The 47452-nt window shown below is 52.1% G+C and carries 33 protein-coding genes and 5 pseudogenes; 16 read left to right on the plus strand and 22 right to left on the minus strand.

Annotation, left to right across the window (positions count from 1 at the left end):
- The first annotated feature begins 154 nt into the window (after positions 1–154).
- Positions 155–1468 (plus strand): MFS transporter, encoded by a 1314-nt coding sequence (locus tag AC0Z7K_RS08300; protein ID WP_485613843.1) that lies wholly within the window; start codon positions 155–157, stop codon positions 1466–1468.
- A 165-nt stretch (positions 1469–1633) separates the two neighbouring features.
- Here the strand turns inward: AC0Z7K_RS08300 and AC0Z7K_RS08305 are convergent, their stop codons facing one another.
- Complete coding sequence (locus tag AC0Z7K_RS08305; RefSeq protein WP_485613844.1) at positions 1634–2545, minus strand: LysR family transcriptional regulator; 912 nt, start codon at positions 2543–2545, stop codon at positions 1634–1636.
- A 101-nt stretch (positions 2546–2646) separates the two neighbouring features.
- Here AC0Z7K_RS08305 and AC0Z7K_RS08310 point away from each other — a divergent pair, with 101 nt between their 5' ends.
- On the plus strand, positions 2647–3732 hold the full coding sequence (locus AC0Z7K_RS08310) for an alkene reductase (protein WP_485613846.1): 1086 nt from the start codon (positions 2647–2649) through the stop codon (positions 3730–3732).
- A 100-nt stretch (positions 3733–3832) separates the two neighbouring features.
- Positions 3833–4282 (plus strand): hypothetical protein, encoded by a 450-nt coding sequence (locus AC0Z7K_RS08315; protein ID WP_485613848.1) that lies wholly within the window; start codon positions 3833–3835, stop codon positions 4280–4282.
- Between the two features lie 287 nt (positions 4283–4569).
- On the opposite strand, the gene AC0Z7K_RS08320 is transcribed toward AC0Z7K_RS08315, so the two are convergent.
- Positions 4570–5511, minus strand: coding sequence for an aminoimidazole riboside kinase (locus AC0Z7K_RS08320; RefSeq protein WP_485613850.1), 942 nt, complete (start codon positions 5509–5511; stop codon positions 4570–4572).
- Positions 5512–5763: 252 nt separating this feature from the next.
- On the opposite strand from AC0Z7K_RS08320, the gene AC0Z7K_RS08325 reads away from it, so the two are divergent.
- The 4 genes from AC0Z7K_RS08325 (at position 5764) to AC0Z7K_RS08340 (ending at position 11257) form a co-directional block, all read left to right on the plus strand.
- The gene (locus AC0Z7K_RS08325; protein WP_485613852.1) at positions 5764–7350 is read left to right on the plus strand and encodes a carbohydrate porin; all 1587 of its coding nucleotides are present in this window, start codon (positions 5764–5766) and stop codon (positions 7348–7350) included.
- Between the two features lie 74 nt (positions 7351–7424).
- Positions 7425–8795, plus strand: a complete 1371-nt coding sequence (locus tag AC0Z7K_RS08330) for a sucrose-specific PTS transporter subunit IIBC (protein ID WP_485613854.1) — start codon at positions 7425–7427, stop codon at positions 8793–8795.
- On the plus strand, positions 8795–10204 hold the full coding sequence (locus AC0Z7K_RS08335) for a sucrose-6-phosphate hydrolase (protein WP_485613856.1): 1410 nt from the start codon (positions 8795–8797) through the stop codon (positions 10202–10204). Before AC0Z7K_RS08330 ends, AC0Z7K_RS08335 begins: the two co-directional genes overlap by 1 nt.
- 30 nt (positions 10205–10234) lie before the next feature.
- Positions 10235–11257 carry a LacI family DNA-binding transcriptional regulator gene (locus tag AC0Z7K_RS08340; RefSeq protein WP_413530665.1) on the plus strand — a complete coding sequence of 341 codons (1023 nt, stop codon included), beginning with the start codon at positions 10235–10237 and terminating at the stop codon, positions 11255–11257.
- 56 nt (positions 11258–11313) lie between these two features.
- Here the strand turns inward: AC0Z7K_RS08340 and mtr are convergent, their stop codons facing one another.
- From mtr to AC0Z7K_RS08360, 4 genes are all read right to left on the minus strand, one after another.
- Positions 11314–12558: a tryptophan permease gene (gene mtr / locus AC0Z7K_RS08345; protein WP_485613858.1), complete on the minus strand. Its 1245-nt coding sequence runs from the start codon at positions 12556–12558 to the stop codon at positions 11314–11316.
- A 997-nt stretch (positions 12559–13555) separates the two neighbouring features.
- Entirely contained in the window at positions 13556–15304 is a 1749-nt protein-coding gene (locus AC0Z7K_RS08350) for an ABC-F family ATP-binding cassette domain-containing protein (protein ID WP_485613860.1), read from the minus strand.
- A gap of 289 nt (positions 15305–15593) precedes the next feature.
- Positions 15594–16829, minus strand: coding sequence for an MFS transporter (locus tag AC0Z7K_RS08355; protein ID WP_485613861.1), 1236 nt, complete (start codon positions 16827–16829; stop codon positions 15594–15596).
- A gap of 195 nt (positions 16830–17024) precedes the next feature.
- Entirely contained in the window at positions 17025–17702 is a 678-nt protein-coding gene (locus tag AC0Z7K_RS08360; protein ID WP_485613863.1) for an SDR family oxidoreductase, read from the minus strand.
- Between the two features lie 384 nt (positions 17703–18086).
- Between AC0Z7K_RS08360 and AC0Z7K_RS08365 the strand changes: the two genes are divergently transcribed.
- Positions 18087–19106 (plus strand): BAR domain-containing protein, encoded by a 1020-nt coding sequence (locus AC0Z7K_RS08365; RefSeq protein WP_485613865.1) that lies wholly within the window; start codon positions 18087–18089, stop codon positions 19104–19106.
- 58 nt (positions 19107–19164) lie between these two features.
- Here AC0Z7K_RS08365 and AC0Z7K_RS08370 read toward each other — a convergent pair.
- Positions 19165–19323 (minus strand): annotated as a pseudogene (locus tag AC0Z7K_RS08370) (AraC family transcriptional regulator); the annotation flags it as partial.
- A 96-nt stretch (positions 19324–19419) separates the two neighbouring features.
- On the opposite strand from AC0Z7K_RS08370, the pseudogene AC0Z7K_RS08375 reads away from it, so the two are divergent.
- The 4 genes and pseudogenes from AC0Z7K_RS08375 to AC0Z7K_RS08390 all read left to right on the plus strand — a co-directional run.
- Positions 19420–19948 (plus strand): annotated as a pseudogene (locus tag AC0Z7K_RS08375) (oxidoreductase); the annotation flags it as partial.
- A 484-nt stretch (positions 19949–20432) separates the two neighbouring features.
- Positions 20433–20660, plus strand: a pseudogene (gene tssD / locus AC0Z7K_RS08380) (type VI secretion system tube protein TssD); the annotation flags it as partial.
- A 49-nt stretch (positions 20661–20709) separates the two neighbouring features.
- Positions 20710–21192, plus strand: coding sequence for a hypothetical protein (locus AC0Z7K_RS08385; RefSeq protein WP_485613866.1), 483 nt, complete (start codon positions 20710–20712; stop codon positions 21190–21192).
- 1106 nt (positions 21193–22298) lie between these two features.
- The gene (locus AC0Z7K_RS08390; protein ID WP_413530655.1) at positions 22299–23069 is read left to right on the plus strand and encodes a DUF3750 domain-containing protein; all 771 of its coding nucleotides are present in this window, start codon (positions 22299–22301) and stop codon (positions 23067–23069) included.
- Between the two features lie 79 nt (positions 23070–23148).
- On the opposite strand, the gene AC0Z7K_RS08395 is transcribed toward AC0Z7K_RS08390, so the two are convergent.
- On the minus strand, positions 23149–23466 hold the full coding sequence (locus tag AC0Z7K_RS08395) for an RcnB family protein (protein ID WP_413530654.1): 318 nt from the start codon (positions 23464–23466) through the stop codon (positions 23149–23151).
- 275 nt (positions 23467–23741) lie between these two features.
- Here AC0Z7K_RS08395 and AC0Z7K_RS08400 point away from each other — a divergent pair, with 275 nt between their 5' ends.
- Positions 23742–24650 (plus strand): SDR family oxidoreductase, encoded by a 909-nt coding sequence (locus AC0Z7K_RS08400; protein ID WP_485613868.1) that lies wholly within the window; start codon positions 23742–23744, stop codon positions 24648–24650.
- Positions 24651–24804: 154 nt separating this feature from the next.
- Here the strand turns inward: AC0Z7K_RS08400 and AC0Z7K_RS08405 are convergent, their stop codons facing one another.
- Complete coding sequence (locus tag AC0Z7K_RS08405) at positions 24805–25125, minus strand: cupin domain-containing protein (RefSeq protein ID WP_413530652.1); 321 nt, start codon at positions 25123–25125, stop codon at positions 24805–24807.
- A 3-nt stretch (positions 25126–25128) separates the two neighbouring features.
- The gene (locus AC0Z7K_RS08410; protein WP_485613870.1) at positions 25129–26310 is read right to left on the minus strand and encodes an oligogalacturonate lyase family protein; all 1182 of its coding nucleotides are present in this window, start codon (positions 26308–26310) and stop codon (positions 25129–25131) included.
- A gap of 283 nt (positions 26311–26593) precedes the next feature.
- On the opposite strand from AC0Z7K_RS08410, the gene proP reads away from it, so the two are divergent.
- Both proP and amyA read left to right on the plus strand, forming a co-directional pair.
- The gene (gene proP / locus AC0Z7K_RS08415) at positions 26594–28099 is read left to right on the plus strand and encodes a glycine betaine/L-proline transporter ProP (protein ID WP_485613929.1); all 1506 of its coding nucleotides are present in this window, start codon (positions 26594–26596) and stop codon (positions 28097–28099) included.
- A 121-nt stretch (positions 28100–28220) separates the two neighbouring features.
- Positions 28221–29702 carry an alpha-amylase gene (amyA, locus tag AC0Z7K_RS08420; RefSeq protein WP_485613872.1) on the plus strand — a complete coding sequence of 494 codons (1482 nt, stop codon included), beginning with the start codon at positions 28221–28223 and terminating at the stop codon, positions 29700–29702.
- A 41-nt stretch (positions 29703–29743) separates the two neighbouring features.
- On the opposite strand, the gene AC0Z7K_RS08425 is transcribed toward amyA, so the two are convergent.
- From AC0Z7K_RS08425 to AC0Z7K_RS08460, 8 genes are all read right to left on the minus strand, one after another.
- Positions 29744–31063 carry a J domain-containing protein gene (locus AC0Z7K_RS08425; RefSeq protein WP_485613874.1) on the minus strand — a complete coding sequence of 440 codons (1320 nt, stop codon included), beginning with the start codon at positions 31061–31063 and terminating at the stop codon, positions 29744–29746.
- On the minus strand, positions 31060–32343 hold the full coding sequence (locus AC0Z7K_RS08430; RefSeq protein WP_485613876.1) for a J domain-containing protein: 1284 nt from the start codon (positions 32341–32343) through the stop codon (positions 31060–31062). Before AC0Z7K_RS08430 ends, AC0Z7K_RS08425 begins: the two co-directional genes overlap by 4 nt.
- A gap of 4 nt (positions 32344–32347) precedes the next feature.
- Positions 32348–34033 carry an Hsp70 family protein gene (locus tag AC0Z7K_RS08435; protein WP_485613878.1) on the minus strand — a complete coding sequence of 562 codons (1686 nt, stop codon included), beginning with the start codon at positions 34031–34033 and terminating at the stop codon, positions 32348–32350.
- 252 nt (positions 34034–34285) lie between these two features.
- Positions 34286–36655, minus strand: coding sequence for a virulence factor SrfC family protein (locus AC0Z7K_RS08440; RefSeq protein ID WP_485613880.1), 2370 nt, complete (start codon positions 36653–36655; stop codon positions 34286–34288).
- Positions 36652–39624, minus strand: a complete 2973-nt coding sequence (locus tag AC0Z7K_RS08445; RefSeq protein WP_485613882.1) for a virulence factor SrfB — start codon at positions 39622–39624, stop codon at positions 36652–36654. The genes AC0Z7K_RS08440 and AC0Z7K_RS08445 overlap by 4 nt, the downstream gene beginning before the upstream one ends.
- 3 nt (positions 39625–39627) lie before the next feature.
- Positions 39628–40989: an SrfA family protein gene (locus tag AC0Z7K_RS08450; protein WP_485613930.1), complete on the minus strand. Its 1362-nt coding sequence runs from the start codon at positions 40987–40989 to the stop codon at positions 39628–39630.
- A 205-nt stretch (positions 40990–41194) separates the two neighbouring features.
- Positions 41195–41602: a hypothetical protein gene (locus AC0Z7K_RS08455; RefSeq protein WP_485613884.1), complete on the minus strand. Its 408-nt coding sequence runs from the start codon at positions 41600–41602 to the stop codon at positions 41195–41197.
- A 262-nt stretch (positions 41603–41864) separates the two neighbouring features.
- The gene (locus AC0Z7K_RS08460) at positions 41865–43310 is read right to left on the minus strand and encodes an MFS transporter (RefSeq protein WP_485613886.1); all 1446 of its coding nucleotides are present in this window, start codon (positions 43308–43310) and stop codon (positions 41865–41867) included.
- A 302-nt stretch (positions 43311–43612) separates the two neighbouring features.
- Here AC0Z7K_RS08460 and AC0Z7K_RS08465 point away from each other — a divergent pair, with 302 nt between their 5' ends.
- Positions 43613–44533: a DMT family transporter gene (locus AC0Z7K_RS08465; RefSeq protein ID WP_485613888.1), complete on the plus strand. Its 921-nt coding sequence runs from the start codon at positions 43613–43615 to the stop codon at positions 44531–44533.
- 572 nt (positions 44534–45105) lie between these two features.
- Here the strand turns inward: AC0Z7K_RS08465 and AC0Z7K_RS08470 are convergent.
- The 4 genes and pseudogenes from AC0Z7K_RS08470 to AC0Z7K_RS08485 all read right to left on the minus strand — a co-directional run.
- Complete coding sequence (locus AC0Z7K_RS08470) at positions 45106–45540, minus strand: hypothetical protein (RefSeq protein WP_485613890.1); 435 nt, start codon at positions 45538–45540, stop codon at positions 45106–45108.
- Positions 45533–46291, minus strand: a pseudogene (locus tag AC0Z7K_RS08475) (RHS repeat-associated core domain-containing protein); the annotation flags it as partial. The pseudogene AC0Z7K_RS08475 and the gene AC0Z7K_RS08470, both read right to left, overlap by 8 nt.
- Before the next feature lie 130 nt (positions 46292–46421).
- Positions 46422–46979: an Imm15 family immunity protein gene (locus AC0Z7K_RS08480; protein WP_485613891.1), complete on the minus strand. Its 558-nt coding sequence runs from the start codon at positions 46977–46979 to the stop codon at positions 46422–46424.
- A 223-nt stretch (positions 46980–47202) separates the two neighbouring features.
- Positions 47203–47452 (minus strand): annotated as a pseudogene (locus AC0Z7K_RS08485) (RHS repeat-associated core domain-containing protein); the annotation flags it as partial.

The following is a 47452-nucleotide window of genomic DNA, read 5'->3' on the forward strand; positions in this document are numbered from 1 at the left end:
AAAAATTCTTTTTTCGTCCGATTATTTGTAAAGGCGTTGAGTATATTGCGCAGGCTGAACTGAGTCTTTTATTCGTAAAGCTTTGATTAAAATTTACCTGAGTCTGTTTGATGATGCTCTATTTACAAATAACTAATAGTGGATAATTAAAATCATGAAAGACACTACTTTAGCTGTTAATGTTCCTTTGGAAGAAAATTCCGCCCCGGTTGTTTCACGCTTGCGCTGGGGTATTATTTTTATCTTGTTAATGGCGGCGGTTATTAATTATCTCGACCGCGCCAATTTAAGTATCGCCAATACCACCATTGCTAAAGAGTTTGGTTTCAGCCAGACAGAAATGGGACTTTTGCTGTCAGCGTTTCTGTGGCCGTATGCGCTGGCAAACCTGCCAGCGGGCTGGCTGGTGGACCGTTTTGGCCCTAAAAAGATGTTTTCGTGGGGCGCGGGGTTATGGTCCACCTTCACGGTAATGGCCGGCTTTGTGAATGGCTATTCCACGTTCTACGCGCTACGTGTTCTGCTGGGCATCTCTGAATCTCCTTTTTTTACTTCGGGGATCAAGATCACCCATCGCTGGTTCTCTGATAAAGAGCGCGCGCTGCCGACCTCGATCATCAATACCGGTTCGCAGATTGCCAATGCGATTGCGCCGCCGATTCTGACCATCCTGCTGTTGACCCTCGGCTGGCGTGGAATGTTTATCGCCATTGGTCTGGCTGGCATTCCACTGTTGCTGGTGTGGCTTAAGTTCTATCGCGATCCGACGCAACGTGAGCACAGTGTCATCCATGCTCATTCTGCGTTAGAGCAACCGAAAGTGGCAAAGGTTAACGGTAACAACAAGGCGAGTTGGGGAGCGTTATTCAAGCACAGAACCACCTGGTTCATGGTAATTGGTAACTTTTCGATTATGTTCACTATTTGGGTCTACCTGACCTGGCTGCCGGGATATCTGGAGAAATCGCTGGGCTTTAGCCTGAAACAGACGGGCTGGTTGGCCGCTATACCGTTCTTTGCAGGGATTTTGGGAGTACTGTGCGGAGGAACCCTTTCTGACCGTCTGATCCGCCGCGGTGTGAAAACCATTACTGCCCGAAAGGTCCCGATCGTGGCCGGTGCCGCGCTTGCGGCCTGTTTTGTTGCGCCGATCCCGTTTGTGCACAACACCACGCTGAGCATCGCGCTGCTGTCAATTGGCTACTTCTTCTCGCAGTTGCCACAGGGCGTCATCTGGACGCTGGCCTCGGACATCGCGCCGAAAGAACAGGTGGCATCAATGGGCGCCATTCAAAATTTCGGTGGTTTCCTGGGGGCGGCATGTGCTCCGATCGTCACCGGACTTATTCTTGATGCGACAGGCCAGTTCACCAACGTATTCTTTCTCGGCGCCGGTTTACTGATGCTGGGCGCGCTAAGTTATGGATTATTCGTGAAAAAGCCAATTATGGTTACCATGACGAAGTAATGACTTTCATCACGTCTGAAAACACCTGTTTAACCAGGCACCAATAAGGACTGTTTTCCCCGTTTTGGCGTGACATGTCATTCTGAACGGGGATTTCGTTTGCGTGCTCAGTCAGTGACGTGCTCCCGCAACCTGCAGATTGAGGTCATTCAGGGTCAAAGCACATTACTCATTATCTAACCAGTCGATAAAGAACGTGCTGAAGGTGCTGGCCTGCAGAGGCTGGAAACGACGCTGTGGATAAACAAACTGTAGGCCAACCTGTTTTTTATCGTAACGGCTGAAACCGATAAAACTTTCAGGCAGGATGACGGCAAGCCGCCCCTGTTCCACATCACGCTTCACATCCCACCAGGATTTACAGGCAATGCCCGCCCCTGCCAGTACCCACTGACGCAGCAGAGCACCGTCATCACAAACCATCGCCGGCGTGACGCGAATCACGCTGGGCTCTCCATTCACTTCAAACCTCCATTCGTTGGTGAGCGTGCCGCGCAGTTCCATCACCAGGCAGCGATGGTCATATAAGTCCTGTGGATGCAGGGGAATACCTCTGGTTTCCAGATAAGCTGTGGAAGCAACCAGCACCCGATGGTTAGGGCGTATAAACTTTGTCACCAGATTGCTGTCCGGCAAATTGCCGAAACGAATACTCATATCCAGACGATTGGCAATCAAATCCACCACACTCTCGCTCAGGTAGACGGAGCTTTTCACTTCTGGGTGAAGGCGGGAAAAATCGAGGAGGGCGGGGGATAAATATTGCCGCCCGAAATCTGATGGCGCTGAAATACGCAGACTGCCGCTGAGTATGCCCTCCCGCTGAGTCAGTTTCGACTCCGCCTGTTCCATTTCTTCCAGCACGCGAAGCGCGGCATGGTAAAACTCTTCGCCAGCACGGGTGAGCGCAATAGCGCGGGTGGAGCGATTAAACAACCGGGTCTGATAACGCTCTTCGAGCGCTTTTAACCGGGTTGTCATGGTGGCCGGGGAAAGGTTCATTCGCCGGCCCGCTGCCGCTAATCCACCGGTTTCCACGACCTGTATCAGCAATGTGATGTCTTCGAGTTTTCCCATTATTCCGTTTTCCTGAAGAGACAATCAGTTATTTCTGCCATTATCAAAGCGACTTGCGGGACGTAAAGTCAAGGCATACCTTAACTCGCAGGAGAAGAAACATGTCGCAACCTACCCTTTTTGATACCACCCGTATTGGCGCTGTTGATTTAAAAAACCGAATTGTGATGGCTCCGATGACCCGGTCTCGTAGCGCGCAGCCGGGGAATATTCCTACTCCGCTGATGGCAAAGTATTACCAGCAACGCGCCAGTGCGGGCCTTATCATCACGGAAGCGACGCAGATTTCCCCGCAGGGTCAGGGGTATTCGTGGACGCCGGGCATTCACTCTGCCGAGCAGGTTACCGGATGGCGTTTGGTCACGGAGGCAGTGCATCAAGCAGAAGGCAAAATTTTCTCTCAGCTCTGGCACGTGGGGCGGATGTCGCATGAGAGTTTTCATCCAGACGGTAAACCCGTTGCTCCTTCAGCGTTGTCTCCTGACGCACGGGTATGGGTGGTAGATGAAAAAGGCGTCGGGCAAATGTTGGACTGCCCAGAACCCCGCGCGTTGACGCACGAAGATATTCAACGGGTGATTGCTGATTATCGTCAGGCGGCAATACATGCGGTAGAAGCCGGATTTGACGGTGTGGAAGTGCATGGTGGCAACGGTTATCTGGTAGATCAGTTTTTGCGTCGCACCTCGAATAAACGCACCGACGAATACGGCGGCAGCATGGCTAACCGTGTACGTTTCGCTCAGGAAGTGCTGGAAGCCATCAGTGATGCGATTGGTGCTCAGCGCACCGGTATTCGTCTTGCACCGTTTATTACCCAGCGTGGTATGGACGATCCGCAGGCTATTGAAGCCATTCTGGTGCTGGCAGCCTGGTGTGAAAGGAAGGGAATTGCCTTTATTCATCTGGCGGAAGCCGACTGGGATGACGCACCGCAGGTACCCTATGAATTCCGTGAAACACTGCGGGCTACCTTCAACGGCGCGATTATCGTGGCGGGTAATTACACCCGTGAAAAAGCGGACAAACTTCTGGCTGCAGGCGTTGTAGATCTGGTGGCCTTCGGCCGTCCATTTATTGCGAACCCGGATTTCCCGTATCGTCTGAAAGAGAACCTGGCGCTGGCGAAAATTGGCGATCCGGCCACGTTGTTTGGTGGTAATGAAGTGGGATACACCGATTACTGAGTATTCCGGAAATTTTTCGTTTTGCTGATATACTTCATATTGTGTGCAATTAGCTAAATATTAGCGTTTTTTGATTAAATAAGATTTCGGAGATGACAGGATGTATAAGATAATTCTCGCAACATTAACGCTGGTAGTATTTTTCCAATCACCTGCAAATGCTATTTCTGAGAAGTATCGCCAGCAACTCGAGCGTTCTGGCTGTACCGGGCAATCGGAGTTGCAAGGTTGCGATATACACAAAACCAAAGCGCAGAATGCCCAGGCGGGATTCGGTAGTAAACCCGTCACGAGTGCCAAAAACAGCTTGTCAGCCTTTGCAGGTAACTATATAGCAAGCCATAAAGACGGTAAGAAGGTCGCGGATATTCATATCGAAAACAATGCCGTTTACGTCGACGGTAAAGAAATTTCTGATACAAATCATGTGGGTAACGTACTGACATTTCAGCAGGGTTACACCGTTTATACGCTATATTTGAATGACAAAGAAAAGAACAGCTGGAAGGATACTGATTCAAATAACGACGGTCCAATTCGTTCCGAATGATATTAATAGTAAGCCGGTGAAGGCAAAGGATGTGCCTTCATAATCTCTTTCTGCTTATACTGGTTTTTTATCTTCTTAATCTGAATAAACAGAAAAGGCTTAGATAAAAATTAATAAAAACGATGTTGTTTCAGATGAACCATTTGAAATGCTATGGGATTATTCAACTTCAAAAACCCGCAAAGCAAGAATTTGCCATTGCGGGTATCCGGCTGACTGATTTTAATAATAAGCGGCGGCCAGGGCTATCCGCGACGCTGCCACTCTTTATTGTTTATCACCTGCAATCAAAACGCCTGACCACAAAACTCAGCCAGCTCTCTCGCATCCGGCAGTGCGGTCATTGCGCCGCGTGCGGTGGTCGCCAGCGCCCCGCAGGCCAGTGCCTGACGGACAATGTCGCGCCACGCGTCGTCCGACGCCAGCGGCCAGTCGTTCGCCAGCCCGGCCAGCAAACCGGCGACGAAAGCATCGCCCGCGCCGGTGGTATCCAGCGCTTTCACTTTCGGTGCCGGATACTGCATCAGCGAGGCATCCTGTTTGCGGTAAACCGACACGCCGTCTTTGCCTTGGGTGACCAGCAGCAGCTGCGGATCGTGGCGCTGGCAAAGTCGCAAAATTCCCTCGGAAAGCAGCGGCTCGCCGGTGAGATATTCCAGCTCGTCTTCCGAGACTTTGATCACATCGGCCAGTGACAGCGCCTGTTCAAGGCATTCGCGCAACTGGTTCTCATCCGGCCATAAATCGTGGCGGATATTCGGGTCAAAACTCACATGCCCACCGGCGGCTTTTATCTGCGCCATCGCTAAAAATGCCGATGAACGTGAAGGTTCGGCGGAAAGTGAAATCGAACACAGATGCAAAAACTGACCTGCTTTGAACGCCGGAATATCAGTAGATTGCAGGAACAGATCGGCGCTCGGCCGCACCATAAACGTAAACGAACGCTCACCGTCGGCGTCGTTTTCCACCACCACGGTGGAGGTACGGTGGTGCGGATCGCGGTGCATAAAGTCGGTGTTGACCGCTTCATCTGCCAGAGTTTGTCGCAAAAATGCGCCGAATGGATCATCACCCACGCGGCCAATAAACGCACTGTCACCGCCAAGACGGCTGACGCCCACTGCCACATTCGCCGGTGCCCCGCCCGGACACTTCAGTAAACGGTCGCCTTCTTCGGCGATCAAATCCACCACGGCATCGCCCAACACCCAAACCCGATTTTTCATCTTCATTCCCTTTTTTAACTTCCTGATAAACTGTTTGCCGATAAAGTAGAAGAACCGGTTTAGCTAATCAAGCACAAACGAATTTTTAAGATTTAGTGACGAATTGCCAGCAAGATCACAATTCCACGTTAAGAGTAGAGATCTTCGTTGCCTAAAGCAGGGGGAGGTGATTATTGTGCTCAGGAAAACCAGTTTAGCAATTTAGCTAAACGGTTTTACTCATAATAATAAAGCTTCCTCTGAAGGATAAAAATGATGATGAAACCTCGCTATCTGGCTGTTGCTGTTGGACTTATTCTTTCTTCTGCGGCTCAGGGTGCCGACATTTCCGCCAGTGCCATTGAAGCCCGCTTCAATGCTATGGAAAAACGTTTGCAGCAGGCTGAAAGCCGCGCTGCGAAAGCCGAAGCCCGCGCGACGCAGGCAGAACAACAGGTTAAACAACTCGAGACACGCACCGCCAGTAATGAACAGCAAACCCGGCAGGTGGCCAAAACGGCCGAAATCACCCAGCAACAAACTGCCGACGTGGCTAAACGTACTGAAACGTTAGCCAGTAACACCAAAAGTAGTGACAGCGACAACAGCGGATTTAAATTTACCGGTTACGCGCGTTCCGGCGTAATCATGAATGATTCCGGTACTTCGACCGAAAGTGGTCCTTACGTCACGCCAGCCGGGCAAACCGGCGGAGCGGTCGGGCGTCTGGGCAACGAAAATAACACTTACGTAGAGGTCAATCTTGAGCACAACCAGACAATGGCCAGCGGCGCGACCTCACGCTATAAAGTGATGCTGGCGGACGGGCAGCGCAGCTACAACGACTGGACCGGTGCCACCAGCGAGCTGAATATTCGTCAGGCGTTTGTCGAACTCGGCTCTTTGCCGACCTTCACTGGCCCTTGGAAAGACTCGACGCTGTGGGCAGGAAAACGCTTCGACCGCGATAACTTCGATATTCATTTTCTTGATTCCGACATTATTTTCCTCGCCGGTACCGGCGGCGGGATTTATGACGTGAAGTGGAGCGAGGACCTGAAAAGTAACTTCTCGCTTTACGGGCGCAACTTTGACGATCTTGACGATAACAACAACAGCGATGACGACACGCGCATTGAGAACTACATTGTCACGGCGAATAACTATGCCGGACCGTTCCAATGGATGGTCAGCGGGCTACGCGCCAAAAATAATCAGGATCGTGAAAACACCGGCACGCAGGGCATCACTAACGCGGCGGATACCGGCTTCCATACGATGCTGGCGTACCACGGCGAGAGCTTCTACGGCCTGCGCGAAGGGACGTCGACCACCGCGCTGCTGTACGGGCACGGCTTAGGGGCAGAAGTGAAAGCGCTCGGTTCGGATGGACATCTGACCGACGACGCCAGCACCGTGCGCCTGGCCACCTACGGCATCACGCCGCTGAGTAAAAACTGGAGTATCGCTCCGGCGATCCTCGCCCAGCAGAGTAAAGACCGTTATGTTTCCGGCGATGATTACCAGTGGCTGACCTTCAACACCCGTCTGATTCAGCAGATCACCGAAAACTTCGAACTGGCCTATGAAGGCAGCTATCAGTATATGGATCTCGATCCGCAGGGCTACAAAGATAACAACAACGTGAAAGGCGGATTCTACAAACTGACGTTCGCGCCGACGTTCAAAGTGGGCGATATCAGCGACATGCTGAGCCGTCCGGAAATCCGCTTCTTCGCCAGCTACATGGACTGGAGCCACAAGCTGGACAGCTATTCTTCCAGCGATTCGTTCGGCACGGACGGGTTCACCTCCGGCGGACAGTGGAACTTCGGGATCCAGATGGAAACCTGGTTCTGATAAACAGGGTTTGAATCATCATGACGCGCCTGAGTTACCCGGGCGCTGTGACACAGGGTAAGACAAGGAACATTATGAATATCAATGCAATTGCGACAGAACTGCTCCCTTTGCTGGGCGGCAAAGACAATATCGCCAGCGCCGCACACTGTGCAACGCGTCTGCGGCTGGTGCTGGTGGATGACAGTCTGGTTAACAAAAGCGCCATCGAAAAAGTGGAAGGCGTGAAGGGTTGCTTCAGCAACGCCGGGCAGATCCAGGTTATTTTTGGTACCGGGCTGGTGAACAAAGTCCACGCCGAGTTCATCAAAGTGGCGGGCATCGGTGAATCGAGCAAATCCGAAGCGGCTAACATTGCTGCGCAAAAACTGAACCCGTTCCAGCGCATCGCGCGGGTGCTGTCGAACATTTTCGTGCCGATCATTCCGGCAATCGTGGCATCCGGCCTGCTGATGGGGCTGCTCGGCATGGTGAAAACCTACGGCTGGGCGAACCCGGAGAGCGCGATTTTTATCATGCTCGACATGTTCAGTTCGGCGGCGTTCATTATTCTGCCGATCCTCATCGGTTTCACCGCCGCGCGTGAATTTGGCGGTAACCCCTTCCTCGGCGCGACGCTCGGCGGCATTCTGACGCACCCCGCGCTGACCAACGCCTGGGGTGTCGCCAGCGGTTTCCACACCATGAATTTCTTCGGGCTGGAGATTGCGATGATCGGCTATCAGGGCACGGTATTCCCGGTGCTGTTGGCTGTCTGGTTTATGAGCTTCCTCGAGAAGCGTCTGCGCAAAGTGATTCCTGACGCGCTGGATCTGATCCTGACGCCGTTCCTCACGGTCATCATCTCCGGCTTTATCGCATTCCTGATTATCGGCCCGGCCGGTCGTGCGCTCGGCGACGGCATCTCCTTTATCCTCAGTACGCTGATCACCCACGCGGGCTGGGTGGCGGGGCTTATCTTTGGCGGGCTGTATTCGATTATTGTCATCACCGGGATCCACCACAGCTTTCACGCGATTGAAGCCGGGCTGCTGGGCAACCCGAGCATCGGCGTGAATTTCCTGCTGCCGATCTGGTCGATGGCGAACGTGGCACAGGGGGGGGCCTGTCTGGCGGTATACTTCAAAACACGTGATGCAAAAATTAAAGCAATTGCCGTGCCGTCTGCCTTCTCGGCCATGTTGGGCATTACCGAAGCGGCGATTTTCGGTATCAACCTGCGTTTTATGAAACCGTTCATTGCCGCCTTAGCCGGGGGGGCGCTGGGGGGCGCATGGGTAGTGGCGATGCACGTCAACATGACCGCCGTGGGCCTGACGGGTATTCCGGGGCTGGCGATTGTGCAGGCCAGTTCGATGCTCAGCTATCTCATCGGCTTAGTGATTGCCTTCGGCAGCGCGTTCCTGCTTTCCCTGCTGCTGAAATACAAAACGGAGAGTGAATAATGTCGGAAGTCAGTCTGCTGAAACAGGCGCTGCGCAGCGTGGTGGCGGGGCAGGTGAAGGCTGCCTGCGATCCGTACCGCCCCGGCTGGCATCTTGCGCCGCCGGTCGGTTTGCTCAATGACCCGAACGGATTTGTGCAGCATAACGGCCGCTATCATCTTTTCTATCAGTGGAATCCGCTGGCCTGCGCGCACGGCGCGAAGTTCTGGGGGCACTGGAGCTCGGCGGATTTACTCCACTGGCGGCATGAGCCTCTGGCGCTGGCACCGGCGCAAGAGTACGAATCTCACGGCTGCTATTCCGGTTCAGCGGTGGTGGACAACGGCCAGCTGACGCTTATTTATACCGGTAACGTGAAATATCCGGACGGCAGCCGCACGGCCTTTCAGTGTCTGGCGCGTGAAAACGGGCACGGTGAATTTGAGAAAACCGGGCCGGTACTGGATCTGCCCGCCGGTTATACCGGCCACGTGCGTGACCCGAAGGTCTGGCAGCACGATGGCCAGTGGTACATGGTGCTTGGCGCGCAGGATCTCAGCCTGCAAGGTAAGGTGCTGTTGCTGCGATCTGCCGATTTGCTGGCGTGGGAATCGCTCGGTGAAATCGCCGGTTCCGGTCTGAACGGGCTGGGGGAATTCGGCTACATGTGGGAATGCCCGGATCTGTTCAGCATCACCGGCAGCGACGTGCTGATCTGCTGCCCGCAGGGCTTGGCGTCGCAACCCGACCGCTACCAAAACACCTTTCAGTCCGGGTATTTTGTCGGGCAGCTGGACTACGCCACGGGGCAGTTTCCGCACGGCGATTTCCACGAGCTGGATCTCGGGTTCGAGTTTTATGCACCGCAAACTACGCACACTGACGACGGCCGACGCCTGCTGATTGGCTGGATGGGCGTCCCCGACGGCGATGAGTTTTACCAGCCGACCATCGGGCAGGGCTGGCTGCACACCATGACCTGTCCGCGCGAGCTGACGCTTGAAAACGGTAAAATTATTCAACGTCCGGCGCGCGAACTTCAACAGTTACGCGGCGAAGAACAGGCCTGGCAGGGTATCGTGCAGGACGCGCCGGTGTGGGACATTACACGTGCGGAAGTCACTCTCGGGACTGAGCAGCCGTTCAGCGCCGATCTGGGCGGAAACATGACGCTCGCCTGGGACGGCGAATGGCTACGACTTTCGCGTATAAACCGTCGCACCGGCGAACCGGAGCAGCGCGTCTGGCGCGGCGCGTTACGTCATCTCACCCTGTTGTGCGACAGTTCCAGCGTGGAGATCTTCATTAATGATGGTGATGCGGTAATGTCTTCGCGCTATTTTCCTGCACTGCCGGCACGGTTAACCCTCAGCGGTGAGGAGCAGATTGCGCTGCGCCACTGGTCGTTGACGGATTGCGTGTTAGAATAAAAACCTTTCCGGACAATAGAATATGGCGCAGTGAAAAAGACCAAACGCATCACTATCAGTGGCATAGCCGAACTGGCTGGCGTGTCGAAATCGACTGCCAGCCAGGTGCTCAACGGGCATAGCAAAAAGTTTCGCATCTCCGACAGCACCCGCGATCGCGTGCTCGCGGTGGCGGCGGAGCAGCATTATCAGCCGAGTATTCACGCCCGTTCTCTCAATGCGGTGCGCAGCTATACGCTGGGGCTGGTGGTGCCGGAAATGACCAACTACGGTTTCGCCGCCTGTTCCAATGAGCTGGAAACGCTGTGTCGTGAAAACGGTATGCAACTGCTGATCGCCTGTACGGATGAAAATACCAGTCAGGAAACGATGGTGGTGAACAATCTGATCCAGCGTCAGGTCGATGGTCTGATCGTGGCCTCGAGCATGCTCAATGATGCGGAATACGTCAAAATCAGCCAGCAATTGCCGGTGGTGCTGTTCGACCGGCATATGCAGGACACCGAACTGCCGCTGGTGGTCTGTGAAGCCATAGAATCTTCCGCCGAACTGGTCGCCCGTGTGGCGAAAAATCACTCTGATGAATTCTATTTTCTCGGCGGCCAGCCGCGCATTTCCCCGACGCGCGACCGTCTGGCGGGCTATCAGCTCGGCTTAGAACGCGCCGGTGTGACGCTGAAACCCGAGTGGATTATGTACGGCAATTACCATCCGAGCTCCGGCTACGAGATGTTTGCCAATCTCTGTGCGCGTCTCGGAAGGCCGCCAAAAGCACTGTACGTGGCGTCTTGCGGGCTGATGGAAGGGGTGTTGCGCTATATGAGCCAGCACAAGCTGTTGGAAAGTGATATCCATCTGTGCAGCTTCGACGACCATTATCTCTACGATTCCCTTTCCGTGAAAATCGATACCGTCGCACAGGATTGCCGCGAACTGGCAATGCACTGTTTTGAGGTGGTGATCGGTCTTATTAATGAGCAGCAGCCACAGGAGTTGCGCTGTTATCTTGCGCCGAAGCTGCATTGGCGGCATCCGGCGTCTTCAGAGGCATGAATTTAGTGGCAAGAGTACTGCCCGTCGTCAGAACGGGCTTTCTCTTCCATTCTTTATTAACGATAAACCGGCAGTAAATCCACGCTCGATAAAATATGCACCACGGCATTAAGCACGCCGAACACCAGCACCAGCGCGATCATTTTATTGCCGCCCCAGACGCGATAACGCGGGCTGCCGAAACGTTTACGCGATTTTCGTGCCATCAGCGCAGGCACAATCACCGCCCAGACCGTGGCCGCCAGACCGGCGAAACCGATGGCATAAATAAATCCATCGGGGACGATAACGCCGCCAATCATCGGCGGGATGAAGGTCACCAGTGCGGTCTTGAAGCGGCCGGTTTTACTGTCGTCGAATTTGAACAAATCCGCCAGATAATCGAACAGCCCCAGCGTTACGCCGAGGAAGGAACAGGCGACGGCGAAATTCGAGAAGATCGTCAGCAGTAAGTCGAGCCCTTCACTGTTGAGGATCTGGCTCAGCGACTGCACCAGCACATCAATATTCCCGCCGCGCTCGGCGATGCCAATAAACGCCGGGCGTGGAATATTGCCCATCGTAGCCAGCATCCAGATGATATAGAGCCCGAGTGCCATCAGCGTGCCCAGCAGCAGACACTTTTTGATGACCTGCGGGTTCTTACCGTAATATTTCATCAGGCTTGGCACGTTGCCGTGATAACCAAACGACGCCAGACAAAAAGGCAACGTCGCCAGTACATAAGGCATATAACCCGGATTGATCTCCGCACTGTTAAGCAGATTTACCGGTTTCACATGCCACAGCAGGCTGCCAAAGGTGAGAAAGAACGCGATGATTTTCGCGCCGAGCACGATAGTCGTCATGCGGCTGACCGCGCGGGTGCTCAGCCAGACGATAAACGCCACCGCCAGCGCGGTCAGCAATCCGCCGAGACGCGGGGAAACGTTCACTGACATCTCGCGCATCGTATGCTGAATAACCGATCCACTCGCTGAAATATAGGCGTAGGTCAGAATGTACAACACGAAAGCGATGGTGAGGCCGTTCAGCCGGTTCCACCCTTTGCCCAACAAATCGCGGGTGACGGTATTGAAGCTGGATCCAATCGGGTAATTCAAATTGGCTTCGAGGATCATCAGCCCTGAATGCAACATACAGAACCAGGTAAATACCAGCGCGGCGACTGACCAGAAAAACCAGGCCCCGGACATCACCACCGGCAACGAAAACATGCCCGCGCCAATGATGGTGCCACCAATAATCATTGCGCCGCCAAAGACGGAGCGGAGTGGGGCTTCTGTGGAAAGCGTCGCCATAGTGCGGTTCCTCGCGTGGCTTTTATCACGATTCATTTCAAGAATTGCTGTAAAAGAATGGATGGGTTGTGGAGGCAGTTACCGTGCGTTTATCCTGCGGCTCTGACCTTAAGCGCGACAATATAGTGCAAATGGCGATGCATGTACACCATGAACTAGTGTGATAGTACGTCAGGGCAATACATCCGCTTACCTGATACTTTTGAACTTGCTGTCCGATCTGCCTGTTTATTAAGCGACTCTTCGGGGCTGATACTCAAAACCGTCTAAAAATACATCAATAAATGGGTTTACATCACAGATTTCATTACGTTTTCTAATATAAATAATAAATATAAACCTGTACTAAAATACAGTGTTGACACCCGGTTTATAACGAGTAGATTAGAACTTAACGCTGGAGAGGAGATGAGTAAGAGATTTATTAACCGGCGTGTATTACCGAGAAGTGAGTATCAAAGTAAGTCAGCAGTAAATAGATGCGATGAAGGCCACGACATATTTTGGATGGGTTCTTCAACACCGGGCTGAAATACTTAGTCACGTGAGAAGAGGATGTCAGGCCTCGAAGTTAAGTACAGCAATCGCATGATGTGGAACACAACGCGATGATGTAAGGCCTTGTTGTTAAGAGTAATGTTCGCGATTGGGTACGTAAGTATGAAATCGAGAATGTCGCGAAGAGAGTAAGGTAACGCATCAAAGAGTATATATCGCGAGGGCGATGTACTCATTAAGTCAACTCTTAAGGAATTGTCTTAATGAAATTAGCAGGATGAAACGCTTATTCCATAAAACTCTAGGAGGACAGCAGTAAATCAGTAACCAATATATCCTGTGAAAATATGTGCATCATGAGAAGTAGAGTTAAGTAATTAAGTTGATGAATGTTAAATATTAAATTGGTAGTAACCTGAAAGCCCCGGTGATGTATTACTGGGGCTTTCTTCATATTAGCGACTGATTAACATCGGTTTTTTATTATTGCACCCCCTCATCAGGTTAAATCCAGCATGGCGCTGAGTTCGGCGATTTGCCGCTGCCACTGATTTTGCAACTCCGGTTTCTGGTGTTTCGGCTTACGCGCACGGTCTTCCTCCAGTTTGCCCTCCAGCTCCAGCAGCATCGCCAGCAGGCGTTCCTCTTGCGTTTCCTGCTCTTTCGCCGTTTCCGGTTTTTGCTCTGTCGCGGGCAGGGGAGTAGTCCCTTGAGGAACACCGGCTAAAATCTCATAGACTGGTTTGAGGTCATGCCATTCCCCGAGCCGATGTTGGTCAATTAGCCAGAACCGGTTACAGCTTTGCTCGATAAACCGCCGATCGTGCGATACCAGCAATACCGCGCCGCTGAAGGTTTTCAGCGTCTCCGCCAGCTCTTCTTTCCCCTCCATATCCAGATGGTTCGTCGGTTCATCAAGCAGCAGCAGTGAGTAGTTCGCCAGCGTCAGCCCAATAAACAGCAGGCGCGAGCGCTCGCCGCCGCTGAGCGTACTGACTTTTTGCTGATGGCGGATGTAAGAAAAGCCCGCACCAATCAGTGCCATTTTTCGCTGTTCTTCTGTCAATGGAGCGAACTGTACCAGCGCGTCGATCAGGCTGTCGTCGTCACGCAGTTGTTGCAGGCTCTGGTCGTAATAACCGGCGCGTACACGCGGGTGAAAGACCACGCCGGGTTCCGCATTGTCCAGATTGCAAAATGCCCGCCACAGAGTATGCAGAAGTGACGATTTACCACCGCCGTTGCGACCGACCAGCGCGATACGGTCGCCACTTTTTACCCGCATTTCTTCCAGCTCAAACAGCACCGGGGCATCCGGCGCAGGGCGGACATGCAGATTCGACAACGCCAGTACGCGATCTGCCGGTAAGGCTTCACCGTTTAAACGTAGCTTCCACAGATTGCCTGCGGTGACCTCAGTTTGATCTTGCTTCAACCGGTCGACCTGTTTTTCCATCTGCTTGGCCTTGCGCGCCAACCCTTCGTTGTCATACACGCTGCCCCAGACCGCCAGCCGTTTGGCGCTTTTCGCCACGCGGTCGATCTCCTTTTGCTCAGATCTGCGGCGCAGCGCATCCGCCGCATCCTTTTCTTCCAGCGCCTGTCGCGCCTGCGTGCAGGGAAGACGAATAAATTGCAGCGTTTTATCACGCAGGATCCAGGTGCAGTTAGTCACGTTGTCCAGCAGGCTGCGGTCGTGGGAGACCAGTACAAAGCTGCCTCCCCAATTTTTCAGAAACTCCTCGAGCCACAGCAGCGTGGGCAAATCCAGATGGTTACTCGGTTCATCAAGCAGTAGCAAATCTGGCTTACGGATCAGCGCCCGCGCCAGCAGCAGGCGGGTATGCTGTCCGCCACTGAGAGTCCCGGCGGTAAGTTCCCAGGCTGTTTCATCAAAACCGAGCGTGGCGAGCAACACTTGTGCCTGCCAGCGCTCTGGCTGATCCAGACTGTCCGGCAAATGGCTGAGCACGGCGTCGAGCAGCGAACAATGCGCAAGTGCAGCGGGAAGATGTTGTTCGATGCGTGCCATCAGGCACTGGTTGGAAAGGGTGACGGTGCCGGAACTGGCCACCAGTTCGCCGCTGAGGATTTTCAACAATGTGCTTTTGCCACAGCCGTTGTGGCCGATAAGCCCGATGCGATCGCCTTTTTTCAGGCCGAAGGAAATCTCAGCCAGCAGAGAGCCGAAGGCCGTGTCGAAAGAGACAGATTGCGCGGAAAGTAATGTATTTACAGATGTATTCATGATGCTTACTCAAGGTTTACAGGCATAGAAATGCCTCTCGTCAAAAAAGCCGACGATAACCGGTAAGCCGGAGGGAAGTTCTCAGATTGTCAGTTAGCTTCGCTCAAGCAGGTTATCGCAGCACGATACCGGTAACGCTTGAGCAATGACGATCGCTAAGGACGAGTGAAGTTAAAAACAATTCACGGGTCAGCATGGCAATCCTCCTTATATAAAGTTGGTGAATGAATGAGCTGATTATATTGGGGGATTTGGGATTTTGCCAGTGGGGGATTTCGTCCCCCACGGATTAAACCGCTACCTCATTCTCCAGCTTCTGTCGTTTACGCAGGCCGGGGAACCACGTCATCCACAGCCCGACGACGATCAGTGTTCCGACGCCGCCGATCGCTGCGGCGGGCACCGCGCCGAGCCATGCGGCCATCAGACCGGATTCGAATTCACCGAGCTGATTCGAAGTGTTGATGAAGATTGAATTCACCGCACTGACGCGGCCGCGCATATCATCAGGTGTATCGAGCTGTACCAGCGCGCCGCGGATCACCATGCTGACCATATCGAATCCGCCGAGAGCGAACAGCGCCAGCATCGACAGCCAGAGGGACGTCGAGAAGGCGAAGACCAGCGTAGCAGCACCAAAACCGGCGACGGCGGCGAACATGATTTTGCCGACGTTGCGGTTCAGCGCGCGGTGGCTCAGCCAGAATCCGACGATCAACCCGCCGACTGCAGGCGCACCGCGCAGTAAACCCAATCCCCACGGGCCGGTATGCAGAATGTCGTGGGCAAAAATCGGCAGCAGGGCGGTCGCGCCACCGAGAAGTACGGCGAACAGGTCGAGAGAAATCACGCCCAGCACGTCAGGGCGGTTGCGAATAAACCCGATACCGGCGAACAACGTTTTAAAGGTCGCGGGCACGCGGCGCGGCGGAGTATGTTCATAACGTAAACGACTGACCATCACGATGGAGAGCAGATACAGCGCCGCACACGCCGAGTAGGCGACACCGGCTCCTGCAACATACAGAAAACCGCCAAACGCCGGGCCGACCATCGCCGCAGCCTGACCGGATACGCTGTTAGCCGCCATCGCGCGTGCCAGCAAATGCGGCGGCACCAGCGCAGGCAGCATCGACTGCAACGACGGCGCTTCCATCGCTTTGGCGGTGGAAATAATAAATATCAGGCTGAGGATCACGACTTCGTTAACGTGATGGGTCAGGGTCAGGTACGCCAGCGCGGCAATCGCCACCCATTCGGCGATTTGGCCGAGCAGCACCACGCGGCGGCGGTCGAACTGGTCCGCCACATGACCGGCGACCAGTGCCAGCAGAACGGAAGGCAAAAACTGCACCAGCCCGATCAGCCCGAGATCAAACGCCCGGCCCGTTATTGAATAAATCTGCCAGCTGACGACAATCGACAGCATCTGAAAACCAAAACTGGACGACGCGCGGGCTACCCAGAACGCAACAAACGAGCGGTGTTGTAACAGCGAGTCCGAATTCACGGAGGGTGATGGCATGGTAAATCCCTGAAAGAATAGATTATGCTGCCGCGTCTGTTTTGTACTGTGCTACAAACTAGCCCGGCAATTATTGTGGATACAAATAATTAACAAAGTGACGGGCTGTTTTATCATGAAAAGTGAGATCAAAAAAATAGCCATCGCAAAATGGCTATAAATAAAATCAGATAAAAGTGTGTCTTTGGTCTTCGCTTACCAGCGAAGCTCTCGTCCGGAATACTCAACGAAGTGATGGCCGCCTTTACCGCGCCATTTTTCGAACACATCGACAATACCGGTGGTACTTTGTTCTATAGTCAGTGTGGCATTCTCGCCGCCCATGTCGGTCTGCACCCAGCCCGGATGGACAGACAACAACGTCTGACCGTGCTTGTCAGTTTCTTCCTTCAGCGGACGGGTCAGCATATTAAGCGCCGCTTTACTGGCGGAGTAGAGCGGATAGGTGGCAACTTCGTTTTCGTTCAGGCTGGCCAGTTCCGAAGTCATCAGCGCCAGTACGCCGGTTTTCGGTTTGAGCAGCGGCAGCAGTTCCGTCGCGCACCGCACCGGCGAGAAGGTGTTGGTCATGAACAGTCTGATAATCTCGTCGTCGCTGGCCTGATTCACATCCTGACTGGCCGGGCCGAATGCGCCTGCATTGACGAAAATCAGATCGAATGTGCTATCCGAAAGCGCATCTTTTATCGCGGTACGCTGGTCGGGATTGTTGATATCCAGCTTCACCCACTCAGCCGATTCGGGGCTGCCCGCGGGTACCGCATCCCGCGTGGTCGCCGTCACCTGCCAGCCACGTTCCGCCAGTACGTTCACTACGCCTAACCCGATGCCTCGTGATGCGCCAATGATGAGTGCTTTTGATGAGTCAGTCATATCTGTCCTTATTTTATGAGGAATTTATCTGAGAATCGTTCCTACCCTAGCAGCTAAGCGTAGACGCTGAGCGGCAAAACGTAGCAGATAAACCCCTTATATTGTTGTGTGAACATCGCCGAAGAACCCACTTCATTAATAAATTTCCGAAATAGTTTCAATGCGAATGGATAATGATTTTTAATGAGTTTTTGACATTTTTTGCTAAAACGTCTGCGTAATTTCAGGCAGCACAGAGGAAATTTCCCGTTTTATAGCTAACCTTATTTAAGCTGATGTCAGCTTTTATATTTAATTCTGGCTTTAGCGGTGGTTCTTAGGAGTTTAACGTACCTGATTTGCATTTTTATAACGAAAAGTCTGGTAATAAATGGAGAGATCAAAATGATTGAAAACCCAACCCCTGCACCAGGTCATTACAATAATACCGTGGTCGAGTCGGTGAACAACGTTCCACTGAAGCGTATTTCGTGGAGCGCGATTTTTGCTGGTGTCATTATTTCGATGGTGGTCTATTTACTGTTATCGATATTGGGTACGGCCGTGGGTGCAAGTACAATTGACCCGCTTAAGGAGCAAAATCCTCTGGACGGTCTTGGCACTGGCGCCGCCATCTGGACGGGCGCCAGTATGTTGATTTCTATTGCTGCCGGTGCGTACGCCAGCGGACGTCTGGCCCAGCGCGAAGGTGCTTTGCACGGCCTGCTGATGTTCGGGGTGAACACACTGATCTGCGCCTGGTTCCTGCTGGTGGTCGTGAATAATGCGATGAGCGGTGCGATGAGCGTGGTGGGTTCCGGGTTACAAACGTTAGGTAGCGGAATATCCGCCGCCGCGCCGCCGGTGACTCAGATGGTAAAAGAGAAACTGGGTGAGAATAATATTAATCTCGACAGTTTGCAGAACGAACTTGAAACTACGCTGCGTCAGACCGGTAAGCCGGAATTACAGCCAGAGAATTTGCAAAATAAAGCCGAAGGTGAGGCGAATAATGCGCAGGCTCAGGCCAATGATACCGCTAACCATCCACAAACCGCTGATGCCGATCTGACTAACTTTATTAAAGGTCTGATCTCCCGCAATGAAGCGACATTCCAGGCAGCTGACCGCGATGCGTTGAAAAATATCATCAAAGCACGTACGGGTAAAAGCGATCAGGAAGTCGATCAGATTGTGAGCCAGGCTGAACAAACCTATCAGCAGGCCCGTGCGAAATACGAAGAACTGAAAAAGCAGGCTGAGCAGAAAGCCCGTGAAGCCGGTGAAAAAGCGGCTGCCGCGACCGCTAAAGCCAGCTGGTTCACCTTCTTTATGTTGATCGTCGAAGCCGTTCTGGCCGGTGCAATGGGCATGTTGGGTCGTCGTACTCAACCTGAACCGGTGTTCACGCATCAGCGTCATTAATCATTAAGTCAGTGAATTACAAAGGGGAGATAGTGATATCTCCCCTTTTTTATGGCGTTCAGCTTTCCCCTTCCGTACGCAAGCGACGGATATCCCGCAGCGGCGATTCCCCAAACTCACGGCTGTACTCGCGGCTGAACTGCGAGGCGCTTTCATAGCCAACAAACAACGCGGCGCTGCTGGCATCCAGATTTTTATTCATCATCTGCTGCTCCGCACTTGCCTGCGTGACATGCGACACTACCGGCAAATCCACAGTCGTCAGCAATGACTCTCCGGCACGGTAGCAGGTCGGTATACCGGCCAGCATGATCTGCTTCGCGCCCTCCGTAACCGGATCGCCGCATCGCCGATGTGTCAGTATCAGGTGCAGGACGGTTTCCTTAATGACTGGCACCACACACATTACAACATGCTGGCGCGCGGCGGCGTTGGGCTGCTGGTGGTCGAAGCCACGGCTGTATCGCCGGAAGGGCGTATCACGCCGGGGGACGCCGGTTTGTGGAGCGACGCCCACATTGACGGTTTTGCTAAAACCGCATCTGCGATAAAGCAAGCGGGCGCAGTACCTGGCATTCAACTCGGACACGCCGGGCGCAAAGCCGGTTGCGCCAAGTGCGATCCCTTTTATCCACGGCGATGCCTACGTGCATCGGGCAATGACGCATGAAGATATTCAGCAAGCCCAACAGAATTTTGCCAGTGCGGCACGTCGCGCAGTTGACGCAGGTTTTCAATGGCTGGAATTGCATTTCGCTCATGGTTTTTTGGCCCAGAGCTTCCTCTCATCTCACACCAATATACGTACCGATGAATACGGCGGGACGCTGGAAAATCGCGCGCACGATGCTGACTCATCCGCACTGGCCATTCCTTGCCGCGCGTGAGCTGAATATCAGCCAGCCGGAATCGGTACTGCCAGTGCCTTACGCATATTGGTTACAGAATTCCGCCGGGTAATACGGGTAAAGGAGTGCTAAGAATAAAGAACAGATGCAGATTATCGATCATTCGACATCGTTATTTCTGTAATCGACCAGATTACACGGATTTACAGCCTGATTCCCCAGTGATATCAACGATCGGGGGTTCAGGCTTTTCTTCATTACTCTTTCCATTTACATTCTAAATGATCATATATCCGTCACTGTTAGTGAAGAGTGATAAATTATATCTTTGTCGAATGCATTATTGATGTCATGAATGTTTTTAAATACTCAGATTTGCAGAATAATAAAGTCATTGCATTATCAAAAAGGCAGGAACAAAATTAAGTCCGGATTGCATAGTTGACATGTTATCACTAATCACTTGTAAGGGACTTACATGGCCAGCCTGACTTATCTCACGCTCAATGGACAAACGCAGGGATTGATCTCTGGCGGTTGTTCATCAATGGACTCTATTGGTAATAAAGCCCAAATTGGACATATCAACCAAATCATGGTTTACAGCCTTAAACATACCTTATCCCGCGCTCAGAACGTTAATCATCACGAACTCACTATTCTGAAGCCGATAGATAAATCTACACCACTGCTGGGAAAAGCCATTCCCCCAGATAATATTTCATTATCTGGGAAGATATTGGGAGTGGTAACTTATGAATATTGGTGAAAAAATTAATAACCACAGAGTGTTGCAATGGATTCTGTACAAATTAGCCGCGATTGCTTTAATCTTAGTGGCTGCAGGGATTATTTATAGTGTTATCTTTCTCGGTGCACTCTACAAAGTGCGTTCTTTGATACGTCAGGGTGATATAATACTCTTTGAACGTGGGAGTTTGGCCATTGTCGGCGGAGTACCTATATTTATCTATCTGTTTTTTTTCTCACTTAGAACACTATTTTCAAAAGGACTTCTGGCCCCAAGAAAACAAACCAGGATTGGGTTTGTTTTTATGATCTTCAGTATCATCATTTTCGTTATATCCTACATCGCCATGTGGATTGTGCCTTTTGCTATGATGGCATCACCCTACACGCACTGTCATCAAGAAAAGCTCAGCGGATATTATGTTCTCGACCCGCAGCGTTGTGAAACCATTACTCCGCAGTATTGGCCGTCAATATTTGATGAATAGATCAATTTCAAACGGGCTGGAGGAATTTAGTCAGTGCGCCAGTAGTTTTTACTGTAACTGTTGTTATCGTTGCTGGTTTTTACTTAAACAGAAAATTAAACGAAAAAGATGACGATTTTGGATTATCAGTTTCTCTTAAAAAACAGTTACGAAAAACATACATCGAGTATCAAAAGATAACTGAATGGAATTTTAAACACGCGAATTCATTAATTAACGAATTATTTTTATGAGTAAAACAAATGGTAAAGTATAATGTGAAAGGCTGGGTTTTATACAAATCGTGTTTGCTTTTACTGGCCTTGCTATCAGCTGGTTTTGTTATCTCCGTAATATTTGGTGATGAGGTTTATCAGATTAGATCATTTTTCAGACAGTCTGATATTATAAAATTTGAACGTCAAAGTGTTGTGATTGTGGGAGGCATACCTCTTTTTATCTATGGTTTCTTCTTTTCACTTCGTGGCCTTTTCTCTAAAGGTTTCATACCTCCGAAAAAACAAACTGTTATTGGTTTTATATTTCTCATTTTTAGTATAATTACTGTTGTTATATCTTATATCGTTATGTGGATATTTTATTTTCTATTGTTATCCTCATCCTATACTCACTGCCCACAAGAAAACCTTAAGCGTTATTATGTAATTGATCCTCAACGCTGCGTGACCATAACCCCTAAGTTTTCATAGTCATTCAAGGAAGAATAAAAACTTAGTGAATATTATGAAACCTAACCCTCGCTTATCTGATTTTAGTTGAGATTAAAGGTGTAAATATGAACGTGCATCGTAAAATAAACTTAGAGAAATCTACCTTTAAAAAATGGTTTTTATATAAGATGTGTTATGTTTTTGGTTAGTTTTTAGCCTGCTGTCCTTTTTTTTGGGTTATATTGTGGTTTTATTGCTAAGCGTAATATTCATGTTTTCATCTTATACATCTTGTCATGAGAAAAAATTTGCAGTCTATTATGTCGACCGACCCGAATTATGCCAAACCATCGTTCCTGACCATTGGTAAACTCTCACCCCCGATTTTCACATTGCCACCCCCATGTGCAATGCGTAATGTTGTGGTTTCTCTCAAATCCCTCAGGTGAATAAAGCATGATCACCCTTAAATGGTTCAGCCTCGCGTTTGTCTGCATTTTGCTGCTGTCGTTTGGATACAGTTATGCCAAAGCGACGCAGACCAAAGAAGCGCCTGCGCAAAACTGGTCGACGGCGCGACGTGATTCGGCCGGCATTGCGCCGGATCCGATGAAATTTAAAAGTACCGCCATTGTGCAGATCTACGCTGCGCCGACTTACGGTTGGCGCGGACTGGTGGCGGTACATCCGTGGATTATCTTCAAACGTGAAGGTGAAACCCGGTTCACGCGTTATGATGTGATCAGCTGGGGCAGTAAAAATGTGGTGCGTCGCGATTACGCGATCCCTGACGGTTACTGGTTTGGCTCGCGCCCGAGAAAACTTGTTGATCACCGGGGGGCTGAAGCACAGGCGATGATCCCGCAGATAGAAGCCGCCATTAAACGTTACCCTTACCCGCAGACGTATCACGCGTGGCCGGGCCCGAACAGCAACACTTTTATGGCGCACATTGGCCGCGAAGTGCCGGATCTCCAGCTGGACTTGCCATCGAATGCCATCGGCAAAGATTATCGCGGGATAACTAATCCGATAGGTTTACCGCCGTCGGGGCGCGGTGTGCAGGTATCCGTACTGGGGCTGCTGGGTGTCACACTGGGCGTAGAAGAGGGCGTTGAGGTGAATGTGCTGGGGCTGAATCTCGGCGTGGATATTAAATCTCCCGCGCTGCGCTTACCCTTCATTGGCCGTGTCGGGTTCGATAACCCCGGCGCTGCTGAACTCTGAGCTGATAAACCCTGAGATCGCAGGAAAAAAAGGCGCTTACCTTGCGGGAAGCGCCTTTTTTGTATGACCGGAAATCGTATTACTGGAAGTAGATATCGCCGGATTCAGCTTTAAGGATTTTACCGTCGGTGTCGGTAATCATGGCGTAGTTGCCGCCGATGTATGTCCAGTGGCTGCCGGCATCCGGCGCTGGCAGGTGACGCTGCTGCCAGTCCACAATTTCATACGGCTTGGTGCGGTACAAGCCAGGTACGGCGTCACCAATTTTGTATTCAGTAGAGTCGTCGAAGAATGACTTAATCTCATGTGACGTGGTCGCCGCAGTAGCGGTGTGCGTAAACATCATCACGGAGGAGAAGACCAGAGCTGACAACATAATAATTTTAGAATGACGCATAATGTATCCCGTTCAAAACCATCAACATAACGCCCGCTGCCATTCCATTGTTATGCAACGAAGCCTGTTCTTTTCAGATAGGTCAGGATGATAACGAGAAAAGGCCTGATATGAGGGGCGATTAATTGTGTCGAAATGCAAATGATTGAAAGGGTTTCCCTCCCGGCGGGCTAACGGGCCTTCCAACTCAGAAATATCCTTAATGCATCACGCGTGGAAGATTCTGTCCTACCCTTAGGGTTCCTTCATACGTTTTTAAGACAAGGAGCTTGTGTATGAACAGCAATAAAACGATCCCCGTTTCCCTTAACGATCCCCACGTCGACACCTTTCCTAAACCGCCCTTTGAACAGCAGAAACAGCCGTTCCCCGGGCTGGTCAGTAAGATGATCCCGGTGCCCGATCACGGTGAAACGTCGTATAAAGGGAGTGGACGTCTGAAGGGGCGTAAAGCGCTGGTCACCGGCGGAGATTCCGGTATCGGCAGGGCGGTGGCGATAGCTTTTGCCCGTGAAGGCGCGGATGTCGCCATCAACTATCTGCCGGATGAAGAGCCGGACGCGCAAGATGTGGTGAATCTGTTGAGTAAAGAAGGCCATAAGATTGTGGCGATCCCCGGTGATATTCGCGATGAGAAATTCTGTCAGCGTCTGGTGATAGACGCCGCTGAGCAGCTCGGCGGGCTGGATGTGCTGGTGAATAACGCAGGTCGTCAGCAGTACTGTAATTCGATCAAAGATCTGACCACCGAAGCCTTTGATGCGACGTTTAAAACCAATGTTTATGCGATGTTCTGGATCACTAAAGCCGCACTGGATTATTTGCCGCGCGGAAGCTCAATCATCAATACTTCTTCAGTACAGGCATTTTTACCCAGTGATAATCTGCTCGATTATTCGCAAACCAAAGCCTCAATTGTGGCATTTACCAAAGGTCTCGCTAAACAACTGGCACCGGAAGGCATCCGCGTGAACTCGGTGGCACCGGGTCCATACTGGACTGTTTTGCAAACCTCAGGCGGCCAGCCGCAGGAGAAAGTTGAGAAATTTGGTGAGCAGGCACCGCTGGGCCGTCCGGGGCAACCGGCTGAAATTGCTGGGATGTACGTGGCATTAGCCTCGAATGAAAGCAGTTATACCTCAGGTCAGGTGTGGTGTTCCGACGGCGGTACCGGTACGCTCTGATAAATAAGTTAACGACATAGTTTGAGCTGCTAAAGCGTCTCCATGAGGCGCTTTTCACGTCTATCAAACTGAAAAAACCGCAGCGGAACCACGTTGCGGTTTTTTTTACGAACAAAACTGAGCAATGACAAGCTATTTGAGCAATAACAAGCTATTAGAGAAAATCTTGTCGCTGCGGCGTAAAGGTATCGAGCAGTACGCCTTTCTCCAGACAGACGCAGCCGTGCATGATGTACGGTTTTTTATACAGCGTATCGCCCGCCGAGACTTCCCGAGTCTCTTCGCCAATGGTGAATTTGAAGCGTCCGGACAGCACGTACGTCAACTGCTCGTGCACATGGTTATGCATCGGGCCGACCGCGCCTTCTTCAAAATACACTTCGACCGCCATCAGGGTGCCGTCATGTGCCAGAACGCGACGGCTGACACCGGCGCCCAGGTCTTGCAACGGAATGTCTTTCTTAAAGATAAACATCGGTTAGTCCTTACGTAATGAGTTGAGCAGGGCGTCGGGAATTTCCGCCAGGTACAGCGCGGGTAATCCTTCGTAATCCGTAGTGAACAGAACATGACGATCGTCTGGCGAGAAAGAAGGGTGCGGATGCGTCACCTGACGGTCGCCGTCGAGCACGCGCCACGAACTGTTATGCGTCACCAGCTGGGCGTACTGCCGGGTGTTAGCATCAAAAATGTATAGCCACGGATCGTTTTCAATCGTATGGCTTGCGGTGTCTTTCACATCCACCGGCGTACCGGAACCGTCGCCGACCAGCAGCGAGCCGGTCTCGTTACTCATCAGATGGGAACACGCAGGCATGGTCATCAGGCTGATATCTTCGCCGGTTTGCGGATCGAAACGGCGGATATGGCGATCGTGCTGACCTTTCAGATAGGAAACATACATCAGCGCGGAGCCGTCCGGCACCCAGAACTCGTGCGTGCAGCTCTCGCCAGGCGCATGTTCTTTCACTTTGCGCACATTGGTGCCGTCTTCATTGACCAGCCACATGCGCGCATCGACCAGATCGTGCGGGCCTTCGTGGCAAAACGCGACGGTGCTGTCATCATAAGGGCGATAGATAGGATGGCCGAGCCATTCATTTTTCTCATGAATGACGGTGGATTTTCCGCTCAGCAGATCCACCTTCAGCAAGCGGCAGTGCGGATTGCTGTGGTAAAACGCCTGGAAGATTTTCCAGTCTGAGAGCGGCGTCCAGTCTTCACGGCTGATCTCAATGCCAACCAGGCTGGTGCATTCACTGTTCGCCACCCAGGTGCCGTAACCGACCCATTCTTCAGGGACCTGATATACCGTTGCTTCGCTGAAATCCGCCAGTTTTACCCGTTGCAGACGACGCTCATTTTTGACGTAGTAAAGGTATTGATCGTCCGGAGACAGGAATCCGCCAAAGGTGTTATCGCCATGACCTTCGGTCAGCTGCACCGCTTTTTGGGTGCTCAGATCCAGCAAGTAATAGTTGCGATTGCCGTCAAATTCCCCTGCAAACAAAACCTTACTGCCATCACGGGTAAAACATTTTTGATAAAAATAGTTGCGATGACAGAGCACATCGGGCGGCGTCAGACGAGTGACGCGCGCACCGGTTTGCGGGTCCGAAACGGTGTGGAAACTGAATTGAATCTGAGAACCTTTCGCCATGATTCACCTCATAAATGGCAATAAAATCAGCCTTTCTTTGGCTTTCATTTATTAATTGAAATGTGATTTCATTAAATTGAAAACACATTACCACTTACTGCCGCGCCCTGAGGGCAGATGCTGCCAGAAATGCAATGTTGATCACATTTTTCCCTTCTGTAAAAAACATTCTATAATGTCATGGTTTCGTAAATAACAATTGATGCCCGAAATACATTAAGGGTACTGAACAAATACCTCACGCTTTACACAGTGGAGTTATTTTAGAAAAGGGATGTACATGATCAGATTGAGAAAGAAACGCGTCAAACCGATGCAAATTAACGACATTACTATCATCGACGATTCCAAGCTGAAGAAGGCGATCACCGCTGCTGCGCTCGGTAATGCGATGGAGTGGTTTGACTTTGGGGTATACGGTTTTGTCGCCTTCGCGCTGGGTCAGGTGTTTTTCCCTGGCGCAGATCCGGGTATTCAGATGATTGCCGCGCTGGCAACATTCTCCGTGCCATTCCTCGTCAGGCCTCTGGGCGGTCTGTTCTTTGGTGCACTGGGTGATAAGTTTGGCCGCCAGAAAGTGTTATCTGTCACCATTATTATCATGTCAGTCAGTACGTTCTGTATTGGATTGATACCCGGATACGCCACCATCGGCATCTGGGCACCGATTTTGCTGTTACTGGCAAAACTGGCGCAGGGCTTCTCGGTTGGCGGTGAATACACCGGTGCCGCGATTTTCGTTGCAGAATACTCTCCGGACAGAAAACGTGGCTTCCTCGGCAGCTGGCTGGACTTCGGCTCCATCGCCGGTTTTATCCTCGGTGCGGGCGTGGTTGTCCTGATTTCCAGCATCGTCGGTGAAGCGAACTTCCTCGAGTGGGGCTGGCGTATTCCGTTCTTCATCGCTGCACCGCTGGGCCTGATCGGTATCTACCTGCGTCATGCGCTGGAAGAGACCCCGACGTTCCAGCAGCACGTCGATAAAATCGACAGCGATTCCCGTAAAGACATTGCAGAGCCGCCGAGAGTCTCTTTCCGCGAAATTCTGACCAAACAGTGGAAACCGCTGATCGTCTGCGTCGGTATGGTGATTGCGACTAACGTCACCTACTACATGTTGCTGACGTATATGCCGAGCTACCTGTCGCACAGCCTGCATTACTCTGAAGACCATGGTGTATTGATCATTATCGCCATCATGGTCGGTATGCTGTTCGTCCAGCCGTTTATGGGCTTGCTGAGCGACCGCTTTGGCCGTAAGCCGTTCATTCTGATCGGCAGCGTGGGGCTGTTTATTCTGGCGATCCCGTGCTTCATTCTGATCAACAGCGGCGTGGTCGGGCTTATTTTCGCAGGGCTTCTGATCCTCGCTGTGTTGCTGAACTGCTTCATCGGCGTAATGGCCTCGACCTTACCGGCGATGTTCCCGACCCATATCCGTTACAGCGCGCTGGCGATTGCCTTTAACGTTTCAGTGCTGATTGCTGGCCTGACGCCAACCATCGCCGCGTGGCTGGTGGAATCGACCGGGAACTTGTATATGCCTGCCTACTACCTGATGGTGGTCGCGGTCATTGGTCTGGTCACCGGTATCTTCATGAAAGAAACTGCCAACCGTCCGCTGAAAGGCGCGACCCCGGCAGCTTCTGACCGTGCTGAAGCGAAGGAAATCCTGCAAGAGCATCACGACAATATCGAACAGAAAATCGAAGATATTGATACGCAGATTGCTGAACTTCAGGCCAAAAGAAAGAACCTGATCGACCAGCATCCTGAAATCAACGGATGATTTTTTGATGAAGTAAATGAAGCCGGTCAGCCTTACTGACCGGCTTTTTTTTGCCTTGCGCCGCATTTTTCCAAATCCTGCTCCATACTTCATTTCCCGGTCATCTGAATGGAAAGCATGAATGCAGAATCCTACGTTGTTTCAGTTCTTTCACTGGTATTACCCGGAAGGCGGAAAGCTGTGGCCGGAAGTGGCGGAGAAAGCCGCGTGGCTGGCAGAAATTGGTATCACTGCGGCCTGGTTGCCGCCTGCATATAAGGGCGATTCCGGCGGATATTCGGTCGGTTATGACACCTATGATTTGTTTGATCTTGGCGAGTTCGATCAAAAGGGTTCACGCGCCACCAAGTATGGCGATAAAGAGGGCTTGCTGGCGGCCATTGCTGCGCTGAAACAACATCAGCTCGGCGTTATCCTCGATGTGGTGCTTAATCACAAAATGGGTGCAGACGAAAAAGAACGCGTGCAGGTTAACCGCGTCAATATTGATAACCGCGAAGACATCAGCGATGACGTCATTGAAGCGGATGCCTGGACGCGTTTCACATTCCCCGTACGCAACGGTCAGTACTCCAAATTTATCTGGGATTTCCACTGCTTCAGTGGCGTTGATCACATCGAAAATCCGGACGAAAACGGCATCTTCAAAATCGTCAACGATTATACCGCCGGTGGCTGGAACGATCAGGTTGATGACGAGTTCGGTAATTACGATTACCTGATGGGTGCCAACGTCGATTTCCGTAACAACGCGGTCAATGAGGAGCTGAAATATTGGGCGCGCTGGTTAATCGATCAGACGCAATGCACCGGCTTTCGTCTTGATGCGGTCAAGCACATTCCGGCCTGGTTTTATAAAGACTGGATCGACCATATTCAGGCACAAGCTGAGCAGCCCATGTATATTGTGGCCGAATACTGGTCGCACGATGTTCCGACGCTGCAAAATTATATCGATCAGGTCGAGGGTAAAACGATGCTCTTCGATGCACCCTTGCAGCTGAATTTCCACCATGCGTCAAAGCAGGGGGCGGATTTCGACTTCACGCAGATCTTCGACAACACGCTGGTGGCCGCCGATCCGGCGCACGCCGTGACGCTGGTCGCTAACCATGACACGCAGCCTTTGCAGTCGCTGGAAGCACCCATCGAGCCGTGGTTCAAACCGCTGGCCTATGCGCTGATACTGTTGCGTGAACAGGGTGTGCCAATCGTCTTCTATCCCGACTTATTGGGCGCCACCTATGAAGATGAAGGCGATGACGGCAATAATTACACCATCGATATGCCAGCCATTCCTGGGCTTGAGACGTTAATCAAGGCACGACAGACCCATGCGTGGGGCGTGCAAACGGACTATTTTGATCATCCGAACTGCATTGCGTTCAGCCGCAGCGGAACCGAAGAGCATCCGGGCTGCGTGGTAGTGATGTCCAACAGCGAAGCGGGAGAGAAAACCATTGAACTGGGTGAAAATCTCGCACACAGGAAATGGCGGGATGTGCTGGAACATCGTGAAGACATCATCGAAACCGACGAGCACGGCACGGCGCAATTCTTCTGCGAAGCGGGCAGTGTGAGTGTTTGGATTTTAGCGGAGTAACACCAACGGCAGGCGGACGAGAATATCAGCCTGCCGTTTAGTCAGCGGATACCAAAAGCAATCAGCAGTGAATACATCCCAAGCAGCAGTACAAATGCAACTACGCCCGCCATACCGCTTGCTCTAGCCATCAAGTACCACGGGAAGGTCACCAGCATAACCATCGCGTTGAGCGGCACTGCATACCACTTCCATTTTTTCGGCGCCATCATCCACAGCACAAAAAAACCGACCAGACTCAGCACGCCGTAATTTGTCACCGCCATTTGAAGATTGCCAACGTCCGGTTTGAACGTCTCGAAAAAGCCCAACAGTATTCTGACCAGAACTGCCATCGCCAGCAGTGAAAAGCCGCTTTCAATCATCACCATAATGCCCGGACGATAGCGCAGTCGCTGTTCCAGCAAGCTGTAACCCTGTATAAAAATACCGACCAGTAAAATCAGCGCTATGCGGTCACGCCATCTGTTGGGATCGTCGCGGGTGCCCAACACGATCAACAAAAGCCAGAACCCGGTCAGAAACACAGTTCCCCAGGTCAGCGCCAGCCGGGTTTCAGCCAGGCTGTTAACCAGCTGAGAATTGACACGTGGCAAAAGGGATGGGAAATGCATACGGATGTGGCTCAGTTCTTTATTGAGCGGCGTAAGAAAATCCGGCATCCATTTAGCCCACCACGGCAGGGTCGCCCCTTCTACGGTCAGCAGCCGTGAACGCTGGCGATCCAGTGCCGAACCCTGATACTTTTTACCCAGCTGCGACCAGTAATAGTTCGCGCCCGTTTTCTCAATCTGATAATTAAGCGCAGCAAGACGCTGTGATGAAATCCCTTCAGGCTGATAGTGGTCAATATCCCAGCCCATCACCTCGGACACTTTCATCAGCAGCGCCGAATACAATCCTTCGCGCTCACACAGCTGAGCCGCCAGCGCCTGACTGAACACTTCACGCAGCCGCAGATTTTGCAATACCTCGCCGGAAAGCGTGGACCGCAGGCGTTTCAGGCCTTCGGTTTCATCATCCATCAGTCCATTAATAATGTCCGTTACGGTATCCGTCAGGCGTATTTCCTGCGCCAGCGACGTATCGATAACCGGCGTATTCTCCGTAAGAGGCCCAACATGAATCTGCATGTTCCACGGCGAAGAACTGGCGTCTTCGGTAGCCTCAAATTCCTCGATAAAATCATTCTGTGCAGAAATCTCCGCCGCCAGTTTCGCCTCTTCAAACGCTTCTCTCAGTCGCTGATATCCCTGAGGATCCCGATCAGGCCGTGTGGTTTTCAATTTGCGGGCATAAGCGCGTTTGATATCGCTAAGATCGTCAGTAGGGTCGATGCCTAAAACGGACCAGATACTCATGCCACCGCCCATGTAACTAACCAAGAATAGAGATAGAGCATTATCCCGCACACGGCGATTCGCCAAAACCAACCAGGTTTCTTTACCTGCCTCCAGGGAAATGTGACAAGGGCAATCAGGCTGTTACTGATGAGGTTGTACCAACGCCAGTAGCGAGGACAAATCGCCCAAATGCAAAATAGTGAAAATGCAGTGAGCATGGCAAATAGCACGGGGCCGCGACTCGGATCGTCGTTCATGAAATGCAACTCGTTATACAGTCCGCTGAAAATCTTAGCAAATGTGGCTAAAATAAGCAGTGAAAGAAGGGCTTCATATATTTGAACGAGGGCGGGGGCTTGCGGAAAGCTTCGCTTTATTTGGCTTTTACATACTGTGCAGATGAGCAGAATGGCGACGATAATCGGTGCGTCACGCAGTACATGCGCATCATGGCGCATCCCGATGGCGATCACCATGCTCCAGAACGCGATAAAAAATGTCTTTCTCCAGTCCAGCATAAAACAGCGACCGGAAAGATCCTGAATAAGTTGCGAGTTTATTCGCGGCAGCAACACGGGATGATGAGCACTGATTTCCTCGACAACCTGATATAACTTGCCGACATAGTCAGGAATGAGCCTTACCCGAAATGACAGTTTTTCACCCTCAACACTTAATAGCCTAAATCGTTCGCTTTCTTGTTTCGTCACCACTGACTGGGTTGCAAGAGAATCCCAGTATAGTTCCGCTTCTGTCTTCTCGATCTGGGCATAAATAGCCAGTAACTGAACATTTGTTATACCCTCAGGACGGACGTTATCGATTTCCCAGCCCAGCATAGCTGCAACATTTTTCAGCAAATGAGAAGTTATGCCTTCGCTTTTCCCCATCGTCTCAGCGAGTAAATGATTAAACATCTCGTGGGCCGTGATATTTTCCTGCAGATCGCCAGATACACAAGTATAAAGGCGTTGAAAACCGGCTACCGCATCAGTGAGTAACAAGGTAACGATTTCATCGACCTGCCTGACGACATCCTGTTTCGATAAGCTGGAGGTGTTTTCTGATTTGGTAGTTTGAAAGTAGTCGACGTATTGCGGGTTTTCAAAATCAGCAGCACTGCTACAAAAATCAGCTGTAAAAAGCGATTTTTTCGCCTCTTCGAACGCTTCTCTCAGTCGCTGATATCCCTGAGGATCCCGATCAGGCCGTGTGGTTTTCAATTTGCGGGCATAAGCGCGTTTGATATCGCTAAGATCGTCAGTAGGGTCGATGCCTAAAACGGACCAGATACTCATGCCGTTACTCCCATTCCTTGCGCAGATACTCAAGCAAGCCTTCAATCTCCTTGCGCGCTTCGGCAATCAGTCTTGCATCCTGCGTATCGAGCACGCTTTCGAAGCGGTACAAATGGTCGGCGATATACCGACGCTGGTCGCCGAGACTTTGTTCATAAAACGCATTCGTTTCGGCGACTAAGTGGCGGTTGACCAGTTGCTCGCGCGGATGCTGTTTGATATTTTCCAGCCGCAGCAGGCTGGCGGAGATTTGCTCCGGCGTCAGCGAACCGGGGGATTTTTCGATCACCAGTTTTTGCATCTCACCGGTATTGTCGACTTTGCATTCCACTTCCAGAATGCCGTCGAGCGTATAGGTGAAACGCACATCTGCGGTGATTTCTCCCGCAGGGCGTGGCGGCACATCCACGGATAATGAACCGAGCAGAATGTTGTCGGTCACCCGGCGGGCTTCCCCCTGATAAATAGCGAGCTCAATGACTTTTTGCTGAGGGGTGATTGTGACAATGGATTCCACACGGCTGACCGGCACAAAGCTGTTGCGCTCGATCAGCGGCAGGAAATGCCCGCTTTCATAGCCTTCGCCTTTACGGCGTGCGATTTCGATCCCCAGCGTAAACGGCATCACATCGGTCAGAACGATATCATCGAGCGCCTGATCCTGCATTGCCAGCCCTGCCTGAATGCCTGCCCCTATTGCCACAGCTTCATCGGGTTGAAGGTCACAACGAGGGAATCGGCCAAATAATCGCGCGACGGCCTGACGCACCAATGGCATGCGCGTTGCACCGCCCACCAGTACGATATGATCGACCTGATCCGGAGAGAATTTGGCATCGCGCAACGCCTGAATGACCGGTTTTTTCATCCGCTCCAGCGCGCTTTCGCAGCACTGCGCCAGAATATCGGCGGTGATTGTCCAGTTCAGTGCCGCGCCCTCGTGCTGATAGCTGACGTCGACGCTATCCTGCGCCGTCAGCTGGCGTTTGGCTCTTTCCGCCAGCGTCGTCAGCCGTCCCTGCAAACCGCTATCCTCTTTATCGAGTTGCGGATACTGTGCCAGCATCCAGCTGACCAGGCTGCGGGTGAAATCATCGCCGCCGAGGAACACGTCGCCGCTGCTGGCGCGCACTTCAATCACGCCTTCGAACATATCGATAATAGAGACATCAAAAGTGCCGCCGCCCAGATCGAACACCAGAAACTTTTGCTCCTGCTGATTCGCCAGTCCGTACGCCAGCGACGCGGCTGTCGGTTCGTTCAGCAGCCGCTCAACGTGCAGGCCAGCCATTTCTCCGGCGGTTTTGACCGCTTTACGCTGGATGTCATTGAAATAGGCCGGAACAGTGATAATGGCGCGCTCAACGTTGCAGCCGCAATGTTGTTCGGCATCGGCCTTCAGGCTGCGTAACAACAGCGCGGAAAGTTCTTCGGCGCGAAAATACTGGTTGCCGAGCCTGAACTGATGGTCGGTGCCCATGAAACGTTTGAAACTGGAAAGAGTTAAATCGGGATGTGTGAACAGGCGGGCGTGGGCGGGTGCACCGGTCAGCATGTGTCCGTCATCATCGAGGCCGACAACCGAAGGCGTCAGATTCTGCCCGTAGGCATTGGGTATCAGCACGGCCTGACCGTCCTGCCAGATGGACACCGCACTGTTTGAAGTGCCTAAATCGATCCCTATCAACATCCGTATCACTCCCCAAATAAACTGAAAAAAGGCCGAAAGAGAAATCTATCGGCCAAAGTTACAGAATATTGAGTTTTTTTTGTAGCCGTTTAGGCGATCTTATTGTCCGGCATTTTGGGTTTGCGGATGTCTGTATCCATTCAACAATTACAGGGGAAACGCCAGGGAGATATCTTAAGTCGCGGTGCGGGAAGAGGGAGCAAAAAAAGCCGAAGTTTTCAACTCCGGCTTTTTCTTTTTAACACTAAGGTCTTAAGCTTTCAGCTCTCGCAGCATCTGCACCAGCCGTTCACGCTGCGCGCCGGGGATTTCGCCGCCTGCGGCGTAACCGGCGTTGCGCATGATGCTTTCCTGCAAGCCGACCAGCCAGTCGTAGATGTAAAACGCCGTGGAATTGGTCGGTGTGGCGGAGAGTTTGGTCAGTCGCTGGGTGGATTTCCAGCTGGCGACGCTTTTCTGCGGTTTGGCAAAAATCTTATTCCCCTTATTAATGCGGCTATCCGGTCTGTCTGCCTCATTCTGTTTCTCAAAGCCCAGCCACGCCACGAAATCACCCAGCACGGTCAGCGCGCGCGAGACCTGACGGTCAGCGTGATGTTCATGCTCACGCGTTCCCACAGGAAGTGCGCCGCCGAGCGAGCGGGTCAGCGATTCGCCCATTTCCAGACGGAAGCTGGCGGTAATCAGCTCCTCCATCAGTAATTCAACGGTAGGCTTGGCGACGCCGAGCAGTGCAATCAGCGGTTCGTTTTCCGGCAGGCTGCGTAAATGGTTGATCCAGTATCGTTGTACCTGACGCGCAAACGCTGTGCCGTCGTCGGTTTGTTCCTGCCAGACCTGCGTGTCCTGCTGTTCGGCGAACAGGTCGATATTGATGCCGATGCCAAAACTTTCGATGCCAGCGTCATCCTGCACGCGGGGGTCATCGGGCTGTGCCGACAGTTCGTGATAGATGCGGTGCAGCTCGTCGCGGCTCGGGAGCAGTTTTTCCAGCAGCTCACCGTGAACGCCGGTGCGGGTTTGCAGCGCTTTGATCACCGTCTGCACGGTACGCTGTTTCTGCGCCGGATCGGCAGTTTCACCTTCCTGATACCAGCTGCCCAGCAGATTATCGCCCAGTTCACGACGCAGTTCGTCACGCTGTTCCGCCAGACGGTTAAGGCGAATTTCCGGACGGATTTCCGCTACCAGATAATCGGCCATGCGTTGTAAACCGCGATCGTCCATGGCCAGCAGCGCCCCCCAGGCATCGCCCGGATTACCCACGTGGCGTTGCACGGCCTCGTCGTAATGCACGGACTCGGTCATACGGCGGTCAAACGGCGTCAGCACCCACACCAGACCCGGTTTGCGGCGGCTGCGCACCTGCGGGTTTTCGCCGTGCATCTCTTTGACCCAGTGCTCCAGCGTGCGGCCCACGGCCACCACGTCCTCACGTTTATCGGCGGCGGTGCACACCATCAGCATGTTCATCTCATGGCGATCGGTATAACGCTCCGGTAAATAGGCGATCTTGGCGCGGAACAACGGAGTGATGTCGTCTTCGCCGTCAATTTCTTCATCTGCCGCGCCGTAGCCAGGTAAATCCAGTAAGTCGATCTCTTCAAACAATGCTTCACGCGGGGGAGAAAGCAGGGGAATTTGCACTTCAGCGGCCAGCATCGTCAGTTCTTCAAGTGACAACGTCACTGGCGCAGCGCTTTGATCGTTAAATTCAGGACATACCGAAATTTCAATATCATAGGCCGGTGACTGGCTGAAAATTCCGTCAGCCGGTTGCATAGCATCATCAACCAGAACGCCCAGCGGCGCGAGAAGACTTTGTGCGCCACCCAGATGTTGCAGCGTGTGGGCGTAATGACGATATGCCGTGGTCAGCGCAGGCACATTGCCCCACAAAAGAGAGAACAGACGCGCACGGTCGTCGATGTTCAGATAGGGTGCGAGCTTCACGGCGACCGGCCAGTAATGCGCATTCAGATGACGGAAACGGCGGGCGTCGAGGCGAATCATGGAATCCCACAATCCCATCATCTCCTCACTACTGAATCCCGGCACCGGTAAAGGCTGACGATGCATAGCCAGTGTATTCAGATGCTCGGTGATCTGCCGGGTATCCGGCACGTGATACAACGCATCCGGCTGGAAGGCACGAACCATAATGCGCGCCAAATCGGCTTCATTGAGCAGCAACACGCGAACCGGATAGGCGCGGTCTTTCAGCTCGGTCTGACGGGTGAAGCGGGTCGCAAGACGCGCGGCGCGGTTGCCAGGATTAATCTGTGTCAGGTAATCGAGCGTCACGCCGCCGAGCCGGGTTTCAAGACGGCCATAGTTACCGGCCGCCAGCGCACAAATCAGGTAGGATTTGCCTGCCTGTGAATGGCCGTAAAAGCCTAGAGTTTGCGTGAGTTTTGCCGCCTGCGTCAGGCGGCGCGCTTTATCGCGGCAGCGCTGAAGTTGCAGATTCAGGCGATCGGCTTCCAGATCCAGACGCGGTGCCTGAACGCGGGTCAGTTCCACCCACTCCAGCGCATCACCGATGGTGTCATCAATCTGTGTAAATTGCTGTTCCAGCAGGCCGGCATTCAGATTTTCTGAGGTCGTGTTGGTTAAAGTCATGAGACGAATACGCTCCCACTGTCGATCCAGTAATGGCTCTCGCCCAGTGTGTTCAGCCGAAGTCGCAGGTGATGAGACGGCACTTTGGTGCCGTTATCCAGCACTGCGCTGGCGATGTCGAAATACTCCGGCGTCGGGTGATCTTCCCCCTTTTTTACCGCCAGTTTCACGCGCAGCACGCTGTCGCCTGCCACTTTACGCGCCAGTTCCGGCTCGGCAATGGACAGGGTGTACAGCGGCGACGCCGGCCAGCGTTCGTTTTCCAGCTGGCGGAAGCCCAGACAAATCGCGCCGCGAATACGGAAACTGGCCGCGCCGTCGAGTTTGTAATCATGCGCGTCCAGATCGATATCGCTGTAACAGACGTTGTCATCGGTCAGCGCCTGATTGCCATCGAGCATGCCGAGATAGCGCACGGTGGAATACGGTTGAAAATCACCGGCTTTGAAGTAGAAGCCCGGCAGCCGCAGATCCAGCGCCAGCAGACACAGCATCGCGCCGACGGCGGCGGTAGATTTCGGGTTATCAATACGCCCCAGTTTATTGAACGGATACCAGCCGCTGGTGTGATAGCCATCCAGCGACAGCATACGGTTGATCGGCAGCGGTTGCAGGTGGCGGAACAGCGCCTGAATACCGGGGAAGCGCGAAGGGCGACCGGTCAGCAGCAATACGTCGCAGTCATGCAACGAGACCACTTCGCACAGCGAACGCAGGTTTTGCGTGATGCTCATGCGGTTGGACAAAAACTCGCTGTGCAGCTTACTGAGTTTCAGCACCAGCGGGGCCTGCAAAATGTCGAACACCGGCGAACCGGCGGGCAGCGCGCGCTGGATCTCGCCGTGCAGATAGTCGAGGACTTTTTGTGTCGGACGTTGTTCAAGCAACTCGCCGAAAGGGGCGTCGATTTCTGCGTGGGTATCGAGCGGATCGAAACGTTCGTACACTTCCAGTACCGCGTGCGCCAGAGGAATGAAAATCTGCAAAGTGCTTTGCTGGCGCAGCGTCGCGTGACCGTCCATCCGACCTTCGCTGCCGAACAGGCGGGTCATCAGGCCGTCAGGATTGGCCAGACCGGCTTTTTTCAGCGTGGCGTGCAGGGCAGGCAAAATATACAGCTGGATGACATCGAGCAGAATATCGTCACCCGCCACTTTAAAGCCTTCACGGAACAGGAGGCGTGGAGTAATTTTGACGTTATTGCCCATGCCGTCGTCGAGCCAGTATTGCGTGATAGCCAGATCGGTCGTGCCGCCGCCGATATCAATCGAAGCGATACGCAGGGTTTTGCCAACAGGTTCATCGTCAGCCAGCTGGCGATCCGGGCGCGCCATGCTGGCAAAAAATTCGCCGGTATGACCGCCAAAATTCACCTGCGTTTCGTTGTACAGGTACACCATCTGCCCGCAGGTGGCTTCGTCCCACTCCATCTGCACATCCGGCACCGGCATACGGCTTTTGGCTTTGTCGGCCTGCGTTTTAAAACCGTCGTCCGACGGATGCCAGCCCATGGATTTCCACACCAGACCAATCGCTTCCTGCATCCGGCGGCGGAAAATCTCACGCTCCGGTTTCGGCATCGCCGAAGGCAAGGTCAGAATGATGTTACGCAGCTGGCGCGGCGCGGAAGAGCGCAGCATTTTGGCGCGCTGGGCGGGGCTGTTGATTTGCATCAGCGCCTGGGCCAGCAGTTCGGACAGCATCAGCGTCATCACTGAACTGCGGCTGTAGTGCGCGGAAAACACCGGCAGACGTTCTTCCGGCGCGAGATCTGACAGCGGCTGGCCTTCATCATTGATCAGAAACGTCAGCGGCATCGCGGCGGCGACCGGTTCCTGCACCGCGCCGTGACCGCCCTGACTGAAACGCCAGCCCGGCGTGTAGCTGTCCTCATCCCACAAGTAGCGGCGCGGGCTGGAGAGGCCGGTGGATCCTTCCGTGCCTTCGCGCAACTGCGCCAGACGGCTGGCTTCGCGCCCGGCACGCAGAATCGACGGCCAGATAAAGGCATCATCACGGCCGCTTTCCACGGAGAAGTTTGGTTTGCCGAAGCGTGCCTGCGAGAACTCCACGCGGCTTTCGAACAGTTCGTTATAAAGAAAATGCGGCTGGGAGAGATCGCGCAGTTGCAGCTCGCTGGTTTGTTTCAGGCCGTCGGTTTCGCCGACGTGGTCTTCCACCAGAATGCCGCAGGTGTGCGAATTGCCGACGTCCAGAATCAGATCGACGTTGATCGACGGCTCCTGCAAGGTCGCGCCGTTAATCTTCAGCTCAGGAATACCCAGCTGACTGCCGAGCATCCCCAGCACGTTCAGGTAATGCGCCTGATATTCAAATTCGCGCAGCGCCACTTTGATGTTGCGGACTTCGCGCAGTTCGCGGATCGCCGCCTGCTCGGTGAAGACTTCACGCAACCAGCCGTCTACCCAGGTCTGATCGAGAAAATCGGGCAGCTCTTCGTTATGCCACGCCAGCGCAAAGTTGATGCCGTTTTTGACGTCATCCGGCGTCGGTGCCAGCTGCGTCTGCTCGTCATCGCCTGCCACCACGCGGGTATCAAACGCGATCACCACGCGGTGCGTGCTTCCATCGGCTTCGGGCACATCCAGCGCACGGATTTGCACCCGTGCCCAGTTGTCTGGCCCGGCCATAAAGGTGCGCGGTGGGTTGAAGCGCAGAAACGGCAGCGGAAGCCAGATCTGATCAAGCAACGCTAGGGATTGCTCAAGCGAAAAACTGAACTCCGGGCGAACCACTTCAGGCGCAGCGCCGTCGAGACCCGGCAGGAAATGGCGACCGCTTTGCGCGTTGTAATCCAGACGCAGCAGCGGGCCGTTGGCGCTTTTGCGCACGAACTTGGCGGGCAGTGCATCGTCCCAGACCGGTTTTAGCGCGAAGTCGAGGAACTGGATCCCGCTGTCCTGAATCAGGGTAATTTTTTGTTTAAAATCAGTAATGGTTGCCAGCATGGGTTATTTACCTTCGCGCTTTATCGTCATGGGATACACGGTGTCACCGTTGTAACGGCCCTGACACACGGCAGCGCCGGTCGCGCCCTGGGTACAGCTGATTTCCGGCATCTGATAACGGGAACCGTCGCTGCATTTCGCGCGGTATCGGCTGTTGATCACCAGATTGCCAGACTGCATCAGCCCGGCGTTGATTGCCGCGCGACAGGTGATCCCTGCGCCATAGCTGATTTTCACCGTACCCTGACCTTCTTTAATTTGATAACGCAACACCGGGGGCTTGCCGGTCACCGGATCTTTGATATCCACGATCACATTCCAGTTACCGTTGAGGAATTTCGTCGAGCCGATTTTCACAGCGTCCGGCGGCATCACCAGCGCGTTTTTACTGACAGGCGCCGGTGTGGGAGCCGGTTCTGCAACCACCGGATTTTTCTCGGCCTCGGCGACCGGTTCTGGCGAAGGCACCACTACGGCCGCAGGCGCAACCGGCAGAGGAACCGTTTCAGGAGATTTCACTTGTGGTGCCGGGGTTTCAGAGGCTTTCGCTTCGGGTTCGGCTGCAATCGCCTTAGGTGTGATGACTTCCGGCTCAGGTTTCGGTTCAGCCTTCACGACGACAGGTTGCGGCGCAGGCGTACGCGAATACATCCAGCCTGCGGCAGCACAGGCCAACACCAGCGCGCACACCGGTAACGCCCACAGCAGTGGCGAGACTTTACGGCGAACGACCACGGGCTCCGGCGCGGGCACATCCATTTCGGCGGCGCGGGCCTCGATGGTTTTCACCCCGTTAACCGGCCCGGCAGGCGGCGTAACTGGCGTTTCCACCGGCGTGGTTTCTGCGGTCATCGCGAACGCAGGAAGCGGTTCTTCGGCTTTCAAAGTCTCGCGCAGGCAGGCGAACGCGTCGGTATTGCTGCTGTTATCGAGGCTGACAAAGCCCCAGAACGTCAGTACCGGCTGGCCGCCGACCAGATAGACGTGATTTTGATCCGGGAAACGGAAGGCTTTTTCGAGTAACGCGCCGAAAAACTGCAGGGCCGATTTTTCAGAGGCTTTGGCTGCACTGCTGATTTGCGCGACGCCGTCGAGGCAGTTTTCCAGATGACGCAATGCCGACGCTCGCGCCGCATCCGTCGCCGCTGCCCAGGAAATCACTTTGCCTTCGCGGGGAGAGTACCAGTCGAGACGATCGCCCGATTCATTCAGTTGAGGAATAGCCAGACAATCGGCAATCGACGGTTGTTTACGCAGGCGTAAGGTTTCCCGTAATTGCAGGGCTGATGCATAAACCGGTTGCCCGTTTTCGCCCAGCGCAAGGATGTCGTTGAGACTGCCACTGCGTAAAAATGATTTTGCCACGCCTGAGTAACCCTTGTTGGTTTTGGTCTGCAAAAAGTGCACATAGAAAAGGTGCATGATGCGAGCATTCTGAGTGATTTAAGGGAAATCAAACGGCGGAATAAGCGGTTAAAAGGGTGGCTGTTTGTGGCGTGGGATGGGGAATAGAGGATGACGGAATTTTTACCGTCATCCTGAGTTCAATCAGAAACTCATGCGCGTCAGATTACAAATGAAAACTATCGTAGAGATGGCGTTCAATGGCGGTCAGTTTATTACGATCGTAATTTCCGAAAAACAACGGCCCGCCCAGCGTATTTACCACTACGCCGCTGGCCGTGATGGCTGCAGATTTATAATCACCGACTTTTAACGCATTCACGGTATCACGTGAGAATACTCTGGCTTCCGAAAGTGAAGCCGAGGTTTCAAAAAGCCTCCCTTCAGCTACGGCATTGATGTTTCGCGAAATGCTCTGATATGCCTGTTCAGAAATCCCTACGTTAGCCTGGTGCAACATTTTATTAACACAATAGACTGCCTGAGCGTAGATTGAGAACCGGCTACTTTGCAATATTTTTTGCTCCAGCTGGACTCTGCGCATCAATCCCTGACGTTCGTCACCGTATGGCATAACTATTCTCTCCTTGTAGAATTATTTTAAATCAAATTAAAAATATTTCATGGTGTTGAGTAAATTTACTCAACATCAATCCATGATAATTCCAGGAAAATTTATTAAGAGAAGATAAATCAAAAAACGAGAAGAAACCCACAAAAATATTAATGATTAACTCATTGAAATAATGAGGTATTTATTAAGTGAATGGATTTCAGGTGGTCATATAAACCTACTCAATAAATCAAGTTCTGTTCATATTAACTTCACAATTCCCTTATGCTTTACCAGACACTGCCGCCCCTGCATCCGGTTTTAATCGCAGCATATCCAGCCAGCCGATCAGCGTCAGCAGGGCGATTACCACGAACGCGATTTTAAAACTCATGCCCGGTACGGCCTGCCATTGCATATAATTCACCAGTTGCTCACCGAGCCGCGTACCCAACGCGCCCACTGTAATACCCAGTCCGACCGACAGCTGCAAGACCGTGCTGAACAGGGTGTTAGCATCAGCCATCTGTTTTGCGGGAACGTCAGAGAAGGCCAGCGTGCTGATGCCAGTAAATTGCATCGAGCGGCTCAGGCCGCCGAGAAACAGCAGCAGCATCACCAGCCAGTCCGGCGTGCCGGGCGTCAGGAAGGCGCAGAACAGCAGTGAGAACACGCTCAGCAATCCGTTTACCACCAGCACTGGCCGGAATCCATAACGCCGGATCAACGGCGTGGTCGCCGGTTTCATTGCCAGATTCCCGGCGAAAACCGCCAGCACCAAAAGCCCGGCGTGGAACGGATCCATCCCAAACCCGACCTGTAACATCAGCGGCAGCAAAAATGGCACGGCGCTGATGGTGACGCGAAACAACGAACCGCCGCCCATGCTGACCCGGAAGGTCGGAATGACCAGCGCTCCCAGATGCACCATTGGCGCAGAAGCGCGATACAGGTGTCTTATCGCCAGCACGCAGACTACTAGGCCCAACGCCAGCAACAGCGTGGCCGTCATCCACAGAATGTGATCCTGACTCAATAACTCGAGACCTGTGACCAGTGACAGCATCGCGACGCCGGTCAGCAAAAATCCCCGCTTATCAAAATGCTTCGGCTCCGGCGGACGTGCCTGCGGAAAAAGCCGCCACGCGAGGATCATCGCAATAATTCCCAACGGAACGTTGATGTAGAAAATCCAGTGCCATGATGCGTAGTGGGTGATAAATCCGCCCAGCGGCGGCCCGAGAATGGGGGCAACCAGCGCGGGCCAGGTGAGTGTGGCAATGGCTTTGATCAGCTGAGGTTTGGGCGTTGTTTTCAGCACGGTCAGACGTCCGACGGGCACCATAAGTGCGCCGCCGATCCCCTGAATAATGCGTAAGATGATAAATTCGCTGACGCTTGACGCCATCGCACAGAACAGGGAGGCCAGCGTAAATACGCCCAGCGCGAAGGTAAACACGTTACGCGCTCCGAAGCGCTCCGCTGCCCAGCCGCTGGCCGGGATCAGCACCGCCAGGGTCAGCATGTAAGCGCTCATCCCGGCATTGAGATCTACCGCAGAAACGCCAAACGACAACGCCATCTGCGGCAGCGCGGTGGCGATCACCGTGCCATCGATAAATTCCATGAAGAAAGCCGCGGCGACCAGTAAAGCAATGACGGAGATCCCTGAACTGGCTGCACTGTCCTTCGACGGATGTTGTGCGACATCCGGTTTACTTTGGCTCATGGTGTCTGTCCTGAAAAACGGCAAAATGAAAAGTTAGATGATAAGTAATAAACCTATCACACACCTTTGGCCGGGTTATAGATCCGGGGAGGGGCAAAAAGAGCGGTATGCCAAAATATTACTTATTGTGACGTTGAACATTCCTTTTCAGCCTTTGGGCTTTCCTGAATGAAAAAGCAAGAAAAAGAGGGTTCTCAATCAGCAGGTTTACCTACACTGAACAACGGGATTTTGAACCGGAAATGCTGTCCATCACACCATCAAAAATAATGCTTTAGCCAATATTAAACAGGGGGAACTGAATGAAAAGTGGTGATTATGGCCGTTTGTTATTGCTGGCGGCGATCTGGGGCGGCAGCTTTTTATTTATGCGCATCGCCGCACCAGCTTTCGGGGCGATTAATACGGCGTTTCTGCGGGTGCTCTTCGGGTTCATCGGGCTGGCGGTGATCCTTACCGTGCTAAGAACGCCGCGTAATTATCAGCAGAAATTCGGCAGTTCGCTGCTGCTCGGTGTGATCAACTCCGGTCTGCCGTTTCTGATGTATTGTCTGGCAGCACGCTGGTTGCCCGCCGGATACTCGGCGATCCTCAACGCCACTACGCCGCTGATGGGCGTGCTCATCGGCGGTCTGTTTTTCCATGAAGCGGTGACGTTTAAAAAAGCGCTCGGCGTTCTGCTCGGACTGCTGGGGATTACGCTGTTGACCACCACCGGCAGCGCCGAATCGCTGACACATTTACTGGCGGGAGTGATCGCCTGTCTGGTGGCGACCGGATGTTATGCGATTGCCGGATTCCTGACCCGCCGCTGGATAACCGAGCGCGGCGGTCTGGATCCCAAACTGGTGGCGACCGGCAGCCAGCTTGGTGCCACGTTGTTCCTGCTGCCGTTTTTCCTCTATACCTCGGCGACTGAAGCCCCGGTGATGTGGGCACAACCGCTGATCTGGCTCTGCGTACTGGCAGTGGGCTTCGTCTGTACTGCATGGGCGTACATTTTGTATTTCCGGCTGATAGCCGACATCGGCCCGCTGCGTACCATGACCGTCACATTTCTAATCCCACCGTTCGGGATTTTGTGGGGATATCTGCTGCTTAACGAAACGCTGTCTGAAGGATTTTTTGCCGGTGGGGTGCTGATCTGTCTGGCGGTATGGCTGGTGCTGAGTCCGGGGAGGAAGGTTGCGGTGGAGCGGAGAATACAGACTGGGGATAAGTAAATATTTAATGATTCGGTCTGGTAAAAGTTCCCCTGTAAGCGGAGGACCTTTATTCGTTGGGTGAAAATCCACCATGATGAGTAAGAGGTCATCCGATGTTGTTGTACTCTATGATGTATTTAAGGATGTATCGTTTCGCGCTATCCAGCAGTTTGGAGGCCGGATTGTAACGATAGAACTGCGGTTCGGCGGAGATATCGTCATTTCCGGTGAGGCGATATTACGCATGCTAGATTTACTTGTTCTGCGTTCTGCTCAGGATTCAGGCTATCGTTTCCCACCTTGCTGGCTATGTGCCTAACCGGGGTGATAATAGTACGCCTAATATTAATCTTAAAGGTAAGTAGCTGCGTAAGGAGGGGTTGAGACGGGCGTAAATCTCACCGTTAAAATAACCGATGGCTGTATTGTTCTGGCTCTGGACTGCTACGAAGTGGACGACTGAAGCATGAGTAGGAGGCCTTGCGAAGCCAATTGCGGTATATTAAGCAGGCTTGTCGGGGGATGAGTGTTTAATAGGCTAAACATATAAAATAGCCGGGAGGATATGATTTCCACCCGGTTTTTAGGGGTTATTTTATTTCATAATAAATGTCAACGTTATATTCGTTGTCACTTATAGAAATTACTCTATCAGGAAATTCAAATATTAATGATAAATCAAATGTTCTATTTAATCTGAATGCGCTGACTAAAAAAGAGTGAAAATCATTTCCACGAACAAATACTCCACATCTACCTTCATAAACAAGTAAACAAGAAAATTGTTTATCTACACCCAATAATGAAGTTATAGTAATAATTAACTTATCTATTTCTACAGGTTGTTCTAAACAAACTCTATGATTCTTATCATCAATAGTATTAGCTATTTTTAATTTATCTCTATGCCAAAAAAAATCATCATTATCCAATAAAGAGATAGAGAGTAATTCGAGACCTTCAAGCTTATCAGCAAATTTCCTTGCTCTAAGCATAAGTAGTTTAGCTTCAATTTTATTAATCATAGTAAATATGGTGATCATTGGTTGAAGGATTATTAATTTTCTGATACCTATCATTTTTAAAATCATAGGTTCGGGAGTCTGCACCTGGTTTGGGTTGCCCAGCATGAGTATGTGGTCCAGGTGCTCTTGGATCGGCAGTATGTTCAACGACTACTCTTTTATATCCACGAGCATTTGTATATTCATAATATCGTCCATGAGAACCTAAATCCTCCGAATACTTATAATTAGTTTGTCCTCTTCTCATTGGGTTATTACCAACTTTCCATTGCCTATTCGGTTGTTGAGAACGAGGAACACCCGCAAGATGTTTTGCTTCATTCAAGGCCTTACGACGATTAACACCACCACATTTGAGCCCCCACGGATCCACCCACCCCAACGCATTCGGCGCATACTGATAAAGATTCAGTCCGCCCGCCAGCCCTATCGGGTCATGCTGGGTAAATCGCCCTGAGTCCGGGTCATAGTAACGGTGTAAATTATAATGGAGGCCGGTTTCCCTGTCGAGGTATTGACCTTGCATCCTCAGGTTTTGCGGACCGCCGGTTTTGATTTCCCGCTCGTGCGTTTCCCATTTTACCTTTCCCCAGCTGTCCGGCTGGCCGCGCCAGCACTCTTTGCCTTCGCTGTCGGTCATGGCCTCCGGCTGGCCATTTAGCCGGTTGTGGAAGTAATAGATTGTGCTGTCGTCACCGGCGCCGTCGATGCGGGCGAGCGGGGCGAAGCTGTTCTGGTCGCTGTAGGCGTAGACCTGCGAACTGTGAGATACGAAGCGCCGTTAGAGCGGCGCCTATAGGAAGTGAGGGCTTAGAAAAAATAAAAATGGTTAGGAAAATCAATAAAATTACAAACCATGAGCATTAACCTGAGATTGTAAGTTAACCGCTGAGAGTGTCGCCAAGTAATTTCTCATTAACTATGTACACTCTATTTACATTACCATCAACCAACTTTGAAATATATATTCCATGATTAGAAACTCCTAGTTTTTTAATATAGTTTTTTGCAATTAACTCTTCCTTTGAATGAGTCTGACGAAATTTAACATATGAAAAAACCCAACTTTTTCGCCTGGTTATATATAAATTAGGCGTAATGCAATTTATTTCAGCTACACAGTCCCATTTAGTTAGTGTCACGCAACAAAAATACTCTGAATGCTCGCCACCCAGTTTGGTGCAGGCAAGGTTATTGGCATTTTCTGACAATGTAATTGCATGTGATATTAATAATAAATTATTATCATCAAATGGTCTTTCCTTCAAAAAATCAATCTGAGACCATCTGGAAAATAAAGGTATCTCCTCAAAGGTTTCATAATCTGCATAATATAGATCCTCATTGTCAAGCCCTTCTTTTTCGATGAGTTGCTTTACTTTTATATCTATTTTACTCACAGCTATTCCTCCACATCCCAACCGTGATCTTTCAGCCATTTCAATGTTTTCTTTGAAAATGATGGAGGACCGTCGTGAGTTGTACCATCTTGATTTAATGCGGGATGTCTCCCTTTCACAGGCTTTTTTTGATGAGCATGCCATTGGCTTCCAGGCACACTTTCAGGTTCTGGTTCATCAATACGTTTAATATCTTTTGGACCTTGACCTTTATCAACTTTCTTTTGAGCATCTTTCGGCGTACCGCCACAAGGTCCTCTGGCTAACCCCCACGGATCCACCCAACCCAACGCATTCGGCGCATACTGATAAAGATTCAGTCCGCCCGCCAGTCCTATCGGGTCATGCTGGGTAAATCGCCCTGAGTCCGGATCATAGTAACGGTGTAAATTATAATGGAGGCCGGTTTCTCTGTCGAGGTATTGACCTTGCATCCTCAGGTTTTGCGGGCCGCCGGTTTTGATTTCCCGCTCGTGCGTTTCCCATTTTACCTTTCCCCAGCTGTCCGGCTG

It is taken from the genome of Rahnella sp. 1L-D-7-B-C2 (assembly GCF_057290995.1).

Bases quoted from the DNA above. Each gene is read 5' to 3' on its own strand.
- AC0Z7K_RS08460 (WP_485613886.1), bottom strand. From the start codon at position 43,310: ATGAGCCAAAGTAAACCGGATGTCGCACAACATCCGTCGAAGGACAGT.
- AC0Z7K_RS08320 (WP_485613850.1), bottom strand. From the start codon at position 5,511: ATGAAAAATCGGGTTTGGGTGTTGGGCGATGCCGTGGTGGATTTGATC.
- AC0Z7K_RS08400 (WP_485613868.1), top strand. From the start codon at position 23,742: ATGAACAGCAATAAAACGATCCCCGTTTCCCTTAACGATCCCCACGTC.
- AC0Z7K_RS08410 (WP_485613870.1), bottom strand. From the start codon at position 26,310: ATGGCGAAAGGTTCTCAGATTCAATTCAGTTTCCACACCGTTTCGGAC.
- AC0Z7K_RS08335 (WP_485613856.1), top strand. From the start codon at position 8,795: ATGTCGGAAGTCAGTCTGCTGAAACAGGCGCTGCGCAGCGTGGTGGCG.
- AC0Z7K_RS08395 (WP_413530654.1), bottom strand. From the start codon at position 23,466: ATGCGTCATTCTAAAATTATTATGTTGTCAGCTCTGGTCTTCTCCTCC.
- AC0Z7K_RS08425 (WP_485613874.1), bottom strand. From the start codon at position 31,063: ATGAGTATCTGGTCCGTTTTAGGCATCGACCCTACTGACGATCTTAGC.
- AC0Z7K_RS08480 (WP_485613891.1), bottom strand. From the start codon at position 46,979: ATGGCTGAAAGATCACGGTTGGGATGTGGAGGAATAGCTGTGAGTAAA.
- AC0Z7K_RS08440 (WP_485613880.1), bottom strand. From the start codon at position 36,655: ATGACTTTAACCAACACGACCTCAGAAAATCTGAATGCCGGCCTGCTG.
- AC0Z7K_RS08405 (WP_413530652.1), bottom strand. From the start codon at position 25,125: ATGTTTATCTTTAAGAAAGACATTCCGTTGCAAGACCTGGGCGCCGGT.
- AC0Z7K_RS08305 (WP_485613844.1), bottom strand. From the start codon at position 2,545: ATGGGAAAACTCGAAGACATCACATTGCTGATACAGGTCGTGGAAACC.
- mtr (WP_485613858.1), bottom strand. From the start codon at position 12,558: ATGGCGACGCTTTCCACAGAAGCCCCACTCCGCTCCGTCTTTGGCGGC.
- AC0Z7K_RS08470 (WP_485613890.1), bottom strand. From the start codon at position 45,540: ATGATTAATAAAATTGAAGCTAAACTACTTATGCTTAGAGCAAGGAAA.
- AC0Z7K_RS08430 (WP_485613876.1), bottom strand. From the start codon at position 32,343: ATGAGTATCTGGTCCGTTTTAGGCATCGACCCTACTGACGATCTTAGC.
- AC0Z7K_RS08315 (WP_485613848.1), top strand. From the start codon at position 3,833: ATGTATAAGATAATTCTCGCAACATTAACGCTGGTAGTATTTTTCCAA.
- AC0Z7K_RS08300 (WP_485613843.1), top strand. From the start codon at position 155: ATGAAAGACACTACTTTAGCTGTTAATGTTCCTTTGGAAGAAAATTCC.
- AC0Z7K_RS08325 (WP_485613852.1), top strand. From the start codon at position 5,764: ATGATGATGAAACCTCGCTATCTGGCTGTTGCTGTTGGACTTATTCTT.
- AC0Z7K_RS08355 (WP_485613861.1), bottom strand. From the start codon at position 16,829: ATGCCATCACCCTCCGTGAATTCGGACTCGCTGTTACAACACCGCTCG.
- AC0Z7K_RS08390 (WP_413530655.1), top strand. From the start codon at position 22,299: ATGATCACCCTTAAATGGTTCAGCCTCGCGTTTGTCTGCATTTTGCTG.
- AC0Z7K_RS08435 (WP_485613878.1), bottom strand. From the start codon at position 34,033: ATGTTGATAGGGATCGATTTAGGCACTTCAAACAGTGCGGTGTCCATC.
- amyA (WP_485613872.1), top strand. From the start codon at position 28,221: ATGCAGAATCCTACGTTGTTTCAGTTCTTTCACTGGTATTACCCGGAA.
- AC0Z7K_RS08455 (WP_485613884.1), bottom strand. From the start codon at position 41,602: ATGCCATACGGTGACGAACGTCAGGGATTGATGCGCAGAGTCCAGCTG.
- AC0Z7K_RS08310 (WP_485613846.1), top strand. From the start codon at position 2,647: ATGTCGCAACCTACCCTTTTTGATACCACCCGTATTGGCGCTGTTGAT.
- AC0Z7K_RS08445 (WP_485613882.1), bottom strand. From the start codon at position 39,624: ATGCTGGCAACCATTACTGATTTTAAACAAAAAATTACCCTGATTCAG.
- AC0Z7K_RS08365 (WP_485613865.1), top strand. From the start codon at position 18,087: ATGATTGAAAACCCAACCCCTGCACCAGGTCATTACAATAATACCGTG.
- AC0Z7K_RS08465 (WP_485613888.1), top strand. From the start codon at position 43,613: ATGAAAAGTGGTGATTATGGCCGTTTGTTATTGCTGGCGGCGATCTGG.
- AC0Z7K_RS08350 (WP_485613860.1), bottom strand. From the start codon at position 15,304: ATGAATACATCTGTAAATACATTACTTTCCGCGCAATCTGTCTCTTTC.
- AC0Z7K_RS08385 (WP_485613866.1), top strand. From the start codon at position 20,710: ATGAATATTGGTGAAAAAATTAATAACCACAGAGTGTTGCAATGGATT.
- AC0Z7K_RS08360 (WP_485613863.1), bottom strand. From the start codon at position 17,702: ATGACTGACTCATCAAAAGCACTCATCATTGGCGCATCACGAGGCATC.
- AC0Z7K_RS08330 (WP_485613854.1), top strand. From the start codon at position 7,425: ATGAATATCAATGCAATTGCGACAGAACTGCTCCCTTTGCTGGGCGGC.